Origin of the sequence: Clostridioides sp. ZZV14-6154 (genome assembly GCF_020657785.1) — a bacterium.
Lineage (GTDB): Bacteria > Bacillota > Clostridia > Peptostreptococcales > Peptostreptococcaceae > Clostridioides.
In genome coordinates this window covers 1-57,671 of record NZ_JAGWCY010000009.1, presented here as the reverse complement: position 1 = coordinate 57,671, position 57,671 = coordinate 1, and the positions used below count along the sequence as shown (strand labels likewise).

Annotated in this window: 62 protein-coding genes and 1 riboswitch (1 of these 63 running past the window's edge); of the genes, 59 read left to right on the top strand and 3 right to left on the bottom strand. The window is 29.1% G+C overall.

Annotated elements, in window-relative coordinates; all coding sequences use genetic code 11:
• From KGF45_RS15620 to KGF45_RS15445, 36 genes are all read left to right on the top strand, one after another.
• On the top strand, positions 1–543 hold the 3' portion of the coding sequence (locus KGF45_RS15620; protein WP_227829094.1) for a Ppx/GppA phosphatase family protein. The gene continues 378 nt to the left of window position 1, outside the view; only the last 543 of its 921 coding nucleotides appear in the window; the start codon falls outside the window, past its left edge; its stop codon occupies positions 541–543.
• Positions 544–632: 89 nt separating this feature from the next.
• Entirely contained in the window at positions 633–3,005 is a 2,373-nt protein-coding gene (gene spoIIE / locus KGF45_RS15615; protein ID WP_227842871.1) for a stage II sporulation protein E, read from the top strand.
• Positions 3,006–3,355: 350 nt separating this feature from the next.
• Positions 3,356–5,245 (top strand): oligoendopeptidase F, encoded by a 1,890-nt coding sequence (gene pepF / locus KGF45_RS15610; RefSeq protein WP_227842870.1) that lies wholly within the window; start codon positions 3,356–3,358, stop codon positions 5,243–5,245.
• A gap of 117 nt (positions 5,246–5,362) precedes the next feature.
• Entirely contained in the window at positions 5,363–6,328 is a 966-nt protein-coding gene (gene galU / locus KGF45_RS15605) for a UTP--glucose-1-phosphate uridylyltransferase GalU (protein WP_227839024.1), read from the top strand.
• Positions 6,329–6,827: 499 nt separating this feature from the next.
• Complete coding sequence (gene rho, locus KGF45_RS15600) at positions 6,828–8,453, top strand: transcription termination factor Rho (protein WP_227842869.1); 1,626 nt, start codon at positions 6,828–6,830, stop codon at positions 8,451–8,453.
• Between the two features lie 151 nt (positions 8,454–8,604).
• Complete coding sequence (gene rpmE, locus KGF45_RS15595) at positions 8,605–8,805, top strand: 50S ribosomal protein L31 (RefSeq protein ID WP_003421397.1); 201 nt, start codon at positions 8,605–8,607, stop codon at positions 8,803–8,805.
• A 144-nt stretch (positions 8,806–8,949) separates the two neighbouring features.
• Positions 8,950–9,843 (top strand): DUF1385 domain-containing protein, encoded by an 894-nt coding sequence (locus KGF45_RS15590; RefSeq protein ID WP_227842868.1) that lies wholly within the window; start codon positions 8,950–8,952, stop codon positions 9,841–9,843.
• Positions 9,844–9,860: 17 nt separating this feature from the next.
• Positions 9,861–10,712 carry a peptide chain release factor N(5)-glutamine methyltransferase gene (prmC, locus tag KGF45_RS15585; RefSeq protein WP_227829088.1) on the top strand — a complete coding sequence of 284 codons (852 nt, stop codon included), beginning with the start codon at positions 9,861–9,863 and terminating at the stop codon, positions 10,710–10,712.
• 43 nt (positions 10,713–10,755) lie between these two features.
• Positions 10,756–11,820, top strand: coding sequence for a peptide chain release factor 1 (prfA, locus tag KGF45_RS15580; protein WP_227829087.1), 1,065 nt, complete (start codon positions 10,756–10,758; stop codon positions 11,818–11,820).
• A 128-nt stretch (positions 11,821–11,948) separates the two neighbouring features.
• Positions 11,949–12,629: a ZIP family metal transporter gene (locus KGF45_RS15575; protein ID WP_227829086.1), complete on the top strand. Its 681-nt coding sequence runs from the start codon at positions 11,949–11,951 to the stop codon at positions 12,627–12,629.
• 28 nt (positions 12,630–12,657) lie between these two features.
• Positions 12,658–13,698 carry an L-threonylcarbamoyladenylate synthase gene (locus KGF45_RS15570; protein WP_227829085.1) on the top strand — a complete coding sequence of 347 codons (1,041 nt, stop codon included), beginning with the start codon at positions 12,658–12,660 and terminating at the stop codon, positions 13,696–13,698.
• 16 nt (positions 13,699–13,714) lie between these two features.
• Positions 13,715–14,164: a low molecular weight protein arginine phosphatase gene (locus KGF45_RS15565; protein ID WP_227842867.1), complete on the top strand. Its 450-nt coding sequence runs from the start codon at positions 13,715–13,717 to the stop codon at positions 14,162–14,164.
• Positions 14,165–14,180: 16 nt separating this feature from the next.
• Entirely contained in the window at positions 14,181–14,633 is a 453-nt protein-coding gene (gene rpiB / locus KGF45_RS15560) for a ribose 5-phosphate isomerase B (RefSeq protein ID WP_227829083.1), read from the top strand.
• A gap of 35 nt (positions 14,634–14,668) precedes the next feature.
• Positions 14,669–15,298: a uracil phosphoribosyltransferase gene (gene upp / locus KGF45_RS15555; protein ID WP_227829082.1), complete on the top strand. Its 630-nt coding sequence runs from the start codon at positions 14,669–14,671 to the stop codon at positions 15,296–15,298.
• Positions 15,299–15,589: 291 nt separating this feature from the next.
• Positions 15,590–16,405 (top strand): selenium-dependent molybdenum cofactor biosynthesis protein YqeB, encoded by an 816-nt coding sequence (gene yqeB, locus KGF45_RS15550; protein ID WP_227842866.1) that lies wholly within the window; start codon positions 15,590–15,592, stop codon positions 16,403–16,405.
• A gap of 227 nt (positions 16,406–16,632) precedes the next feature.
• Positions 16,633–17,070, top strand: a complete 438-nt coding sequence (locus KGF45_RS15545) for a deoxycytidylate deaminase (protein ID WP_227829080.1) — start codon at positions 16,633–16,635, stop codon at positions 17,068–17,070.
• 200 nt (positions 17,071–17,270) lie between these two features.
• Positions 17,271–17,498: an AtpZ/AtpI family protein gene (locus KGF45_RS15540; RefSeq protein ID WP_227436243.1), complete on the top strand. Its 228-nt coding sequence runs from the start codon at positions 17,271–17,273 to the stop codon at positions 17,496–17,498.
• A 4-nt stretch (positions 17,499–17,502) separates the two neighbouring features.
• Positions 17,503–17,889 carry an ATP synthase subunit I gene (locus tag KGF45_RS15535; RefSeq protein ID WP_227436241.1) on the top strand — a complete coding sequence of 129 codons (387 nt, stop codon included), beginning with the start codon at positions 17,503–17,505 and terminating at the stop codon, positions 17,887–17,889.
• 2 nt (positions 17,890–17,891) lie between these two features.
• On the top strand, positions 17,892–18,596 hold the full coding sequence (locus tag KGF45_RS15530) for a F0F1 ATP synthase subunit A (RefSeq protein ID WP_227436239.1): 705 nt from the start codon (positions 17,892–17,894) through the stop codon (positions 18,594–18,596).
• Between the two features lie 70 nt (positions 18,597–18,666).
• Positions 18,667–18,927 (top strand): ATP synthase F0 subunit C, encoded by a 261-nt coding sequence (atpE, locus tag KGF45_RS15525; protein WP_021386434.1) that lies wholly within the window; start codon positions 18,667–18,669, stop codon positions 18,925–18,927.
• Between the two features lie 123 nt (positions 18,928–19,050).
• Positions 19,051–19,548 carry a F0F1 ATP synthase subunit B gene (gene atpF, locus KGF45_RS15520; protein WP_227829079.1) on the top strand — a complete coding sequence of 166 codons (498 nt, stop codon included), beginning with the start codon at positions 19,051–19,053 and terminating at the stop codon, positions 19,546–19,548.
• Positions 19,545–20,090, top strand: coding sequence for a F0F1 ATP synthase subunit delta (locus tag KGF45_RS15515; protein ID WP_227829078.1), 546 nt, complete (start codon positions 19,545–19,547; stop codon positions 20,088–20,090). The genes atpF and KGF45_RS15515 overlap by 4 nt, the downstream gene beginning before the upstream one ends.
• Before the next feature lie 16 nt (positions 20,091–20,106).
• Positions 20,107–21,609, top strand: a complete 1,503-nt coding sequence (atpA, locus tag KGF45_RS15510) for a F0F1 ATP synthase subunit alpha (protein WP_227829077.1) — start codon at positions 20,107–20,109, stop codon at positions 21,607–21,609.
• A 27-nt stretch (positions 21,610–21,636) separates the two neighbouring features.
• The gene (gene atpG / locus KGF45_RS15505) at positions 21,637–22,515 is read left to right on the top strand and encodes an ATP synthase F1 subunit gamma (RefSeq protein WP_227842865.1); all 879 of its coding nucleotides are present in this window, start codon (positions 21,637–21,639) and stop codon (positions 22,513–22,515) included.
• A 12-nt stretch (positions 22,516–22,527) separates the two neighbouring features.
• Positions 22,528–23,922 (top strand): F0F1 ATP synthase subunit beta, encoded by a 1,395-nt coding sequence (atpD, locus tag KGF45_RS15500; protein WP_227829075.1) that lies wholly within the window; start codon positions 22,528–22,530, stop codon positions 23,920–23,922.
• Between the two features lie 2 nt (positions 23,923–23,924).
• Positions 23,925–24,185 carry an ATP synthase F1 subunit epsilon gene (gene atpC / locus KGF45_RS15495; protein ID WP_227436229.1) on the top strand — a complete coding sequence of 87 codons (261 nt, stop codon included), beginning with the start codon at positions 23,925–23,927 and terminating at the stop codon, positions 24,183–24,185.
• Positions 24,186–24,659: 474 nt separating this feature from the next.
• Positions 24,660–25,040 (top strand): holo-ACP synthase, encoded by a 381-nt coding sequence (gene acpS, locus KGF45_RS15490; protein ID WP_227829074.1) that lies wholly within the window; start codon positions 24,660–24,662, stop codon positions 25,038–25,040.
• Between the two features lie 14 nt (positions 25,041–25,054).
• Complete coding sequence (locus tag KGF45_RS15485) at positions 25,055–25,516, top strand: CBS domain-containing protein (RefSeq protein WP_227829073.1); 462 nt, start codon at positions 25,055–25,057, stop codon at positions 25,514–25,516.
• A 20-nt stretch (positions 25,517–25,536) separates the two neighbouring features.
• Positions 25,537–26,127: a germination lipoprotein GerS gene (gene gerS / locus KGF45_RS15480; RefSeq protein WP_227829072.1), complete on the top strand. Its 591-nt coding sequence runs from the start codon at positions 25,537–25,539 to the stop codon at positions 26,125–26,127.
• 14 nt (positions 26,128–26,141) lie between these two features.
• A complete protein-coding gene (gene alr / locus KGF45_RS15475) occupies positions 26,142–27,299 on the top strand; it encodes an alanine racemase (RefSeq protein WP_227842864.1) in 1,158 nt (385 codons plus the stop codon).
• Between the two features lie 32 nt (positions 27,300–27,331).
• Positions 27,332–27,619, top strand: coding sequence for an antitoxin (locus KGF45_RS15470; RefSeq protein WP_227436214.1), 288 nt, complete (start codon positions 27,332–27,334; stop codon positions 27,617–27,619).
• On the top strand, positions 27,588–27,971 hold the full coding sequence (locus KGF45_RS15465) for a type II toxin-antitoxin system PemK/MazF family toxin (RefSeq protein WP_003421356.1): 384 nt from the start codon (positions 27,588–27,590) through the stop codon (positions 27,969–27,971). Before KGF45_RS15470 ends, KGF45_RS15465 begins: the two co-directional genes overlap by 32 nt.
• A 171-nt stretch (positions 27,972–28,142) precedes the next feature.
• Positions 28,143–28,970 carry a transketolase gene (locus KGF45_RS15460; protein ID WP_227842863.1) on the top strand — a complete coding sequence of 276 codons (828 nt, stop codon included), beginning with the start codon at positions 28,143–28,145 and terminating at the stop codon, positions 28,968–28,970.
• Complete coding sequence (locus tag KGF45_RS15455; protein ID WP_227829069.1) at positions 28,963–29,904, top strand: transketolase family protein; 942 nt, start codon at positions 28,963–28,965, stop codon at positions 29,902–29,904. Before KGF45_RS15460 ends, KGF45_RS15455 begins: the two co-directional genes overlap by 8 nt.
• 426 nt (positions 29,905–30,330) lie before the next feature.
• Entirely contained in the window at positions 30,331–31,425 is a 1,095-nt protein-coding gene (locus KGF45_RS15450) for a hypothetical protein (protein WP_227829068.1), read from the top strand.
• 212 nt (positions 31,426–31,637) lie between these two features.
• Positions 31,638–32,054 carry a hypothetical protein gene (locus KGF45_RS15445; protein ID WP_255611832.1) on the top strand — a complete coding sequence of 139 codons (417 nt, stop codon included), beginning with the start codon at positions 31,638–31,640 and terminating at the stop codon, positions 32,052–32,054.
• A gap of 180 nt (positions 32,055–32,234) precedes the next feature.
• On the opposite strand, the gene KGF45_RS15440 is transcribed toward KGF45_RS15445, so the two are convergent.
• Positions 32,235–32,804, bottom strand: coding sequence for a 5-formyltetrahydrofolate cyclo-ligase (locus tag KGF45_RS15440; protein WP_227829066.1), 570 nt, complete (start codon positions 32,802–32,804; stop codon positions 32,235–32,237).
• A gap of 154 nt (positions 32,805–32,958) precedes the next feature.
• Here KGF45_RS15440 and KGF45_RS15435 point away from each other — a divergent pair, with 154 nt between their 5' ends.
• Positions 32,959–34,116 carry a S41 family peptidase gene (locus KGF45_RS15435; RefSeq protein ID WP_227841457.1) on the top strand — a complete coding sequence of 386 codons (1,158 nt, stop codon included), beginning with the start codon at positions 32,959–32,961 and terminating at the stop codon, positions 34,114–34,116.
• Between the two features lie 405 nt (positions 34,117–34,521).
• Here KGF45_RS15435 and KGF45_RS15430 read toward each other — a convergent pair whose 3' ends face one another.
• Both KGF45_RS15430 and KGF45_RS15425 read right to left on the bottom strand, forming a co-directional pair.
• Positions 34,522–35,394 (bottom strand): aldose 1-epimerase family protein, encoded by an 873-nt coding sequence (locus tag KGF45_RS15430; protein WP_227829064.1) that lies wholly within the window; start codon positions 35,392–35,394, stop codon positions 34,522–34,524.
• 393 nt (positions 35,395–35,787) lie between these two features.
• On the bottom strand, positions 35,788–35,979 hold the full coding sequence (locus KGF45_RS15425; protein ID WP_227436177.1) for a hypothetical protein: 192 nt from the start codon (positions 35,977–35,979) through the stop codon (positions 35,788–35,790).
• Positions 35,980–36,194: 215 nt separating this feature from the next.
• On the opposite strand from KGF45_RS15425, the gene cobT reads away from it, so the two are divergent.
• The 22 genes from cobT (at position 36,195) to KGF45_RS15315 (ending at position 57,515) form a co-directional block, all read left to right on the top strand.
• Positions 36,195–37,241, top strand: a complete 1,047-nt coding sequence (gene cobT, locus KGF45_RS15420) for a nicotinate-nucleotide--dimethylbenzimidazole phosphoribosyltransferase (RefSeq protein ID WP_227436176.1) — start codon at positions 36,195–36,197, stop codon at positions 37,239–37,241.
• Positions 37,242–37,269: 28 nt separating this feature from the next.
• The gene (gene cobU / locus KGF45_RS15415) at positions 37,270–37,830 is read left to right on the top strand and encodes a bifunctional adenosylcobinamide kinase/adenosylcobinamide-phosphate guanylyltransferase (RefSeq protein ID WP_227829063.1); all 561 of its coding nucleotides are present in this window, start codon (positions 37,270–37,272) and stop codon (positions 37,828–37,830) included.
• Positions 37,831–37,839: 9 nt separating this feature from the next.
• Positions 37,840–38,613 (top strand): adenosylcobinamide-GDP ribazoletransferase, encoded by a 774-nt coding sequence (gene cobS / locus KGF45_RS15410; protein ID WP_227829062.1) that lies wholly within the window; start codon positions 37,840–37,842, stop codon positions 38,611–38,613.
• Between the two features lie 20 nt (positions 38,614–38,633).
• Complete coding sequence (locus KGF45_RS15405) at positions 38,634–39,248, top strand: histidine phosphatase family protein (RefSeq protein ID WP_227842862.1); 615 nt, start codon at positions 38,634–38,636, stop codon at positions 39,246–39,248.
• 64 nt (positions 39,249–39,312) lie between these two features.
• A riboswitch (cobalamin riboswitch) is annotated at positions 39,313–39,492 on the top strand.
• 116 nt (positions 39,493–39,608) lie between these two features.
• Positions 39,609–41,123, top strand: coding sequence for a cobyric acid synthase (locus tag KGF45_RS15400; RefSeq protein ID WP_227842861.1), 1,515 nt, complete (start codon positions 39,609–39,611; stop codon positions 41,121–41,123).
• Positions 41,124–41,162: 39 nt separating this feature from the next.
• Entirely contained in the window at positions 41,163–42,539 is a 1,377-nt protein-coding gene (locus KGF45_RS15395; protein WP_227829059.1) for a cobyrinate a,c-diamide synthase, read from the top strand.
• Positions 42,540–43,511 (top strand): adenosylcobinamide-phosphate synthase CbiB, encoded by a 972-nt coding sequence (gene cbiB, locus KGF45_RS15390; protein ID WP_227829058.1) that lies wholly within the window; start codon positions 42,540–42,542, stop codon positions 43,509–43,511.
• Positions 43,512–43,543: 32 nt separating this feature from the next.
• Positions 43,544–44,614, top strand: a complete 1,071-nt coding sequence (locus KGF45_RS15385; RefSeq protein ID WP_227829057.1) for an aminotransferase class I/II-fold pyridoxal phosphate-dependent enzyme — start codon at positions 43,544–43,546, stop codon at positions 44,612–44,614.
• 1 nt (position 44,615) lies between these two features.
• On the top strand, positions 44,616–45,503 hold the full coding sequence (locus KGF45_RS15380) for a cobalamin biosynthesis protein (RefSeq protein WP_227829056.1): 888 nt from the start codon (positions 44,616–44,618) through the stop codon (positions 45,501–45,503).
• Complete coding sequence (locus KGF45_RS15375) at positions 45,491–46,123, top strand: cobalt-precorrin-8 methylmutase (protein WP_227829055.1); 633 nt, start codon at positions 45,491–45,493, stop codon at positions 46,121–46,123. Before KGF45_RS15380 ends, KGF45_RS15375 begins: the two co-directional genes overlap by 13 nt.
• A gap of 8 nt (positions 46,124–46,131) precedes the next feature.
• A complete protein-coding gene (cbiD, locus tag KGF45_RS15370) occupies positions 46,132–47,358 on the top strand; it encodes a cobalt-precorrin-5B (C(1))-methyltransferase CbiD (protein WP_227829054.1) in 1,227 nt (408 codons plus the stop codon).
• Positions 47,355–47,963, top strand: coding sequence for a cobalt-precorrin-7 (C(5))-methyltransferase (locus tag KGF45_RS15365; protein WP_227829053.1), 609 nt, complete (start codon positions 47,355–47,357; stop codon positions 47,961–47,963). The genes cbiD and KGF45_RS15365 overlap by 4 nt, the downstream gene beginning before the upstream one ends.
• A complete protein-coding gene (locus KGF45_RS15360) occupies positions 47,953–48,528 on the top strand; it encodes a decarboxylating cobalt-precorrin-6B (C(15))-methyltransferase (RefSeq protein WP_227829052.1) in 576 nt (191 codons plus the stop codon). The genes KGF45_RS15365 and KGF45_RS15360 overlap by 11 nt, the downstream gene beginning before the upstream one ends.
• Positions 48,521–49,273, top strand: coding sequence for a cobalt-precorrin-4 methyltransferase (locus tag KGF45_RS15355; RefSeq protein WP_227436149.1), 753 nt, complete (start codon positions 48,521–48,523; stop codon positions 49,271–49,273). Before KGF45_RS15360 ends, KGF45_RS15355 begins: the two co-directional genes overlap by 8 nt.
• Positions 49,239–50,396, top strand: coding sequence for a cobalt-precorrin 5A hydrolase (gene cbiG, locus KGF45_RS15350; RefSeq protein WP_227829051.1), 1,158 nt, complete (start codon positions 49,239–49,241; stop codon positions 50,394–50,396). Before KGF45_RS15355 ends, cbiG begins: the two co-directional genes overlap by 35 nt.
• On the top strand, positions 50,393–51,118 hold the full coding sequence (cobJ, locus tag KGF45_RS15345; protein WP_227829050.1) for a precorrin-3B C(17)-methyltransferase: 726 nt from the start codon (positions 50,393–50,395) through the stop codon (positions 51,116–51,118). The genes cbiG and cobJ overlap by 4 nt, the downstream gene beginning before the upstream one ends.
• A complete protein-coding gene (cobK, locus tag KGF45_RS15340; protein ID WP_227829049.1) occupies positions 51,115–51,867 on the top strand; it encodes a precorrin-6A reductase in 753 nt (250 codons plus the stop codon). Before cobJ ends, cobK begins: the two co-directional genes overlap by 4 nt.
• 18 nt (positions 51,868–51,885) lie before the next feature.
• Positions 51,886–53,364 (top strand): cobalt-factor II C(20)-methyltransferase, encoded by a 1,479-nt coding sequence (locus KGF45_RS15335; RefSeq protein WP_227842860.1) that lies wholly within the window; start codon positions 51,886–51,888, stop codon positions 53,362–53,364.
• Between the two features lie 29 nt (positions 53,365–53,393).
• Positions 53,394–54,299 (top strand): hydroxymethylbilane synthase, encoded by a 906-nt coding sequence (hemC, locus tag KGF45_RS15330; protein WP_227842859.1) that lies wholly within the window; start codon positions 53,394–53,396, stop codon positions 54,297–54,299.
• A complete protein-coding gene (cobA, locus tag KGF45_RS15325) occupies positions 54,289–55,788 on the top strand; it encodes a uroporphyrinogen-III C-methyltransferase (protein WP_227842858.1) in 1,500 nt (499 codons plus the stop codon). Before hemC ends, cobA begins: the two co-directional genes overlap by 11 nt.
• A 15-nt stretch (positions 55,789–55,803) precedes the next feature.
• The gene (gene hemB / locus KGF45_RS15320; RefSeq protein ID WP_227842857.1) at positions 55,804–56,769 is read left to right on the top strand and encodes a porphobilinogen synthase; all 966 of its coding nucleotides are present in this window, start codon (positions 55,804–55,806) and stop codon (positions 56,767–56,769) included.
• Positions 56,770–56,936: 167 nt separating this feature from the next.
• The gene (locus KGF45_RS15315) at positions 56,937–57,515 is read left to right on the top strand and encodes a bifunctional precorrin-2 dehydrogenase/sirohydrochlorin ferrochelatase (RefSeq protein WP_227829044.1); all 579 of its coding nucleotides are present in this window, start codon (positions 56,937–56,939) and stop codon (positions 57,513–57,515) included.
• Positions 57,516–57,671 lie beyond the last annotated feature (156 nt).

Sequence of the window (57,671 nt, the reverse complement as noted above, 5' to 3'; positions counted from 1 at the left end):
AATGATATTATTGTTATAGATATTGGAGGAGGTTCAACAGAGTTTATTATAGGTGATTCAGATGGAATTAAATTTAATAAAAGTGAAAATGTAGGAGCTCTTAGAATGACAGAGAAATTTTTGAAACACGATATTATTGAAAATGAAGAGTTTGAAGCTATGAGTTCATTTATATATAATGAAATTAGTGAGACTTTAAATTACATAAAAGAAAAGGGATTAAAAACTCTTATAGGTATAGGAGGTACAATCACATCATTGTCAGCAATGAATCAAGAATTAGAAATTTACTCTATGGAAAAAATACATAACAGTAAAATATGCAAAAAAGAAATAGAAGAAATTCTACAAAAATTAATAAAGATGACATTAAGTGATAAAAAGAACTTAAAAGGGCTACAAGAAAAACGTGCGGATATTATAACTGCTGGTGTAAAAATATTGAATATAATAATGGAAAAATTAGAAATAGAAGAAATAACCGTAAGTGAATACGATAATTTGGAAGGCCTAATATGTCAAAAGTCAAAAAAAATGTATTAATATTTTTTGATATTTGGAACCGATTATGACAAAAAAAATTACTCCTCTTTGTTACAATTCTTAATATAAACAAAAGAGGAGGTTTTTTTATGCAAAGAAGTGTAGCAGTTGTAAAGAACAAAACTGTAAAACCAAATGTCATAAAATTAATAAGCGGATATATTGATTTTACTACGGTGGCATTCGCCGTAATGGGATTTTTACTTAGTAGGTCTATTATAGTAGACTCTGTAGCTCCTTTAGGAATTGCCTTTTTTATATGTGCATCAAAGATTGATAAGTATAAGATACCTGTATTTATATCAACATTAATAGGAATATTGTTATCATTCAATGATTTTGGAAATGTAGCAAAATATGCTGTGTGCCTTACAATATTTATGGCATTAAATAAGAAACTAAAACTATTAGATTCAATTGCCAAAATGGCGTTTATAGGTGCAGTAGTATTACTTCCAATTTCCATGGGACAAGCTTTCTTTTCAGATAGGTGTGTATATAATTTGCTTGTTGCAGGTGTAGAAGCAATAATAATGTTTATATCTATATATGTATTTTCTTATGGTATAGGTTTAATGGCCAATGTCAACAATAGGATGTCTGTACGGACAGAAGAAGCCATATCAATAAGTTTACTGCTAACCTTTAGTATAATGGGGATAGGAGATATATCTTTGTTTGGAATATCGATAAGGACCATTTTGTCAACTGTATTGATATTACTGACCTCAATAGTAGGTGGAGCTACTATGGGAGCATCTAGTGGTGTAATTATTGGTGTGGCATCTATTTTAAATAATATGACATCAGCTATTTATATGGGTATATATTCTTTTTCAGGATTAATAAGTGGTGCATTTAATAAGATAAACAAATATTTCTGTATATTAGGATATATTCTAAGTTGGACAATAATATACCTATATACTTCTGGTATTACTTCAAACATGATGCAACTAAGAGATATATTGTTAGGGTGTTTGATAGTGCTTGTGTTGCCAGAAAGATTATTCAATAAGATTGAAAAATTAATAAAAAGTAATGTAGCTTCAAATGAAATTGTATACGATTATATTATGAGAAGCAAAAACTTAACGAATAGTCGATTAAATAGTATATATAAAACTTATGATGACCTTGCAGATACATTTGATAAGATAAGAGAAAAGGATAAAGTGTTAGACCAAAGAGACATAGCGAATGTAATAGATATGATTCATAATGATGAATGTAAAAGTTGTAGTATGAGAAGAATGTGTTGGGAATCAAGATTTAATCATACATACACTATGATATATAATATTCTTGAAAAAATTGAAGAGAAAGGAGAATTAAGTGTAAACGATATACCTAAAAATTTTAGAAAGGAATGTATGAAGCCAGAATCAATAGTGAAAATATCAAATCACTATTATAAAATGTTTGTATTAGATTATGATTGGAGTGTGAAGTTTTCAGAAAGTAGAAAATTAATAGCAAACCAGATAAGAAGTATTTCAAAATCAATTAAATCGCTGTCTCAGGACTTAGAGGGCGATATAATGTTGGATATAGAGAAAGAAAAAAATATATATGAACAATTAGAGAGATATGATATAACTGTTGATAAAGTAAGTTACTTAACAAAGAGTAACAGCGAATTTGAAATATCAATAGAAAAGAAGACTTGTAACGATGGTTGCATGTGTGAAAATAAAATTGTAGATATAATTTCAGACCTAGTAGGAGAGAATATGTCTGTTAGAAAAATAGGATGTCACTGTTTAGGAGGTAAATGTAAAGCAACATTTGTTAAGTCTCAAAAATATAAGGCTGTTACAGAAGTTTCAGCAATGTCTAGGGATGGACATATCCTTTGTGGAGATAATTACACATATATGGAGATAAATGATGGTAAATATATGATGGCTATAAGCGACGGTATGGGAAAGGGTAAAAAAGCTTATGAAGAGTCTTCTGCTACTATTGATATACTAGAAAAAATGATAGATGCAAAGATTAAAGATGAAATAGTCATAGATACTATAAATAATATGTTGTTATTAAAGTCTTCAGAAGAAATGTTTTCAACTCTCGATTTAGGTATTTTAGATTTAAAACGAGGTTGTTTAGAAACTATAAAGATGGGAGCATGTTCTACCTATATAAAAAGAGAGGATGGAGAAGTTGATTTAATATCATCATCATCTTTACCTGTTGGTATATTATCAGATGTAAAGATTGATAGAAAAAATGTAAAAGTTAAGGAAGGTGACTATGTTATAATGGTTTCTGATGGAATTGTAGATGCAGGAAGAAATAACAATTTAGGCGATAATTGGTTAATATATTTCTTAAAAAACATAGAAACTACTAATCCAAAGGAAATTTCAAATTTAATATTAGATAGAGCATTGGAGTTACAAGCGTTACAAATCGAAGATGACATGACTGTTCTAGTTACAAAAATATGTACAAAATAAAATTTATAAATTTCTGTGTATAATATGTGGATAACTTGTGTATAATATGTTAATAGACTTTTGAAAAAAGTAAAGTTATTAACAAAAAAAACGTATAAATCAACAAAATTTGTTGATAAGTATGGCATAAATGTTAATAAAATGTAAAAAAAGAAAAAATAAAAGCTATTATCAAAAGAGATTCATGTTGAAATAACTAAATTTCTAAGCAAGTAAAGCCTGTGAATATGTTGATTATTATGTGGATAACTATTAATTCGATATTTATTTATATAGTATGAATAATTGAATAATATATCTAAAAAAAGCCATCCTATTATTAAGTAAACTTATTGAAAGGATGGCTTTTTATGAATAGGAAATTGTGCAAAGCAATAATACCTTTATTTATCTCTATTTTTTGCATGTTAATAATAAGTATAAAAGCTGACCAAGGATATCAAAAAAATAATGATAGAGCAATTACTGTCATGAATAATGATACTGAAGATGATGCTGAAAAAAAACAAGAAATAGATTATGAAAAAACATGTTGGAATTTACAGTCTCTATTTAAAAGTGATGACCAATGGAAAAAAGAACTTAAGAGTTTTAATAAAGATACAAAAGAACTTAAAAATTACATAGGTAAAGTTACAAAGTCACCAACGCATTTGTCTTTTGCGTTAGATATCAAAGAGAAACTTGATATAAGATTAAATAAACTTTCTGCCTATGTAAAATTAAAACAAGATACTAATAAAAATTCATATAAATATTTAGATATGAGTGATAGTATGGGTAAATCTTATGGAGACTATATGGGGATTTGCTCAGATTTAGAGTTAGAGATATTAAAATTATCAAATAGAGATTATAAGAAGATTATTTCAAATAAAAATATAAATAGAAAATATGGTGTATATTTAAGAGATATAAGAAGAAATAAAGTACATTATTTGGATGATAAATCAGAAGATATTCTAAGTAAAGTGTCTTCAATAAGTAGTCTTCCAAGTCAAGTATATGAATTATTTAGAAATATGGATAGAAAAACTAATCTGACACCAGCTCAATATGCAAGTGAATTGGAATCTCCAGATAGAGAAAATAGAAAAAAAGCTTATCAAGATGAACTCATTACTTATAATGATAATATAAATACAATTGCGGGCTTGATTACTGGCCAAGTTAAAAAGAATATATTTTATTCTCAGGAAAGAGGTTATGAGTCGTCTTTAGAAATGTATTTAGAATCTGATAATGTAGATGAAAAAGTATACAATAATTTAATAAGAACTGTAAACAGTAATATGGATAGTTTACACAAATATATAGACTTAAGAAAAAAAGTCTTAAAGTTGGATAAGGTTTACTCATATGATATGTCTGTACCTATAGTTAAAGCTGTTGATAGTAATATCAACTATGAAAAGGCACAAAGTATAGTATATTCAGCATTATCACCTTTGGGAAAAGAATACAATGATGTGGTATACAAAGCATTTAATGAAAAATGGATAGATGTTTATTCACATGAAAATAAAGTAAGTGGTGGATATTGCTTATCTGTCTATGAAAATCATCCATATATACTTTTAAATTATAATAATTCATTAGGCTCAGTTTCAACTTTATCACATGAATTAGGTCATGCTGTATATGAATATTTAAGTTCTAAGAATCAAAATTATTTTAATTCAAATCCATCTATATTTACTCATGAAGTTGCGTCTACTACTAATGAGGCATTGCTTTATGAGATGCTTATAAGAGAATCTAAAAGTAATGGAGAGAAAGCCTATTATATAACACAATATCTAGACTTAATAAAGGATACTCTTTATACACAAACTATGTATGCTGAATTTGAAAAAACTATACATGAATTAGTAGAAAAAGGAAAAAGTGTAAATGCATTAGTGTTAAACGATGCTTGGGGACAACTTCTTAAGAAGTATTATGGGCAAAACTATGAATTAGACCAATTATCTAAGGTCGGATGGGCAAGAATCCCACATTTTTACAATAGTTTTTATGTCTATAAATATGCTACAGGTTGTAGTGCAGGAGTGAGTTTCGCCCAAGATATACTAAAAAATGGCTCAGATAATTATATAAATTTTCTTAAAAAAGGAAGCTCAGATTATCCAATAGACTTATTAAAAGGAAGTGGGATAAATTTAACTAATACAAAACCTATAGAAAATACAATCAAAAAATTTGACAGCTTGGTAGCAGAACTTGAAAAGCTATTATAAAAGATTTATTATAATCCACATGGAAAATATATTGAATTAATGTTAAAATATACTAAAAGTTTAAAGTCCTATTTTATAATAGGACTTTTTATCTATTAATTAGTGGGAGATGATTCTATGCAAGTTAAAGTTAAAAAAGCTGTAATACCAGCAGCAGGTTTAGGTACTAGATTTTTGCCAGCGACAAAGGCACAACCAAAAGAAATGTTACCAATAGTTGATAAACCAACTCTACAATACATAATAGAAGAGGCTGTAGCTTCAGGAATAGAGGAAATACTAATAATAACAGGCAGAAATAAAAAATCTATTGAAGACCACTTTGATAAATCTGTAGAATTAGAACTTGATTTAGAAAAAAAAGGTAAAAAAGAGTTGTTAGAAATAGTACAAAACATATCTAACATGATTAATATACATTATATAAGACAGAAAGAGCCAAAAGGACTGGGAGATGCGATTTATTGTGCTAGACACTTTATAGGTGATGAACCTTTTGCTGTAATGCTAGGAGATGACATTGTAGACAATGATGTGCCTTGTTTAAAACAATTAACAGACGCATATGAAGAGTATAGAACTACAATATTAGGTGTGCAAAAAGTGAATCCAGAAGATACTAATAAATATGGCATAATAGAAGCTAAAAATATAGAGGGCAGGGTTTATAAAGTAAAAGATATGGTAGAAAAACCAGAATCAGGAAAGGCACCTTCAAATATAGCTATTTTGGGTAGGTATATAATAACTCCTGAGATATTTGATATACTTAAGGATTTACCACCAGGTAAAGGTGGAGAAGTACAACTTACAGATGCTTTAAAAGTATTATCTAAAAAAGAAGCCATGTATGCATATAACTTTGAGGGTAAGAGATATGATGTTGGTGATAAATTAGGATTTTTAGAAGCGACTGTCGATTTTGCTCTAAAGAAAGAAGACCTTAAGGAAGATTTTATTAAGTATCTAAGACATGTTTGTAATGAATTTGATAAAGATGTCAATGTGTTATACAATAATACAAATGAAGAAATAGATTCAGATAAGATTTGCGAAATTAAGGAGCTCGAAATTCAAAAATAATTAGGAAAGGTGATGTAGTGTGGCAAAATCAGGTCAAAAAAAGATTAATAGAATAATAGCTGTTGGGATTGTGGGTGTTCTTGTATTAACAAGTATAACAGCTGTTTTAAGTATGATTGCAGCTATGTTATAGAAATAAATAACTACTGTGGTATACATAAATATAAAAACCATATATAACTTGATGTAGTCAAAAATTTACAGAATTCTAGTTATATATGGTTTTTAGAATTTATAAAGATAAAAAATAATTTTTATAACAGTTGCATATTTTAAGGGAAAATATTATTATAAGATATAAATATAGTGATAAATTTATAGAAGCGTGCTAAGATTGGACTTGAGATATAATAAATATAATGGATAATAATGTTTTAAATTTTATTTATTGACCATAATGTATAAATAGTGATATTATTAGACTTAACTGTTTGAATAAAACTTTTCTTTTTCATGCCTTCAATTTCCAAAAAAAGTATATATATAAATGAATATATAGATGAGGAGGATTTTTTTGATTTTAGATGATAAAGTATTAGAAGGATTGGGTAGTAAAACATTAGTTGAACTACGAGAAATAGCAAAAGAATTAAAAATAAAATCAATTACTACATATAAGAAAAATGAGCTAATTGAGATTATAAATTCTAAGAGCAAGAATGAAGTAAAAACAAATGAGATAAAAGCAAATGAAGAAATTAAAGATAAAGATAAAAATGAAAATATAAAAGAAGACATGAAAAATAGAAAAGAAAATATAGAGAACGAAAGCATAGAAAAAGAAGTTGAATATAAGAGCCCTGCCAAATCATATAACAAAAAAGAAATAGATAATCAGAATATTTCCCAAAGCCAAGATAACAGAAACCAAAAAAATGATTATAATAAGACATCAAGTACAAATGATTACAATAAGGCATCAAATACATGTAATAGAATGGTCAGAAATAATAATAAAAACTATTATATGCCTAAACAAGTAGATGAATCTAAGATAGTAGATGAATTTAACACATCAAAGGAAGATGAAGTAGTCGGTGTACTTGAGATTTTACCAGATGGATTTGGTTTTTTAAGAGGCTCAAATTATTTATCTACTGAAGGAGATGTATATGTTTCACCATCTCAAATAAGAAGATTTAATATGAAAACAGGAGATAAGATTAAGGGTATAACTAGACATCCAAAAAGTGGAGAAAAGTTTAGAGCACTTTTATATGTTCAAAAGATAAATGATGAGAACCCTGATACAGCTATACAAAGAAATGCATTTGAGACATTGACACCAATCTTTCCAGAAGAACGACTTACACTGGAGACAAATAGAAATGAGATAGCCACAAGAATTATAGATTTAATTTCTCCTATAGGTAAAGGACAAAGAGGATTGATAGTTGCACCTCCAAAAGCTGGGAAAACAATTCTTTTAAAAAGTGTCGCAAACAGTATAGCTAAAAACCATCCAAATGTTGAACTTATAGTCCTTCTTATAGATGAAAGACCAGAGGAAGTTACTGATATGAAGGAGTCTATTGAAGGAGATGTTATATATTCTACTTTTGACCAAGTATCAAGTCATCATGTTAAGGTTGCAGAAATGGTATTAAATAGAGCTCAAAGACTAGTTGAACACGGTAAAGATGTAGTAATCTTACTAGACAGTATAACTAGACTTGCAAGAGCATATAACCTTACAATATCTCCTACAGGTAGAACTTTATCTGGAGGTATTGACCCTGGTGCACTTCATGGACCTAAAAAATTCTTTGGAGCTGCCAGAAATATAAGACAAGGTGGTTCTTTGACAATACTAGGAACAGCACTAGTTGAAACTGGCTCTAGAATGGATGATGTAATTTTCGAGGAATTTAAAGGTACAGGAAATATGGAATTACATTTAGATAGAAAATTAGCTGAAAAAAGGATATTCCCTGCAATTGATATTTATAAGTCTGGGACAAGAAGAGATGACTTATTGCTTGATGATGAAGAAAAAACAGCTCTTTGGAGATTAAGAAGAGAAATGAGTAATAATTCAGTGATGGAAATTACAGATAAAGTCATTGAACTTATAAAAAGAACTAAAGACAATAAAGAATTTGTAAAATCGATAAAGAGTTTGTAAAATCAAGGAATAATTGTAAAAATAGATTATATAAAGTAATAGAAAAATCACTTGAATGGCATAATAAGTTGTGCTATAATAATGTAGTTGATAATGTAAAAAGAAAGTTAATATAATTAATTTTTTTAAATAAAGAGAAGAGGTGACTATAATGCAAAAGGAAATACAACCAAAATACAATCCAGTTGAAGTGCGTTGTGCTTGTGGGAACACATTTGTTGCTGGTTCAACTAAGGACGAAATAAAAGTTGAAATATGTTCAGAGTGCCATCCATTCTATACAGGAAAACAAAAGAACATAGAAAAAGGTGGAAGAATCGACAAATTCAAAAAAAGATTCAAAATGGACTAATTTTTATAAAAATGGAGTTGGAGGAAGCCAACTCCTATTTTATTACAAAAAAAGATTCATATTCTACTTTAAATTGTCTTTTTGTATTATAATAATAAATATGTTAAATCAAGTATTTAAAATGCAATTGAATGAGGTGAGTGGATGGGAAAACAATCTGTAGGTGGTCAAGCTGTTATTGAAGGCGTAATGATGCAATCAAAAGATAAAAGAGCTGTAGCTGTTAGAAAAAGTGACGGAGAAATAGCCTTAAAAGAAGATAGAATAAAAAGTTGGGTAAGAGATAAGAATATAGATAAGATACCTTTTATTAGAGGTTCTTTTGTTATGATAGATACAATGATTCAAGGAATAAAGAGTTTGAACTTTTCTTCAGAGTTCTTTATGGAAGAAGCTGAAGAGGACAAATTTGATTTATTTATGAAGAAGATTTTTAAAGACAAGGCAAATGATATACTTATAGTCTTTTCCTTGGTTATAGCGATGATACTTTCTGCTGGTTTATTTATTTTTATACCTACACTAGTAGGAGGGGCTTTTTCTAAGGTAATACCTAGTGATTTTATGCTCAATTTAATAGAAGGTATTATAAGGATAGTTATATTATTTGCATATATAGTATTAATTTCTAGAAGTAAGGATATAGAAAGAGTATTTCAATATCATGGTGCAGAGCATAAATCTATATATTGTTATGAAAATAATTTGGAACTTACAGTAGAAAATGCTAGAAAATTTAAAAGGCTTCATCCTAGATGTGGTACAAATTTTTTATTTATAGTTATGGCTGTATCAATAATATTGTTTGCATTTTTTGGTTGGCCAAATCCAATACTTAGGATATTTATGAGAATCATATGTGTTCCTATAGTAGCAGGATTATCTTATGAAGTAATTAGAATTCTTGGAAGATATGACAATGGATTCACTAAGATTATTGCATATCCAGGTATGATGTTGCAATACTTTACAACTAAAGAGCCTGATGATGAGCAGTTAGAAGTAGCTTTAGAAGCATTAAAGGCAGTAGTAGATTAAAGAAAAGGGTATTTATTATGACGATAAAAGATATAATTATTAAATATTCAGAGGAATTTAAAGATATAAGTGATACTCCAAGACTAGATACAGAATTGTTATTACAAAAAGCATTAGGTGATGTTGATAGATTGTATATTCACTTAAATCTAAATAAGGAATTAGCTGAAGAACAGAAAACAAAATTTATAGGTTTTGCAGAAGAAAGAATAAATGGAAGACCAATAGCATATATAGTTGAAAAGAGAGAGTTTATGGGGCTAGATTTCTTTGTTAAGGAAGGAGTATTAATCCCAAGACCAGATACAGAAACTTTAGTAGAAGAAATAATTGAAATATGTAAAGATGGAAAAAATGTAAGCATACTAGATATAGGTACTGGTTCAGGTGCTATTACAGTCAGTTTAGCAAAATACATTGAAAATTCCAATGTGACATCTTTTGATATATCAGAAATAGCTCTAGAAATAGGAAAGAAAAATGCTATTATAAATGAAGTTGATGAAAAAATAGAGTACATTAAATCAGATTTATTTACAGCATTAAATGATAGTAATATAAAATTTGATATTATAGTTTCAAATCCACCATATATAAAAAAGCAAGATATAGAAACATTACACACACAAGTTAAGGATTATGAGCCATATAATGCGCTTGAGGGTGGAGAAGATGGATTGGATTTTTATAGAAAAATAACAGAACAAGGAAAGAAATATTTAAATGAATGTGGAATATTAGCATATGAAGTTGGTCATAATCAAGCTGAAGATGTAATTAATATTATGAAAAGTAATGGATATAAACAAATATATACAAAGAAGGATATACAAGGCATTGATAGAGTTGTTATAGGCTACAATATATGATATAATCAACAATTGATATGTTACATTTAATCGAGGTGAAAGTATGTTAAAAAAATTAGAGGTATTGGAAGATACATATAAAGACTTAAGTGAAAAAATAGGTGATCCTGATGTAATAAATGATCAAAAAGTTTGGCAAAAGTATATAAAAGAACATGCTGACTTAGAGCCTATTGTCATGAAATACAGAGAGTATAAAAGTGTTTTAGATAGTATAAAGGAATCAAAAGAAATTTTACAAGAAGAGTCAGACGAAGAGTTAAGAGAATTAGCAAAAATGGAGTTATCTGAAATGGAAGAAAAAGTAACTCCAATAGAAGAAGAAATAAAAATACTACTATTACCTAAAGACCCTAACGATGATAAGAACGTTATAGTTGAAATTAGAGGTGGAGCTGGAGGAGATGAAGCAGCTCTATTTGCAGGTGATTTATTTAGAATGTATTCGAGATATGCTGAGAGAAGAAGATGGAAAATAGAATTATTAAGTGCTAGTGATACTGGAGTGGGTGGATATAAAGAAGTATCTTTTATGATAAAAGGTAAAGGAGCTTACTCAAGATTAAAGTATGAATCTGGAGTTCATAGAGTTCAAAGGATACCATCAACTGAATCTGGTGGAAGAATACACACATCAACTTCTACTGTTGCAGTATTACCAGAAGTTGAAGATGTAGAAGTTGACATAAATCCAAATGACTTAAGAATAGACGTTTTCCGTTCTTCAGGTAATGGAGGGCAAAGTGTCAATACTACTGACTCTGCTGTTAGGGTAACACACATACCTACAGGTGAAGTAGTATCTTGCCAAGATGGAAAATCACAATTAAAAAATAAAGAGCAAGCTTTAAAAATATTAAAAGCTAGACTTTACGATAAAGCATTGGCAGAACAACACAAAGATATAGCAGCAGAAAGAAAAAGCCAAGTCGGAACTGGTGACAGATCAGAAAGAATAAGAACATATAATTTCCCTCAAGGTAGAATAAGTGACCATAGAATAAATTTAACTTTATATAAGCTAGATGCATTCTTAGATGGGGATATAGATGAAATGATAGACGCTTTAATTACTGTTGACCAAACAGAAAAAATGACTGCAATATAAGGAATGTTTTAAAAGAGCTGTTTCTTTCTAGAAATTATTTTCTATTTTGAAACAGCTATTTTGCATTTTAGGTCATGTTATCATATTCTACTGTATATAATTGTTATATACAAGTACAGGAGGGTTATATGATACTAAAAGTAACGATGATTGGACTTTTGGCAGGTGTTATAGGGACAGGATTAGGGGGAGTCATATCAGCTATCTTCAAAAGAGAAGTTGATAAATACCTAAATTTCTTTATGGGATTATCTGGCGGAATAATGTTGGCTGTAGTAGTATTTGATTTGATGAAAGAATCTATGGATAAAATGGGAGTAATCAATACAGTTATATTTACATTTGTTGGAGCTCTCATAACTATGTACATAAAAACAAGATTGGATGTATCTGGAAGCATGGCATCTGGATATCTTATATTCATAAGTATATTACTACATAATTTACCAGAAGGATTAGCTATTGGTTCTTCTTTTATGTCAACTGAAAGTTTAGGTATCACTCTTGCTATAGTAATAGGTCTACATAATATACCAGAAGGGTTAGCTATGGCATTGGGTCTGGTATGTAATAAAATGAGGATGAGTAAAGTTATTTTATTTACAATAATAGCTGGATTACCTATGGGTCTAGGAAGTTTTTTAGGTGTTTATTTTGGAGGAGTGTTTACTTCTCTTATAGGTGTATTTCTTGCTACAGCAGGAGGTACAATGATGTATGTTGTATTGGAAGAAATTTTTCCACATTCAAAAAGTGTGTATTGTATAGTTGGTTTTTTGTTAGGTACAATAATTGTAAACTATATCTAAAATTAAAATGAAAGCAGGCATACGAAAGATGAAGACTATTATAAGTAATATTGATATAAATAATATTGATTATGAGGAAATAAAAATACAAGCAAAACTTCTTAGAGAAGGTAAAACGGTTATTTTTCCAACTGAGACAGTGTATGGATTAGGTGCAAATGCATTAGATGAAAGTGCAGTAAAGAAGATTTATGAAGCTAAAGGAAGACCTAGTGATAATCCGCTTATAGTCCATATTTATGAAAAAGAAGAAGTTTGTGATTTAGCTAAAGATATAAGTAATAAAGCTAAGCTTGTTATGGAAAAGCTTTGGCCAGGGCCTATAACCATAATACTAAATAAAAAAGATATAATTCCATATAGAACTAGTGGAGGGCTTGATACAGTTGCAATAAGAATGCCTTCTCATATTATTGCCAGGGCAATAATAAAAGAAGCAGGTGTACCTATTGCAGCTCCTTCTGCAAATATATCAGGGAGACCATCTCCAACAAAAGCGAAACATGTATATGAAGAAATGAATGGAAGAGTTGATGGAATAGTTTTAGGAGGAGATAGTAACTTTGGATTGGAATCGACTGTATTAGACCTTACAGGTGAGATTCCTATGATATTAAGACCTGGAAGTATAACTAAAGAAGTTTTAGAAGAACTTCTTGGCGAAGTAAGGCTTGACCCATCATTAAGTAAAAAAGAAGATAATCAAAAAGCCAAGGCTCCAGGAATGAAATACAAGCATTATTCACCAAATGCAGATGTATATATTATATCTGGAAAAAGAGAAAATGTAGCAACAAAGATTAATGATATGATAAAATCTAATAAAGAAAAAGGTCTAAAAACAGGTGTAATGTGTATTAGTAGAAATAAAGAGTTTTATAATGGAGAAGTAATAGATTTGGGAAGTACTCTTGAGGAAGTAGCAAGTAATTTGTTTGATGCTCTAATAGAAATGGATAAAAAAGGTATAGATGTCATATATTCAGAGGAATTTCCTAAGAGTGGTGTTGGACAAGCAATTATGAATAGATTACTTAAGTCAGCAGGATATAAAGTAATAAAAGCTTAAAAGGGAGTTGTGAAATATGAATATACTTATTGTATGCACAGGAAATACTTGTAGAAGTCCCATGGCTGAAGTTATATTAAAGAAAGTTATTGAAGAGTCTGGAAAAAATATTGAAGAATATTGTATATCTTCAGCAGGTATATCTACAGTGAATGGTATGGATGCTTCTAAAAACTCTATAGAAGCTTTAAAAGAACTTGGAATAGATTTATCAAAGCATAAAAGTAGAGTAATCACTAAAGATTTAATAGATAAATCAGATATTATACTAACAATGACTAAATCTCATAAAGAAATTTTAGTCCAAGCAGTTCCAAAATGCAAAGAAAAAGTGTATACTTTTAAAGGGTTCGCAAATCAGGAAGAGTCAGATATATCTGACCCATTTGGTGGAAGTTTGGATACTTATAGAGATACTATGAAAGAAATAATATATTCTGTCAACAAAATAGTAAAAAATATATAAAATGGAGGATAAAGAAATGAAAATAGGATTAGGCTGTGACCATGGAGGATATAATTTAAAAAAAGAGATAATAAACTATTTAGAAAGAAAAGGTATTGAATGTGTAGATTATGGAACTAATAATGCTACAGATTCTGTTGATTATCCTGCTTATGGAGAAATAGTTGCAAATGCAGTTATAGATAAAGAGGTAGATTATGGAATATTATGCTGTGGTACAGGGATAGGTATATCTCTAGCTGCCAATAAAGTTCCTGGAATAAGATGTGCAGTTGTGTCAGATGTATTTTCTGCAAAAATGTCAAAAGCACATAATGATGCAAATATGTTGTCATTAGGTGAAAGAGTTTTAGGTAAAGGTTTAGCACTTGAAATAGTTGAGGCTTGGATTAGCACAGATTTTGAAGGTGATAGACATGCTAGAAGAGTAAATATGATTAAAGCAATAGAAGAAAAACACAATAAATAATAAAAATTACAGTTTTATCAGGAGGAATTATCAAAATGAGTAAAGTGGTAGAGACAAACCATCCATTAATACAACATAAATTAACTTTAATGAGAGATAAAAATACTGGTTCTAAGGATTTCAGAGAACTTTTAACTGAAATTGCAATGTTAATGGGATACGAAATAACAAAAGATATACCATTAAAAGATATAGAAATAGAGACGCCTATTCAAAAAACATCATCTAAAGTTGTTGCAGGTAAAAAATTAGCTATAATTCCAATTTTAAGAGCAGGGCTTGGAATGGTAGATGGATTAGTAAGTTTAATGCCAGCAGCAAAAGTTGGTCATGTAGGATTATATAGAGACCCAGAAACATTAAAACCAGTTGAATATTATTGTAAACTTCCTCAAGACATAGGAGAAAGAGATATAATAGTAGTTGACCCTATGCTTGCTACAGGAGGTTCTGCTGTTGCAGCAATAGATTTACTTAAATCTAAAGGAGCTAAAAGTATAAAATTAGCTAATTTAGTAGCTGCTCCAGAAGGAATACAAGAAGTACAAAAATATCATGATGATGTTGATATATATGTTGCATCAATTGATGAAAAATTAAATGAACATGGATATATAATTCCTGGTCTTGGTGATGCTGGAGACAGATTATTTGGAACTAAATAAAAATTAATAACTATAAATATTTATTGGGAACTTTCTTATATAGTAAAAATTATTTAATATAAGGAAGTTCCTTTTTATATGTATTTTCTCAGAATAAGAATTCTTGAATTGATAAATTTCTCGAATTGAGAATAAAAAGCTTTTACCAATTAAAAAAGAATGGCTATTTTACACGAGTTTATAACTTATTAATAACTTAAAATATGGCATGTTAGTTGCTTACGATTAAATTGATATGTATTAATTGAGTTTAAATTAAAATATTAATGATATTATTGGGAGTGATAATACATGACAAATTGTATAGTAGTAAGAGGAGCTGGAGATTTAGCAACAGCAGTTATATATAAATTACACAATAGTGGTTTTAAAGTGGTTGCATTAGAAATAGAAGAGCCTTTAGCTATACGAAGACAGGTTTCTTTTTGTGAGGCTGTCTATGAAAAAGAAGTTACTATTGAAGGTGTAGAGTGTAAACTTTGTAAAAACGAAGACGAAATCGAAAAAACGTTATCTCAAGATAAAGTAGCACTTATTGTAGACCCAAAAGGGGAAAAATTATCTAAGATAAATCCAGTTGTTTTGATTGACGGAATATTAGCCAAAAAAAATTTGGGTACAACTAAAGATATGGCTCCACTTACAATAGCTTTAGGGCCTGGATTTTGTGCAGGAGAAGATGTTGATGTGGTCATAGAGACAATGAGAGGTCATAATCTAGGAAGAATAATAACTAGTGGTAGAGCTGAAAAAAATACAGGAATACCAGGTGCAATAAAAGGGATTTCCAAAGAAAGAGTAATGCACTCAGAACATAGTGGAATAATAGAAAATGTATGTAAGATAGGCGATATAGTTGAAAAGGGTGATTTACTTTGTTATATTAATGATTATGGAAAAAAATATGAAATTAGAGCAACAATATCTGGAGTTCTTAGAGGATTACTAAAAGATGGAGCGAAAGTAAATAAAAATTTAAAAATATTAGACATAGACCCTAGAAAAGAGGAAGTCAAGAATGCTTTTACGATATCAGATAAAGCTAGATGTATAGCTGGAGGAGTTTTAGAAGCCATATTAAAAAATGGAATCTATCCAATAAATTAATTTATAATAAATAAGACTATTAATATTTCATTAAGGTGATATAATAAATTTAATAGATTAAGGAGAGCATATAACGGGTATTTAAAATTTAAATGGTAAAAATGCTCTTTTTTTATTGGACATTCAATTGACATGTGTATATAATATAAAAATAAGTATTTATTTAGGAAGAAATCTAATAAATATATATGAGACCAGTACATAAACAAAGAGGAGAAAAGTAAATTATGAGACCATCATGGGATGAATACTTTATGGAAATTGCAGAAGTGGTAAAAAAGCGTTCAACTTGTATTAGGAGACAAGTCGGAGCTGTTATTGTAAGAGATAAACAAATTCTAACAACTGGATATAATGGTTCTCCAAGAAATCTTGAACATTGTGAAAATATTGGGTGTAAAAGACAGGAACTAAATATTCCTTCAGGAGAAAGACATGAACTGTGTAGGGCATTGCATGCTGAGCAAAATGCTATAATACAAGCTGCTCATAATGGTATTAGTGTGGCTGGAGCAACTTTATATGTTACTACAAGACCTTGTGTTTTGTGTGCAAAAATGTGCATAAATGCAGGGATATTGAAAATTGTTTATGAAGGTGATTATCCAGATGATATGTCTACAGAATTGTTAAAAGAAGCAGGAATAGAACTTATAAAATTCTAGTAGATAAATTTTTTAGTGAATAATTTTAGGGTGACAATAAATGATAAAATTTGACACTGAAATACATGCTCATGAAATGATTAAAAGAAAGTGTTTGAAAAATAATCAGATTAGTAGTAAGATATATTTTATAATTAAATAAATTTATTATATAGATTAATTACATGTTATTTATTTTGTAATAATGAGGGATACTATTTATGAGTAAAAAAAATACACATATGGAAATTGCAAAGCTGTTTAGTTTAATAAGTCAAATAGGATTGATGATTGTAATATCAATATTAGGATGTACTTTCTTAGGAAAATTTTTAGATAGTAAATTAAATACAAGTCCAGTTCTAACAATAATATTTTTACTGTTAGGGGTTGGAGGTGCTTTTAGTGGTGTTTATAAAACTCTAATAGTATATACACGAAGGAAGTGATATATTGGATATAAAATTACTTAACCAAGTAAGGTCAGTAACAAAGGGTATAGTAATATTTGATGTAATTTTAATTGTGCTAATGTTGATAACATCAACATTAAGTAAGCCAGTATTTTTAGGACTTATATTTGGCTCTATAATAGCTATGTTAAATTTTAGATTATTAGCAATATCACTAGAAAAAACAGTGTCATTGCCAGCTGGAAAAGCACAAGCTTATGCATCAGCACAATATACCATTAGGCTATTTATAATGGCAGTTGTTCTATTTGCTTCAGCTAAGGTTCCACATTTAAATATAATCGGAACAGCACTAGGATTATTGAGTACAAAGTTTGTCATATTATCAAAAAACTTTATAAATAAATTAAAGAGGAAGGAGGCGTAAGTATGAGTCAAGCGCATTATTATCTCATAGGAAACTTTAAAATTAGTGAAACAATACTAGTGAGTTGGGGAATAATGGCCTTTTTAGCGATAGCATCTTATTTTTTAACTAGAAATTTGAAAAAAGTTCCAACTAGTAAAGTTCAAATATTTTTGGAATTTGCAATAGGTGGTCTTGCTAAAATGGTTACAAATGTTATGGGTAAAAACACAGTAAAAAGAATGCCATATATGATACCATACATAGGAAGTTTGTTTTTATTTTTCGCGTGCTCAAATTTAAGCCCATTACTTGGATTAAGATCACCAACAACCGACCTAGATACAACTGCTGCATGGGCAATGATTACATTTTTTATGATTTATTTTGCAGGAGTTAAATTTAAAGGAGTATCATACTTTAAAGAATTGGCTCAACCACTTGCCATAATGTTACCAATTAATATTATAGGTGAGTTAGCTAGACCAATATCATTAAGTTTCCGTCCATTTGGAAATATTTTAGGTGGAACAATTATAATGGGTCTATTTTATCAACTTTTAGGTTTTATATCTAGTCTAATACCAGGATTATCAATACCGATTGGACAGATATTAATACCAGTTCCATTACACTTGTACTTCGATTTATTTGCAGGATTGTTACAAGCATATATATTCATAATGCTAACAATGGTGTTTATATCAAGTGCAGGGGAATTAGATTAAGAAATCAACTTATATTAAGATAAAAAATAAAAAACAATTTAAATTTTTAAATTTTAAGGAGGAAATAATTATGGAAACAGCAATAGTAGCGGCAGCATCAGCAATAGGAGCAGGAATAGCAGTTGCAACAGGTATAGGTGCAGGAATTGGTCAAGGTGTAGCAGCAGGTAAGGCAGCAGAAGCAGTAGGAAATCAACCAGAAGCTAAAGGTGATATAACTTCAACTTTATTACTAGGTGTTGCTATAGCAGAGTCTTCAGCAATATATGGCTTGGTTGTATCAATAATACTTCTATTCGTAAATCCATTCTTCAAATACTTAGGAATGTAGATTTAGTCCTTAAATATTTTGAGGTAGGTTTTATAGATAAATCATCTCAAACTTATAATCATGAGATGAATTTTATCATCTCGTGATTATAAGTAGTTATGATTTATGGAAAGGAGGATAATTATGGAAAAAGCACTAGTAGGTATAACATGGGAATTTGTATTCCAAATTGTTAATACTTTTATAATATTTTTACTTCTAAGAAAGCTTTTATTTAAGCCAGTTTTAAATATAATCCAATCAAGAGAAAATGATATTAAAAATGACTTAGCAGAAGGCGAAAAAGCAAAAACTGAAGGATTGGCGCTAAAAAAAGAATATGAGTCAAAAATCAATTTTGCTAAAGATGAAGGTCAAGAAATCATAAAACAAGCAACTATAAGAGCAGAGAAAAAATCAGATGACATAATAAGTACTGCAAAACAAGATGCTCTTGATATAAAAGATAAAGCAAGCAAAGATATAGAACAAGAAAAACAAAAGGTTATGAATGAAATTAAAAGTGATATATCAAATATAGCACTACTTGCGGCATCTAAAGTTATTGAAAAAGATTTAGATAAATCTAAACATGAAGAATTGATAGAAAACTTTATAAAAGAGGTAGGGGAGGCTAAATGATAAACGTAGTAGCAAATAGATATGCCGAAGCCCTATTTCAATTAGGAGAAGAAGAAAATTCAACTGATATATTATTTAAAGAATTAGAAAAAGTAGTAGATATGATGACTAAAGTTAGCAAAGATTTCTACAAAGTTTTAAAATCACCATTAGTTTCAAAATCAGAAAAGAAAAACTTGGTAGAAATCATTTTTGATAAGGAAGTAAGTTCTAACATAAAAAACTTCTTAAAAGTTTTAGTAGATAAAGACAGAATAGCGTTTTTGGAAGACATAGAGTTAGCTTATAAAGACTTATTAAATAAGAAAAATAATATAACTGATGGTGTTGCAATAAGTGCGATTCCAATGAGTGAAACAGATATTAAAGAACTTGAAGTTAAACTTTCAAACAAATACAACAAAAATGTTACTATAGAAAATGTAGTTGACAAGACTATACTAGGGGGAGTTCTAGTTAGAATTGGAAATGAGCAAATAGATGGCACTGTAAAAACTCGTCTAGATAAGATGAAAGAAAAGCTATCTGAAGTAATATCTTAAGAATGGCGGTGAACCCATGAACTTAAAACCTGAAGAAATAAGTTCTATAATTAAACAGCAAATAAAGAATTATGAGAATAAAGTTGAATTGACAGATACAGGTAGTGTTTTAACAGTTGGGGATGGTATAGCTAGTGTATATGGATTAGAGAAAGCTATGTCTGGTGAGTTACTAGAGTTCCCAGGTGAAGTATATGGTATGGCACTTAACTTAGAAGAAGAAGTAGTTGGAGCTGTTATACTTGGAGATGACAGTGGAATAAAAGAAGGCGATATAGTTAAGAGAACTGGAAGAATAGTTGAAGTTCCAGTTGGAGAAGCTTTAATAGGTAGAGTTGTAAACTCTCTAGGTCAGCCAATAGATGGAAAAGGACCTATAGCTTGTACAAAAACTAGACCAGTTGAATCTGAAGCACCTGGTATAATAGATAGAAGATCTGTTTATGAGCCATTACAAACAGGTATAAAATCAATAGATTCAATGATACCAATTGGTAGAGGTCAGAGAGAGTTAATAATAGGTGACAGACAAACTGGTAAAACATCTATAGTTGTTGACACTATATTAAATCAAAAAGGAAAAGATGTTATCTGTATATATGTAGCAATTGGGCAAAAACGTTCTACTATAGCTCAATTAGTTAGTTCATTAGAAAAAGGTGGAGCTTTAGACTATACAATAATAGTTTCAGCAACAGCATCTGAATCAGCACCACTTCAATATATAGCACCATACGCTGGAGCAGCTATGGGTGAAGAATTTATGTACAATGGAAAACATGTGCTTATAGTATATGATGATTTAAGTAAACAAGCCGTTGCATATAGAGAAATGTCATTATTACTTAGAAGACCACCAGGACGTGAGGCATATCCTGGAGATGTATTCTACTTACATTCAAGATTACTTGAAAGAGCAGCTAAGTTATCTGATGAATTAGGAGGAGGCTCAATGACTGCCTTACCTATAATAGAAACTCAAGCTGGAGACGTTTCTGCATATATACCAACAAATGTTATATCTATAACAGATGGTCAAATATACTTACAACCAGAATTATTCTATTCAGGTGTAAGACCAGCAGTTGACCCTGGTATATCAGTATCAAGGGTTGGTGGTTCTGCGCAAATTAAGGCAATGAAAAAAGTTGCAGGTACATTAAAACTTGCATATTCACAATATAGAGAGCTTGCAGCATTCTCACAATTTGGTTCTGACTTAGATGAAGATACTAAAAAGAGACTTGCTCAAGGTGAAAGAATCGTTGAGATATTAAAACAAGGTGAGCATCAACCAATAAAAGTTGAAAATCAAGTTATGATAATATATGCTGTTATAAATAATCATTTGGAAGATATTCCAATAGATAATATAGCTAGATTTGAATCAGAATTGTATGCATTTGTAGATAATAATTATCCAGAAATATCAAGAAAAATATTAGATGGAGAAGACTTCACTCATGATTTAACAGATGCAATAAATGAATTTAAAGAAAAGTTTGTTGTTGAAGTATAATCCTTTTTAAAAAAGGAGGTAAATTAATTGGCAGGAGCTGGAATTAAAGCGATTAAAACACGTATGGGGAGTGTTGAAAGTACAAAACAAATAACTAAAGCAATGGAACTTGTTGCATCTTCTAAGCTTAGAAAAGCAAAAGAAAAAGCTGAAGATTCAAGGGAATACTTTAATACTTTGTACGATACAGTAAAGGATATTGCCCAAACAACACGTGGAGTTAGAAATGAATTTTTAAAAGTAAGAGAAGTAAAAAATAAATGCTATATAGTAGTGGCTGGAGATAGAGGTCTTGCAGGTGGATACAATTCCAATGTATTAAAGGAATCTGTATCTCACATGGAAGGAAAAAAAGAAACAGTTATCACAGTAGGAAAGAAGGCTCACGAGTTTTTTTCTAAGAGAAATTACAATATAGCAAAAGATATAAATAGTGTTGAAGCTTGTGGATATGAAGAAGCGATAGAAATTTCACAAACTGTTATTGACCTGTATAAAAAAGGTGAAGTAGATGAAGTTTATATAGCTTATACAAAATTTAAATCAGCTTTATTACAAGAAGTTGAAGTTTTAAAATTGCTTCCATTGGTGTTTGAAAAAGATATAGATGACCAAGCCATTGTAATAAAAGAAGAAAAACAAAATAAATCGAAAGTACAATATATACCATCAGCAGAAGCAGTCTTAAGTTATATTGTGCCTCAGTTTGTATCAGGTACAATATATGGTGGGATTTTAGAATCTTTTGCATCAGAGCAAGGAGCTAGAAGAACTGCGATGGAATCAGCCACAGATAATGCGAATGAAATGCTATCTAATTTAGAGTTAAGTTATAACAGAGCAAGACAGTCAGCTGTAACTCAAGAAATAACAGAGATAGTTGGTGGAGTTGAAGCTCTAAAATAGGGAGGTTAGGAAATGGCAAATGTAGGTGAAATAGTACAGATTGTAGGAGCTGTACTAGATGTTAAGTTTGATAATGAACAAAGCCTACCTAACTTATTAAATGCGTTAGTAATAAAGTTAGGAGATAAAGAAATAGTTGCAGAAGTTGCTCAACATATAGGTGATGATACAGTAAGATGTATCTCTATGAGTGCAACAGATGGACTTGTAAGAGGTATGGAAGTTGTAGATACAGGAGGACCAATAAGTGTTCCTGTTGGAGATGAAACTCTAGGTAGAATATTCAATGTTCTTGGAAAACCAGTTGATGGAAAGCCAGCTCCAAAGTCTGCGCCTAAGTTACCTATACATAGACCAGCACCAGCATATGACGAACTAGAAACTACAGCTGAAATACTAGAAACAGGTATTAAGGTAGTTGACTTGCTAGCACCATATCTAAAAGGTGGAAAAATAGGTCTATTTGGAGGAGCAGGAGTAGGAAAAACAGTTTTAATACAAGAACTTATAAACAATATTGCCAAGCAACATGGTGGTATTTCTGTATTCTCAGGTGTAGGAGAAAGAACAAGAGAAGGTAATGACCTTTATGGAGAAATGAGTGAGTCTGGAGTTATAAACAAGACAGCTCTAGTATTTGGTCAGATGAACGAGCCACCTGGAGCAAGAATGAGAGTTGCTTTAACTGGACTTACAATGGCAGAACATTTTAGAGATGAGCAAGGACAAGACGTCTTACTTTTCGTTGATAATATATTCCGTTTCACACAAGCTGGTTCAGAAGTTTCAGCACTTCTAGGACGTATGCCATCAGCCGTTGGTTACCAACCAACATTAGCTACTGAAATGGGTGCACTTCAAGAGAGAATAACATCAACTAAGAAAGGTTCAATAACATCTGTTCAAGCAGTATATGTACCAGCAGATGACTTAACTGACCCAGCACCAGCTACAACATTCTCTCACTTAGATGCAAAAACAGTTTTATCTAGACAAATATCATCACTTGGTATATACCCAGCGGTTGACCCTCTTGAATCTACATCAAGAATTCTTGACCCTAGTATAGTAGGAAAAGAACATTATGAAATAGCCAGAGGAGTTCAATCAATACTTCAAAGATATAAAGAACTACAAGATATAATTGCCATACTTGGTATGGATGAATTATCTGATGAAGATAAGTTAATAGTTGCACGTGCTAGAAAAATACAAAGATTCTTATCTCAATCATTTACAGTTGCAGAGCAATTTACAGGAAACCCAGGTCAATATGTTCCTGTTAAAGAAACTGTAAGAGGATTCAAAGAGATACTTGAAGGTAAACATGATGACTTACCAGAGTCAGCATTCCTGTTTGTAGGTACAATAGAAGATGCTGTTAAAAAAGCGAAGGGAAGTATGTAGTCATGGCTAGTGAATTTTCATTGAAAGTTGTAACTCCAAATGATACGTTTTATGATGGAGAAGTTGAAATGATAGTAGTTAGAACTACAAAGGGAGACAAAGGGGTATTGAAAGGTCATATACCGTTTGTTTCAGGCATACCTGTAGGAACTTTGAAGATAAAAAAAGATGGAAATTTTAAAGAAGCAAAAATATCAGAAGGATTTGTTAATGTAGACCAAAATAAAACTGTCATATTGACAGAATCTGCTGAATGGATTTAATAATTTAATATAAAACATGAAAAGTCATTTTTACTAAAATTATTTTTGGTCAAAATGACTTTTTTTATAATTTTGGTGTTAATAAAATAACAAAAAATAAAGTATAAAATATAGTGGAAGTGTAGTGATAGTAAATTCACAAAGTGTTTAAATTTACTGCAAAATTATGTTGCAATTAATAAGATAAAGAAGGTTTAGATAGATTATATAGAAGTGAAAAAATATTCATATAAGAAATCTATATAAAATTTTTATAAAATTTAAAAAATTTGCTTAGTTGTGTAGTATAATAAATAATATAATAGATTTACATAGATTATTTATTATAAATAATTTTAAAAGTTACAATTCTATTATAATGATTATTAAATTGGGATAAGTAACATAAACTAAACAATAATAGGTATTATCAATAGTAAATTTATAAATTCATTATTAAATGAAAAGAGCTATTATAAATTTTCTGGAGGAAAAATGGATATATTTGATATTGGAGTAGACATAGTTGAAATTGACAGAATAAAAAAAGCTGTAGAAAAAAATAATCGGTTTTTAAAGAAAATATTTACAGATAAAGAAATTGAATATTTTAATTCTAAAAATTTTAAGGCAGAAAGTATAGCTGGTAATTTTGCGGCTAAGGAAGCTATAAGTAAATCTATGGGTACAGGAATCAGAATGTTTAACTTTAAAGATATAGAGGTTCTCAGAAATGAAATGGGAAAACCAATAGTAAAAACTTATAATAATCTGGCAAAAATGTGCATAGATTATAATGTTTTAGAAATAAAAGTTTCAATATCACATTCAAAAGATTATGCTATAGCAAATGCGATAACTATAATTAAGGACTAAGGAGTGATTACATTATGATGGATAAAACAGCAAAAGAAATAATGACAACAGATGTAATAGTAGCAAAACAAGATGATAGTATAGCAGATGTAGCTAATATGCTAATTGCGGAGAAAATAGGAGGATTGCCAGTTGTAGATTCAGAAAATAAAGTTGTTGGAATAATTTCTGAAACAGACATTCTTAAAAAAGAAAAGTATATAGAAGCACCTCTATATATAAATTTATTACAAGGGCTGATTTTTTTAGATGATTTAAAAAAGGTAGAAAAAGACATAAAGCAAGTAGCAGCTTATAAAGTCGGAGAACTGATGTCTAAGGACATAATAAAAGTTCATGAAGATGATAAGTTTGACGATGTGGCTAATATAATGATCAAAAAATCAATAAACAGAGTTCCTGTAGTAGATGATGACAATAAACTTAAAGGTATAATTTGTAGATATGATATAATAAAAGCTTTATATAATGAATAGACTAAAGTAGGAGGTGTGATGTGAGAAAAAAGTGGACTATAGTATGTATTATGTTCTTGGCACTGGTTATAATTGTAATAGGATGCCAAAAACGACAGTCCACAAAAGAAGAAGTATACAAAGATTTTCAAAAGCAGATTTCTGATATGAATTCTTACAGTTGTAAAGCTGAAGTAGAAGTAGTTGGAAATAAGAGCCCACACAATTATGTTTTAATTCATACTTATAAAAAAACTGATAACTATAAATTAGAAGTAATTTCCCCAAAACACTTAAAGGGGAAAAGTATAGAGTATCAAGGTGATAAAATATTAGTTAAAAATCCAAATATCAGTGATATAGTGGAATTGCCTAATACAGGAAAAAATAATCAATATCTTTTTATAGGAGACTTTATAAAAAATTATCTTCAAAACGAAGAGATGAAAATAAAGTTATCCAAAGGAAACTTGGTTTTAGAGACTTTTATTCCTGGGGATAATAAATATTTTAATAAGCAAGTATTATATGTAAATACTGACACAAAGAACCCTGAAAAGATGGAAGTATTAGATAATGAAGGAGTGCCAAGATTTACAGTAAAATACAGAGATTTTGAATACAGAAACTAAGGGGGACTAAAGAAATGCAAAAAATAACAGTGCCTACATGGGCAGAGATAAATCTAGATAACTTAAGATTTAACTTAAAAAATATTAAAAATTTATTAGAAGAAGATATTAAAGTTTGTGGAGTAATAAAAGCTGATGCATATGGACATGGTGCAGTAGAAGTTGCAAAATTATTACAAAAGGAAAAAGTAGATTATTTAGCAGTAGCAAGAACTGCTGAAGGAATTGAGCTTAGACAAAATGGTATAACACTTCCTATTTTGAACTTAGGATATACTCCAGATGAAGCTTTTGAAGATTCTATAAAAAATAAAATAACTATGACAGTTTATTCTTTAGAAACAGCACAAAAGATAAACGAAATTGCAAAATCTTTAGGAGAAAAAGCCTGTGTTCACATTAAAATAGACTCAGGAATGACTAGAATAGGTTTCCAACCTAATGAAGAGTCAGTACAGGATATAGTAAAATTAAATAAATTAGAATATATAAATTTAGAAGGTATGTTTACTCATTTTGCTACAGCTGATGAAGTAAGTAAAGAGTACACTTATAAACAAGCTAATAATTATAAATTTATGTCTGATAAGTTAGATGAAGCTGGTGTAGAAATAGCTATAAAGCATGTATCAAATAGTGCAGCTATTATGGATTGCCCTGATTTAAGATTAAATATGGTAAGAGCAGGAATAATATTATATGGTCATTATCCATCTGATGATGTATTTAAAGAAAGACTAGAACTAAAACCAGCCATGAAATTAAAATCAAAAATCGGACATATAAAACAAGTTGAACCAGGTGTAGGAATAAGTTATGGACTAAAATATACAACTACTAGTATGGAAACAATAGCTACAATTCCAATAGGATATGCGGATGGATTCACTAGAATTCAAAAGAATCCAAAAGTTCTTATTAAAGGAGAAGTATTTGATGTAGTTGGTAGAATTTGTATGGATCAAATAATGGTTAGAATTGACAAAGATATAGACATAAAAGTTGGAGATGAGGTTATACTATTTGGAGAAGGTGAAGTTACAGCTGAACGTATAGCCAAAGACTTAGGAACTATAAACTATGAAGTGTTATGCATGATATCAAGAAGAGTTGACCATGTTTATATGGAAAATAATGAGCTTGTACAAATAAACAGTTATTTGCTAAAATAAAACCATGATATTATAATCTGGGAGGCGATTTTGTGTACGATAAGAGTAAAGAAAAAATAGAAGTTACTTTACCAGACTCTCTGATTTCTGAAGTTGATAGTATTGTTCAGATGGAGAACAGTAACAGAGAAGATTTTGCAAAAGCTGCTTTTCAGTTCTATATAACTCAGAAAAAGAGAATTCATATTAAAGAATCTATGAAAACGGGTTATAGAGAAATGGGTCAAATTAATCTGTCATTAGCTGAACTAGGCATGACAGTTGACGAAGTATCTTCTGATGATAAAAATGAAGGGAAGATTGCCCAAGGTGAGTACTAATTGTGAAATAAAGCGTGGTGATTTATATTACGCTGATTTAAGTCCAGTTGTTGGTTCAGAACAGGGAGGAGTTAGGCCTGTTCTGATAATACAAAATGATGTAGGTAATAAATATAGTCCTACAGTTATAGTATCAGCTATAACATCTCAGATTAATAAAGCCAAATTACCTACTCATGTAGAGATAAGTTCCAATGAATATGGGCTTAATAAAGACTCAGTGATTCTTTTAGAACAAATCAGAACTATTGATAAAAAGAGACTGAGGGAAAAAATTGGTTGTCTAGATGAAAATATGATGATAAAAGTAGATGATGGGCTTCAAATAAGTTTAGGATTGTTTACTTTTTAAAGAGGGGTTTGTCTTTTGTTAGACAATCCCTTTTTTCTTTAAAAATATTTCATAGAGTTTAATTTTAGTGGCCTAAGCTAATAAAATCAAAAATAACGCAAAAAAATAGCATAAAAGTGATATAATAAGATGGAATTGATATAAAATTACAAACTCAAGGGAGGTAATTACATGAGAGACCATAAAGGATTAAATGAGATTGCGCGTATCATAAGAAGAGATATAGTCTCTATGATACATAGAGCCAAATCTGGACATCCAGGAGGGTCATTATCAGTAGTTGAAATACTTACTGCGTTATACTTTGATGAAATGAATGTGGATTCTTCAAAACCTAAAATGGAGGATAGAGATAGATTTGTATTATCAAAAGGACATGCTGCACCAGCATTATATGCAATATTGGCTGAAAAAGGTTATTTTGATAAGGAAGAATTAAATGGACTGAGGAAAATAGGAAGAATGTTACAAGGACATCCAGATATGAAAGGAACACCTGGCGTGGATATATCCACAGGTTCTTTAGGGCAAGGTTTTTCGGCTGCATGTGGGATGGCTATGGCATCAAAATTAGATAATGCACCATGGAATGTATACACTTTACTTGGTGATGGAGAAGTTCAAGAAGGTATAGTTTGGGAAGCTGCTATGAGTGCTGCACATTATAAGCTTGATAATTTAATTGCTTTTTTAGACAATAATGGACTTCAGATAGATGGAAACATAGAAAGTGTAATGAACCTAGGTTCAATCGTTGATAAATTTAAGGCTTTTGGATGGAATGTAATTGAAATAGATGGTCATGATTTTGACCAAATATTTGCTGCTCTTGATATAGCTAAATCAACAGTTAAAAAGCCTACAATGATAATTGCAAAGACTATAAAAGGTAAAGGAATATCTTTTATGGAAAATCAAGCAGGATGGCATGGGACAGCTCCAAATGATGCAGAACTAGAACAAGCCTTACTTGAATTAGGAGGTGCTGACAATGAATAAAATGGCAACAAGAGAAGCATATGGTAAAGCTTTAGTAAAATTAGGTCAAATAAATGACAATGTTGTAGTGTTAGATGCAGATTTATCAAAGTCTACAAAGACACATGATTTTTATGAAGCATTTCCAGATAGATTTTTTAATATGGGTATAGCCGAACAAAATCTAATAGGTGCTGCTTGCGGATTATCAACTGCTGGAAAAATACCTTTTGCTAGTACTTTTGCTATGTTCGCTACAGGGAGAGCCTTTGAGATTATAAGAAATTCAGTTTGTTATCCAAAGTTAAATGTAAAAATTTGTGCTACTCATGCAGGACTTACTGTTGGAGAAGATGGAGCATCTCATGAAAGTGTAGAGGATATTGCAATAATGAGAGCTATACCAAATATGACAGTTCTTGTTCCAGCTGATGGAGTAGAGACAGAAAAGATGATTTTTGAAATAGCTAAATACAATGGACCTGTTTATGTTAGATTAGGAAGAAGTTCAGTTCCAGTTTTATTTGATGAGGATTATCATTTTGAAATAGGAAAAGGTATAGTACTAAGAGATGGCAATGATGTCACAATTATAGCTTGTGGGATTATGGTGAATGATGCTATACTGGCACAAGAAAAATTGCAAGAAGAAGGCATTAGTGCCAGAGTCATAAATATGTCCACAATAAAACCTATAGATAAGGATTTAATATTAAAAGCAGCAAAAGAAACTAATGCTATTGTAACTGTAGAAGAACATAGTATAATTGGAGGTTTAGGTTCTGCTGTGAGTGAGACAGTTGGAGAATCTTATCCAACTATTGTAAAAAAAGTTGGGATTAAAGATTCATTTGGAGAATCTGGTGCTCCAAATGAATTGTTAAAAAAATATGAATTAACTTGTGATGATATAGTAAAAGCTGTAAAAGAAGCTATTCTTGCAAAAAGAATGTAAGAAATATAAATTATGCATGTTTGTTAATAATATAATATGTGTATAAGAGAGATATAAAGCATTATATGAATTTATATCTCTCTTTTTTATACACTATATCAATTTATCAAAAACCTAACCAAATATTCAAATTTTTACAAAAATAGAGAAAATATTCAAATATATATTGACTATTCAGAAAAATATGACTAATATATAGTTTATAGGGAAATTAATTTTATACATATAATAACTACTTAAACAAAAATAATTTAAAGAATTGTATGAAGGGAGGTATACTGTATAAAAAGTATATTATAAGTTTTAAGTTATTATACAAAAAGTTTTAAAACAGTTATCATGGATTTTATGTTAAAGGAAATTGTAAGTAGTTTATAGAAGTAATTAAGCAGATGAAAAAATTTCACGTGGGGAGGTAACTGAGATATGTCAGAAAAAGTAAATGTTAAAACAGTCATCAGTTTCGCAGGAGCTTATGTAGCAACAGTAATCGGTTCTGGATTTGCAACAGGACAAGAAATAATGCAATTCTTCACTTTTTATGGGTTTGCAGGTATTATTGGTGGGATAATTTCAATGGTATTATTCTCATGGATGGGTGCTTCAGTAATGTCAAAAGGTAAAGAACTTCAACTTAAAGAACCTATCAAAATTTATCGTGTTTATTGTGGTAAGTATTTAGGAATATTCTTTGAGTGGTTTGGACCTTTATTCTTATTTGGTGTTTTCGTAGTAATGATTTCAGGAGCGGGAGCAACTTTAACTGAATACTATGGATTAAATCCATTTGTAGGTAGAATAGGTATGGCAGTAGTAGCATTATTAACTGTTTCATTAGGTCTTGATAAATTATCAAAGATACTAGGTGGAATAGGACCTGTAATAATAATATTTACACTTTTAGTTGGAGCTATAAGTTTAAGCAGTAATATAGGTAATTTATCTCAAGCAGGAGAGATTCTTAAAACTGTAGAGGTATCTAGACCAGTTCCAAACGCATATCTATCTGGTGTAATATACACTACTTATAATACAATCGTTGTCATGGCGTTCTTAACAGGATTAGGAGCAAGTGCTGCTAATAAAAAAGAAGCTGTTTGCGGTGGTATACTAGGTGGGGTAGCACTTATGGCAGCAGCTATAATGATGAACTTAGCAATGCTTTCTGATGTAGGAAACTTATATTCAAAAGCAATACCTTCATTATTCTTAGCTGATAAGATTTCACCAGTAGTTGGAGTTTTATTCTCAGTAGTTCTTATATTAGGAATATATACAACAGCTGTACCTTTATTATGGTCAGTAACTAATAGATTTGTAGATGATAATCATCCTAAATTTAAATTAATAACAGTAATAACAGCTATATTAGGTCTTATAGGTGGATTCTTACCATTTGATAAGCTGGTTGGTATCTTATATCCATATACCGGATATATGGGCGTCATAATACTGGTTTGTGTTCTTTATAGACAGATTACAAAAACATCTGGCTATCAAGAAGGAGTTAATGGTAAATAAATAATTTAGAACTGTAAAATAGAGAGTTATATAAAAACAATTAAATTGTTTTTATATAACTCTTTTTTATTTTATAATTTATTTGTCATAAAATCCTTTTTTTATTATTTCATATTTAAGGGTAACTATAATAAACACTTTATTATTGATAATTTAAAGTCTAAGACAAAATTATAAATCATATATTTAAATAGATGGAAGGAGTGATAAAATTGGATGTAAAGTTTAATATTAAAGGTATAATTTATGGAGTTATAGCTCTTATATTTGTGATAGGAGGGTTTATATTCATACCAAGTATGTTTATAGAAAAAACTAAGCCAATAGATTATACAGTATTGCAAAGGAATTCAATACCAGAAAAGATACTAGATGTTATGGACAAATACACAAATGAAGAAAGGGCATTAGCAGCTAAAATTGATAATAAAATATACATCATAGTAACTAGGGGAAATAATAAATATGGTATTGAGATGGATAACATAGAAAGTGTAAGTGAAGAAGGAAAAGAAGTTTTGAGAGTTAAGATAAAGTATAAGGATAAGGAGGATTCTCTTCCATACATAGTGGTTGAAACAAATATAAGTGAACTTCCAGATAGAATAGAGTTAAATTCTACTAAATAAAAGCATATTTTGTGATTAAATAACTATTTATTTGTATAGTAAAATAAAGTCATGGTTTTTATTAATGTAAATAAATCATGTCGAGGCTTTATTGATGTAAAAGCCATGACTTAAAATATTCATTGAATAATATAAAAATTAAATATTAAACAGAGTGTTATATTAATAGTATTGAGAGTGTTAATTATTTGGTGTAAGAATTCTGGTTTCAGTAACTATATAGTTTAATTGTGCATCATGAGTTTCTTTTGGAATAGAATCAAATACCTGAAAGTCAAATGCTATTCCTATAGTTATTGCGTCTTTTCTTAAGTTCTCTAAAAATCTATCATAAAATCCTCCACCATATCCTAATCTATAGCAATGTATGTCATATGCAACAGCTGGAACAATTACAACATCTAAAGATTTAATATCAATTGTAGGTGATTTTTCGTTAGGTTCCCTTATTCCATATGCACCAATTTTTAGTCCATTATCTAAATCTGTTATTTGAGTAGGAATTAATGTATGATTTTCTTTTATTGTAATAGGGCTTGAGACTATTTTCTTTAGAGATAAAAGCTTTTTGATTAAATTATCTGTGTTAACTTCATTATTAAAATCTAGATAAAGCATTATATTAGTTGCGTTTTTTATATCCTCCATTTGAAGTAATTTTTCTGTTATCAAATTTGAATTATTTAGTACAAACTCAGCACTTTTATTTTTTCTATGTTCAATAACTTTTTTTCTAAATTCTTTTTTCATAAAATATTCCTCCTTTAATATGTTATAATGTGAACAGAATTTGTATTCTAATATAAATTTTAGTATAGTTTATTGTAATAAGGCAATATATTTGGGTAAATGTAATAAAAATAACAGCTAGTCATATAATATATAATAGTTTATGTAAAAGGAGATGTATCTTGTGATTTCAAAAAAGAAAGCTATTTTTTTAGGGGTGATTTTAGTAATTATAACAGCTATGGCCACATCAGCGTTTCAACTTACATTAGGGAACAAAGTTGTAGTATCAAAAGAACTCTATGAAGGCTATAAAAAATATGATAAGTTGTTAGGATTAGAATCTATTATAAAACAAGATTTTTATAAAAAAGTCTCTGATAAAGATTTAGTGGATGGAGCATCAAAGGGGTTATTTCTAGGAACAAATGACAAATATTCTGGTTATTACACTAAAGATGAAATGGAAAAGCTAATAGAAGATAGTGAGGGCTCTTATGTTGGTGTAGGAATGTATATAGGAGCATCAAAAGATGGAGGACTAGTAGTAGTTCCTATGAAAGATTCTCCAGCAGAAAAAGCAGGAGTAAAAGCAGGAGATAAATTAATAAAAGTCAACGGAAAATCTGTATCATATAAAAATTCGGATGAAGCTGTGAGTATGATGAAAGGTAAAAAAGGTAAAAAAGTAGAGCTAGTAGTATTGAGAGAAGATAAACAACTAAGCTTTGAGTTGAAAACAGAACAGATAGTTGAGAAAAGTATAGAAAGTAAAGTAATTGATAATGATTTAGGATATATAGAAATTACCCAATTTATATCAAGTACATATACTGATTTTGACAAAGCTTTAAAAGGATTGAAAGAAAAAAATATTAAGGGATTAGTAATAGACCTTAGAAACAATCCTGGAGGTATGTTGGATATATGTAAAGAAGTTGCTGATGAATTAATTGGTGAAGGAACTATAGTATATACTAAAGACAATAAAGGAAATACAGAATACTTAAAATCTGATAAAGAAAAATTGGGACTTCCAATAGTAGTTTTAACCAATGGAGAAAGTGCCTCTGCTGCTGAGATATTAACAGCTGCAATTGTTGATAATAAAGAAGGTATTTCTGTAGGGACTACGACTTATGGTAAAGGGCTGGTACAGTCAGTTGTAAGGTTGAAAGATGGAACAGGATATAAATTAACTACTGCTCAATACTTTACACCTAATGGAGATTATATCAATGAAAAAGGGATAAAACCTACAATTGAAGAAAAAGATGAGAAAAAACAATTGGATGTAGCAACTGAATGGCTTAGAGAGCAGATTAATAAATAGAATTTAAAGTTTGTAGATGTAATAGAAAATAAAAAAATTGTTATAAGTAAAAATATAGAGTGGATAAAACTAACTTTTGGTATTGTTTCAACATTTTACTATATAGTTTTATTGTTAAAAGTTTTAACTTAGCTTTTAAAATATGGGTAATTAAACATTTTAAAATACATGTAAAAATATTACTGGAAATTTAGCAGTCCAGTAATATTTTTTTGATTTAAGGAATATTAATATTAATAATTCTATTTTCTAATACTATACCTACTCTTATTTAAAAGTACTATCATTTCAGCACTATAGAAACTTATTTGTTTTATACTGATTATATGAATATTTAGGGTATTTTCTATTTTGAGCTACATTAATATTTTGTAAAAACACAAACATGTAAATTAAATTTTTTATCTAATGTATGTCTATACTATAAGAAGCTGTAAAAACTTTTCCTTTACCTAATTTGTTTATAAATTTCTTATCTGTGTAAATTTTATTAGAATGTATACTATCAGCAAGACCGTACCATGGTTCTATACATAAAAATGGAGCAGTAGAATTAGTTTCGCTATAATAAGGAGTCCAAATGCCAACTAGAGGAAAATTCTTCATAGATATAGTTAGGCATTCACTATCTTTATCATTATATATAGATACTTCGTCTATGTTAGTGTATATTAAAGCATCATTTTTAAATAATTCTGGATTTAATTGTAACCTTTTTAAGTCTCCAATAAATTTTGTATCATCAGTAAAGGACCCATTTAAATTAATTTTTTCCACATTATTTCTTCCTTTAAACTCAAGATAGTACTTAGAAAAGTCATCTTGTTCATAAAAAGGAAGATTAAATGCAGGATGTCCTCCTATAGAAAAGAATATATCTTTAGAGTCAGTATTTTTTACAATCCATTCTATATTTATGCTATCATCATTTAATGTATAATTTATAAGTAGCTCAAAATAGTAGGGATATTTTTTTAGAGTAGATTCATTGGATGTTAAACTATAAGATATGAATGCATCTCCTTTATTTGCAATTTCAAAATCCATATCTCTAGCAAATCCATGTTGAGTCATATTATATAAATTTTCTTCTATTATGGTTTCATTATCAAGAAGTTTACCAACTATAGGGAATAATATAGGTGATTGTCTACCCCAATGTTTTTTATTACCATCCCAAAGAATATTTCTGTTATGTTTTTTAGAAAATATCCTAGTAAGTTCAGCACCAGAGCTACTTGATTCAATAATTAAGTTTTCATTTTGTAATATATTCATTTAAAATCTCCTTTATTATACTTTATTAGTATATTATACTATAAAGTATAACAAGTATTAAATCGTATTTGATATTATATTTGAAAGGTAGATTTTAGTATATTTTGAAAATTTTGTTTTGAAAATTTGGGATTATTTAAGAAATTTTGTATTATAAATAGAAGGAAATAGATAAATTGTATAGAATTAAATATATTAAGATAAGTTAATAATGTTAAATGGGAAGTGAGTTTATGGAAAAACCAAATACAAAAGTTGTTAACTTTCAAGAGTATAAAGACAGAAAAAAACAAAGAGAAGTAAACCGAGACGAACTTTTAAAGCTTATTAAAAAAATTGTGACTTCAAAATAGGGAGTTGTTAAACTCCCTATTTTAATGGGTTCCCAAAGAATTAAGACATTCTAAGTCCATCTATATAATCTTTAAATTGTGAAAAATCTGATTCACTACTTAACTCTACAGTTTCTGTACCTTCCGTATAAAAATTCTTAAGATAGATAGTATAATTATTATCAACACAATTATGATAAATACATCTATATCCATCTTCATATAAATTTTTTAATTTAGAAAAATCATCCACAATATCAACTCCTTAAAGTTCTTTTAATTATATTTTTACAAAAAGTATGTGATTGTATGCAAATTAGAAATGTAAAATAAAGGAAATTAAGATAAAATGTAGAATAATCTTTATATGTATGTAAAAATAAAAAGAAAAAGTTGAAATTTTTAGAAAATAAGAGTATTTTTTATCTAAAAAGATAATTAAAAAAAATAATATTGGGAGGATAGAAAATGAGTTTATTAGAAAGTATATCAAGGAATATATATTCTCTAGATAAGTCTTCTATTGAAAAAGCAAAACAGAGGTTGGACAGGCTTATACATCCAACTGGAAGCTTAGGAAAGATAGAAGATATTTGCATGCAATTAGCAGGGATATTTGGTAATGAAAATTTTGATACAACTAAAAAAGTTATAATTGCTTTTGCTGGAGATCATGGAGTATATGAAGAAGGAGTTGCGCCTGACCCTCAGGACATAACAAAGTTACAATTTCCAAATTTCTCAAAAGGGCTATGTGGCGTTGGAGTAATAAGTAAATTTGTAGGAGCAGATGTTGTAGCTGTAGATGTAGGAATAAATTGTGATGAAAAACTAGATGGAGTATTAGATTATAAGATAAGAAAAGGTACTTCAAATATGGCAAAGGGACCAGCCATGAGCAAACAAGAGGCTATAAGATGCTTAGAAATAGGAATTGAAATAGCAGAGCAATGTATAGAAAGAGATTATAAAGTAATTGGTATTGGAGAGATGGGGATAGCAAATACTACTCCAAGTACTGCAATAATATCTGTAATTTCAGGATGTGACCCATCAGAAGTGACAGGTATAGGTGCAGGTCTTAAAAAAGAAAGATTAAAACATAAAGCTGATGTAATTAGAAAAGCTATTGAAATTAACAATCCAAATCCAACTGATGGTGTAGATATTTTATCTAAAGTAGGTGGATTTGAAATAGGTTCAATGGCAGGTGTTATATTAGGATGTAGTGCTAATAGAATTCCAGTTGTTATAGATGGATTTATTTCTTATGCTGCTGCTTTAATTGCTTATAAAATAAATCCAAAAACTAGAGAATATATGATAGCATCACATTTATCAGCAGAATCAGGAACTAAAAGAGCATTAGATATATTGAAATTAGACCCTATACTAAATATGGATATGAGATTAGGTGAAGGAAGTGGAGCTGCTTTGGCATTTAATATAGTGGAAGCTTCAAATTATACTTACAAAAATATGGCGACTTTTGATGAGATAGATATGGGTCGATAAAAAATTTAATATATTTAGGAGTGTTTTGATGAGTCAAATTATTCTGGTAACAGGAGGAGCTAGGTCAGGAAAGAGTAATTTTGCAGAAAAATTATGTTTAGATAGGAATAATAACACAGCTTACATAGCGACATCTATTCCATTTGATGATGAGATGAAAGATAGAGTAAGGAAGCATCAAGAGAGTAGACCTAAAAGTTGGAAGACATATGAAATATATGAAGACATATATTCTATAATTAAAAATATATATGAAGAACATGAAACTGTTATACTAGACTGTGTAACACTATTAGTAAATAATTTAATGTTTTCACATAATTTAAACATAGAAGAATCTACTCAAGAAGAAATAAATAAATTGGAAGAATACATAAAAGAACAAATTAGTAAACTTATTAAAGAAATAGAAAAAACAAATCTATATTTTGTATTTGTGACAAATGAATTAGGTATGGGAATTGTTCCTGGAAATAAACTTAGTAGAATATATACTGATATTGTAGGTCGTATAAATCAATATATAGCATCAAAAAGCAATGAAGTTTATTTTGTAGTTAGTGGCATACCTATGAAAATAAAGGAGTAGTATGTGACTATGAAAAGATTTATTTTGATACTACAGTTTTTGACAAGAATACCTATAAAATTAGATGTAGGGTTTGATGATGAATTTTACAAATCTATAGTATATTTTCCGCTTGTAGGTCTTGTTATTGGTATATTAACTTACTTAATAGGATGGGTTTCTATACTTTTGTTTCAGCCATTTATATGTGCAATTATAATAACACTTGCTGGTGTTTTGATTACTGGAGGGCTTCATATAGATGGATTAGGGGATACATTTGATGCAATATACAGTTATAGAGATAAAGAGAAAATGCTTGAAATAATGAAAGATTCTCGATTAGGTACAAATTCGCTTTTAGCAATTATGTTTGTACTTTTATTAAAGATTGGATTTGTATATAGTATTATAAGTAATAATTCACTATGGGTTATAATATTCATGCCAATGATTGCAAGGTTAGGAGTAATGTTATTGACATATAAAACAGTAACACCAAGAGCAAAAGGAATGGGGAATTTATTTATAGGAAAATTGACTACAAGTATGTTAATAACAGCTATAATATACACATTATTGATAGTTAGTATTATTGCTAAATTAATATTTTTAGTGCCTAATATAGTATTGATTAAAGTATTATGTTCAGCTATAGTAGTTTTTATATTTATAATATTGTTTAAAAATCATATTTACAAAAAAATTGATGGAGTAACAGGAGATATATTGGGTTGTGGAATAGAACTTTCAGAACTTGTATATTTGATTTATATATATTTGTTAATTTTTATGTTTATTTAAAACTAAAAAGTGGTGATAATGTGATAAGATTAATATTAATAAGACATGCTTTGACAACTGATAATGAAAAAGGAAGATTATCAGGTCATATAAATAGTTATATTAGTGAAGAAGGTAAATTACAAATAAATAAAATTACAAAATATATGAGTAGTGAAAGTATAGATAAGATTTACACAACTCCATCTTCACGTACTAAAGATACAATAGAGAAAATATCAAAGCTGAAATCAATAGAAATAGAAGAAAGAGAAAATCTAAGAGAAATTAGCTTTGGAGACTTTGAAGGAATAACTTTTGAAGAGATAAAAGTTAAATATCCAAAAGAATTTGAAAAAATGATAGAAGAAGGTAGCAATTATAGATACCCAAATGGGGAAAGCTTGATAGATTCATATGAAAGAATAGCAAAAGAGATTGACAATATAATTTTAGAAAATGATGATTATTTAAATAGAAAAACAATACTTATATGTTCTCATGCAGGTACAATAAGAAATATAATAACATATTTGATTTCTGGTAGTTATAAATATCATTGGAACTTTAAAATTGATAATGCATCTATTACAATTTTGGAAGTTGATAATGGATTTACTGTAATAAATAAAATGAATTTTACTGAATTTATATAATTCAATATAAATTAAATATTAAATATTAAACGATATGTGCTTATAAAATTACTAACAAAAATAGAATACTAGATTAAAATTAGGTTCTCAATGAGATGTAAAAAGGGAAAAAGGTTAGATGCCTTTGCAGCCCCCGCTACTGTGAAACCAACGAAACTATAAATACCACTGTCAATTTGATGGGAAGGTTATGGAAGTAGGATGAAGTTAAGCCAGGATACCTGCCTAATTTAATTTAAAACATGAGGTCTTCGGGGTGAAAGATTTTTAATTAATATATATAAAAGTCCTAGCTTTAGAAGCACTAGGACTTTTTTTAGTTTATTTATAGGTAAAATTTAACTTTAAGGAGGGGAGAAAGTGGGTAAAAAAGTAATGCTACAGGGAACTGCATCAAATGTAGGTAAGAGTATTTTATCAGCAGGATTGTGTAGAATATTTAAACAAGATGGTTATACTGTTGCTCCTTTTAAGTCGCAAAATATGGCTTTAAATTCTTTTATAACTAAAGAAGGATTAGAAATGGGAAGAGCACAAGTATTTCAAGCAGAAGCTGCAAAAATAGAGCCGATAGCAGATATGAATCCAGTTTTATTAAAACCTTCTGGAAATCATAAAAGTCAAGTGATTGTAAGAGGAAAAGTTGTAGGAGAGATGCCTTCATCTGAATATCATGATTATAAGCTAGAATTGGTAGATGTATTAAAAGAAACCTTTAATAATTTAAGTTCAATGTATGACATTGTGGTTATGGAAGGTGCAGGGAGTACTGCGGAGATAAATTTAAAAGATAGAGATATATCCAATATGGGTATGGCAAAAATAGCAGATGCACCAGTAATAATAGTTGGGGATATTGATAGAGGTGGAGTATTTGCATCATTAGCAGGTACAATGCTTTTATTAGATGATGATGAGAGAAAAAGAGTCAAAGGAGTAATAATCAATAAATTTAGAGGAAAAAAGGAACTCCTACAAGATGGTTTAAAGATGCTTGAAGATATTATAAAAGTACCTGTTTTAGGTGTGGTTCCTTATATGGATATAAAAATAGAAGATGAAGATAGTGTAACAACTAGATTTAAGAAAAAAATGGATAAAAATGATATACATATAGAAATAATTAGAACTCCACATATGTCAAATTTTACAGATTTTAATATATTTGAAACACAAGAAGATGTAAGCCTTAGATATGTAGACTATGGAGAAGCTATAGGAAATCCAGATATATTGATAATACCTGGAACTAAAAGTACTATAGATGATTTAAAGTACATAAGAGAAAGTGGTCTTGAGTCACAAATTAAAAACTTACATAGTCAGGGTAAATTGATATTTGGAATATGTGGTGGGTATCAAATGTTAGGTAAAAAATTAAAAGACCCTTATCATGTTGAAAGTGAAATTGAAGAATTAGATGGAATTGGTCTTTTAGATACAGAAACAATATTTGAAGAGGAAAAGACTACAACTCAAGTAGAAGCTACCATTATTGAATGTGCTGGTGAATATATGAACGACCTTAAAGGTAAGAAAGTAAAAGGTTATGAAATACATATGGGAATTACAAATCGTAGTAATAAAGTAAGTAGCTTAGACTTGATAACAAAAAAACTAGATAAAGAAATCAATTATACTGAAGGAAGTGTAAATAAAGAAGGTAATGTAATTGGTACTTATCTTCATGGAATATTTGATGAAATAGATTTTACAAGAGCAATTTTAAATAATATAAGGAAGAAAAAGGGATTAAAAGTATTAGAAAGTACTGTAAGTTCTTTTGATGAGTTTAAAGATAAAGAGTATGATAAATTGGCAGATTTCTTAAGAGAACATTTAGACATAGAGAAGATATATGAAATTATGAAATAAGAATGACTTTATATTTATACTTTAGGTAGGAGGTGTATTATGAAAAAGATTTTGATTGCAGGTACTAGCAGTGGAGTTGGGAAAACTACAATATCATTAGGAATAATGCAGGCTTTAGTTAAGAGAAATATGAAAGTACAGCCGTATAAAGTAGGGCCAGACTATATAGACCCTTCATATCACACATTTATAACTGGAAGACATTCTAGAAATCTGGATTCTTATATGTTAGATGATGAAAAGATAAAGTATATAGTAAATAAATCTTCAAAGGATGCAGATATTTCAGTAGTAGAAGGAGTTATGGGATTATATGATGGTTTTGGGATAGATTTAGATAACTGCACAAGTTCACATACTTCTAAGGTATTAAAAGCTCCAGTTATACTAGTTATAAATGGAAAATCTATGGCAGCATCTAGTGCAGCTATGGTACTAGGATATAGGGAACTAGATAAAGATGTGGATATAAAAGGTGTTATAGTAAATAATGTAAAAACTAAGAGCCATTATCAAATAATTAAGAGCTCTATAGAGAAATATTGTAATATCGAAGTGTTGGGATATTTTCCTCCAAATAATAAATTTTCATTGGAATCTAGACATCTAGGTCTAATTCCTAGTGTGGAGATGAAATCTTTAAGAGAAAAGTTTTATACTTTAGCTGATGAGATTGAAAACTACATAGATATTGATAGAATAATCGAAATCTCAGAAAGTGATGAATTTGAGAGTAGTTTTGATTTTCAAAATTTAATAGAAAATAATAAGATAAAAGAACAGATTAAGGATAAATCAATAGCCATAGCATATGATAAGGCATTCAATTTTTATTATAGGGAAAACATAGAACTTTTAGAGGAACTTGGATTAGAAGTAAACTATTTTAGTCCTCTTGAAGATACATCAGTACCAAATTCAGATTATATTTATATTGGAGGAGGTTTTCCAGAGATATTTGGGAAAGAACTAGAAGCAAATGAATCAATGAGAGCCTCTATATTAGAAGCACATAATAATAATATTCCTATTTATGCAGAATGTGGTGGATTAATGTACTTAGGTGAGAAGTTACTTAATCAAGAAGAACAAGAATTTAATATGGTTGGTATATTTAATGGAACTAGTAAGATGACAGCTTCTCTAAAGAGGTTTGGATATTGCCTTGGTGTAGCTAAAGAAAATACAATTTTATCTAAAGCAGGAGAAATTATTAAAGGGCATGAGTTTCATCATTCAATATTTGAAAGTGATGAAAAATGTGCATATTCAATGAAAAAAGAAAGAGATGGAAATTTAATAGAAGAATGGGATGGAGGTTATAGCAAAGGAAATACACTGGCAACATACCTTCACACACATTTTTATAATAATTTAAACTGCATAGAAAATTTTTTGGAAAAGGGAAATGAGTAAATGAATATTTTATCTATTTATATAGGGTATATAACAGATTTAATTGTAGGAGACCCATATTCTTTTCCTCATCCAGTAAGATTTATTGGAAAACTTATAAATTTTATCCAAGGAATAATAAGAAAGGTCTCTAAAAATGGAAAGCAGTTAAAAATTGGTGGATTTATATTATGGTTTGTAACTGTTGGAATAACCTACTTAGTAACCTATGTTATAGTGAAGCTATGTAGTTTTAATGTATTATTAAGTATCATAGTAAATGGGTTCATAATTTATACGACGTTAGCAACAAAGTGTTTAAAAGATGAAGCTATAAAAATTTATAATGTATTAAAGACTGGAGACATAGAGAAATCCAGAATGCAGCTATCTTATATAGTGGGTAGAGATACAACTAATTTAAGTGAACCTGAAATAATAAGAGCAACTGTAGAAACTGTGGCAGAAAATACTGTAGATGGTATAATTGCACCTATGCTTTATGCATTTATTGGAGGAGCACCACTTGCTATGGCGTATAAAGCTATAAACACCCTTGACTCAACTGTTGGATATAAGAATGAAAAATACAAAGATATTGGCTTTGCTTCTGCTAAAATTGATGATATAGCTAATTATATACCAGCAAGAATATCTGTTATTCTTATGACTATAGGGAGTTTTTTTCTTGGTTATAACTATAAGAGTTGTTTTAAAATTTCTATTAGAGATAGAAAAAATCATAAAAGTCCAAATTGTGCTTTTTCAGAAGGTGCAATATCAGGAGCCTTAGGAATTCAACTAGGAGGAACCAATGTTTATTCTGGGCAAAAAGTATATAAGCCAACAATAGGAGATAAAATTAGAGTGATAGATAGAGAAGATATAATTAAAACAAATAAAATTATGTATGCCTCTTCATTGACTTCTATATTAGCATTTACGCTGATATCTGTGGCATGTAGGATGATTTTTATTAACTTAATTATATAACTTAATTGTGTACTAATTTAAGGGGGATGTAGATGAAGGATTTGGGGCATGGTGCTAATGTAGACGAAATGGCAAAATTGTATGGGAAAGACCCAAAAGAAATAATAGATTTTAGTTCAAATATAAATCCAAAGGTTTTGCCAAATTTAGAAAAATATATTTTAAGAGGGTTAGATGAATGTAGGAATTATCCAGATATAAATTATACAAACTTGAGAAAAAATATCTCAAAATATATAAATATAAATCCAAACTTTATAATACCTGGAAATGGAGCAACAGAGATAATTTATTTGCTTATGAAGAGTATTAAAAAAAGATTGGCTATAATAAACCCCACTTTTTCAGAGTATAGAAGAAGTGCCAAATTAAATAATATAGATATTATAGATTTAGAATTAGATTCAAATAATAATTTTAAACTTGATATAGATACAGTAAAAAATAAAATTGAAAAATTTGATAGTTTATTTATATGTAATCCTAATAATCCTAGTGGGAATGTTCAAGATTTAAAGGAACTTGTTTGTTTACTAAATGAAAACAATAAGATGCTAATAATTGATGAAACTTTTATGGAATTTGTTGAAAATGAAAATGAATATAGTTTAGTTAAATATATAGAGTCAAATAAAAATATATTTATAATTAAGGCTGTGACTAAATTTTTTGGAATGCCTGGTTTAAGATTAGGATATGGTCTTACAAGTAATAGCAAGATTATGGATAAAATTTATGAGTATAAAGAACCCTGGACTATAAATTCTTTTGCTGATATGCTATCCAATTTTATTTTTGAAGATAAAGATTATATTAGAAATAGTAAAGAGTTCTACATAAAAGAAAGAAAATACATGTTACAAGAGTTAAAAGATATAAGAAACATAAAAGTTTATGATACAGATGCTAATTTTATCCTAATAAAACTTTATAAGAAGATAGCTGATGAGTTAAAAAAAGATTTGTTTAAGCGTGGAAATATATTGGTTAGAGATGCGTCTAACTTTATAGGATTGGATGACAGTTTTATAAGGATAGCTATAAAATCTCATGAAGATAATAAAATTCTTATAGAAAATATAAAAAATTTATTAGGAGATTAAAATGAAATCTTATGGAATATGCCCAGCATCATGTGGAGAGTTTGTTCAAGGGATAATAGATGATGAAGAATATCTATGTTCATATGCTATAAATATGTATTCTAAGGTATGTATTGAAGAGAAATTAAAAGATATAAATTTAGGTGGATATAAATCAAGAATAGCTATAGAAAAGGTATTTGAAAAATTTAATTTGCCTAAAAAAGATACCAAAAACATTTCTTTAAATATAAACAGTAAAATACCTGTTGGAAAAGGAATGGCAAGTTCGACAGCTGATATAGGAGCTACTATAAAAGCAACATTATCGTTGATAGATAAAGATTTAAACAGTGAAGAAATATCGAAATTGGCAGCAGAAATAGAACCAACAGACTCTATATTTATAAATAAAAATAGTATATTTAATCCTCTAAATGGCACTGTTATAAAATACTTAGGAAATATAACTAATGCAAAAGTTATAATTCTTGAACCTAATAAAGTATTAGATACGATGAAAATTAGAATGAGGAAAGATTATAGTAAGTTAAAAATCGAAAATAAGGAAACTATAAAAAAGTCATTTGCTCTTTTAGAAGAAGGTCTGAAGAAAGATGATTTATCCTTAGTTGGAGAGGCTTGTACATTAAGTAGTTTAGCAAATGAAAATATAGAAAAAAAAGAATACTTAAATGAAATAATAAAAATATCCAAGCTATATGGAGCCTATGGAGTAAATATTGCCCATAGTGGTACAGTAATAGGTATTTTAATTGATAAGCTTATGAATGATAAGAAATTAATAGATGTATTATATGAGTCTAATATAAATTCTGTTTATAATAAAATCTATACCTTGGATATAATAGATGGTGGAATTAAGGGGGAAGTAGAATGGAATACATAAAGAATCCTATGAAAATAGAAGAGAGAAGTTTTGAATTAATACAAGGAATAATAGATGAAATCAGACCAGATTATAAATTTAAAGATGAGATTGAAGAAAAAATAATAAAAAGAGCTATACATACTACTGCTGATTTTGATTACTTGGATATATTAAAAATATCAGAAAAGGCAGTTGATAGTATAATAAATGCACTAAAAAATAATGCAAGTATTTATACAGATACAAATATGGCTCTTAGTGGAATAAATAAAAAGAAGCTGGAAGCATTGGGATGCAAATATAAATGTTTGGTAGCAGATGATGAAACTGCAAAAGTGGCTAAAGAAAAAGGTATTACCCGTTCCATGGCAGCTGTAGAAATTGCAGCAAAAGAAGAAGGAAGAAAGATATTTGTACTTGGGAATGCACCAACAGCTTTATATAAAGTCATGGAAATGAAATCAGAAGGAAAATTGGATGTAGATGCAGTTATAGGAGTTCCAGTAGGTTTTGTAGGAGCACAAGAGTCAAAAGATGAAGTTGAAAAGACAGATATACCATATATAATTTCTAAAGGTAGAAAAGGTGGTAGTAATTTAGCAGCAGCAATAGTAAATGCTATCTTATATGCCATGTAGGTATCTATATGGAAGAATATGTATATATAGATGGGAAAAAGTATCGTAGAGGATATACTACAGGTTCTTGTGCTACAGGTGCATCTAAGGCTGCTGTATATATGATGATTACAAAAAATAAAATTGATACTATAAACATAGATACTCCTAAGGGAATACCGCTATCATTAAATGTTGATAATGTAAACATTTCTGATGACTTTGTAGAATGTTCTGTAAAAAAAGATGGTGGAGATGATATAGATGCAACACATACTATGGATATCTATGCAAGAGCTGAAATTATATCTAAAACTGATGATAGCAATAATTATCTTACCTTAGAAAATATTGATAACATAAATATTAGTGAAGAGTGTCAAAGTGAACTCTATAAATTTATTAGGGTCTATGGTGGAACTGGTATTGGAGTAGTAACTAAAAAAGGATTAAGTGTAGGTGTTGGTAAACCTGCTATAAATCCAACTCCAATAAGGATGATAAATCAAGAAATAATAAAGCTTATAGAAAGTGATTATGAATCTATGTTTGGGTATGATAAAGTTTTAAAAATAACAATCTTTGCTCCACAAGGAGAAGAAATCGCAAAAAAAACATTTAATCCAAGGTTAGGAATAGTTGGAGGAATATCTATAATAGGTACAACTGGGATAGTTGAGCCTATGAGCGATGAGGGATGGAAAAAATCTTTATCTATAGAGCTCCAAATGAAAAAAGAACAAGGTTTAGACAAAATAATATTAGTTCCAGGAAATCATGGAGAACAATTTATAAGAGAGAAACTGAACTTAGATATTAAGTATGTAGTAAGAACCAGTAATTTTATAGGTTATATGATTAAAGAGGCTCAAAGAATAGGATATAAAAAAATATTGATGGCTGGGCATATAGGTAAATTTATAAAAGTATCAGCTGGAATTTTTAATACTCATAGTAAAGTAGCTGATGCTAGAAGTGAGATATTAGTGGCAAATCTAGCTTTAATGGGAGCTACACATGAATTTTTACATAAAATAAATCAGTGTTTAACGGCTGAAGAAGCTGTAGAGTTAATAAATAATAGCGAATATAAACAGGTTTATAATATATTGAGTAATAAATGTAGAGATAGAGTAAAGCAGTATTTAAATGAAGATGTAGATGATATTGATGTAGAAGTAATAATTTTTTCAATGGATAAGTCTTTGTTAGGAAAATCAGATAATACAGATGCTTTAGTGGAGGTTTTTATATGATAAATATAATAGGTTTAGGGCCTGGTAACTTAGACTATATAACAAAAAAAGGTGAAAATTTAATTTCTACTTCAGATGTATTAATTGGTGGCAGAAGGAATTTAGAATCTGTAAAAAACTTTGAAGGAGAAAAAATAATATTAGATTCTAATTTAAGAGAAATTGTAGAGTATATAAATAACAATAGTGAAAAGCAAATATCAATAATAGCTTCAGGTGACCCATTGATATATGGTATAGGTAAATATTTATCTAAAAATATTGATAATAAGATGTTAAATATGGTTTCTGGAATTAGTTCTTTACAATATATATTTTCAAGGATATATGTTGATATGAATGATTTATATATTACCAGTAGTCATGGTAAAATACCAGATTTCGATTATATACTATCACATAAAAAAGTATGTATGGTTACAGATTCTAAGATAGGGCCAAAGCAAATAAGTAAAGAAATAATAGATAGAAATTTAAATAAAATTATTGTTGTAGGTGAGAATTTATCATACAACAATGAAAAAATAACAATAGCAAAGCCAGAAGAAATAATAAGAATGGACAATTTCGGAATGAATGTTGTGGTGATTTTAGATGAAGAATAGTGAATTTATAACAGGTAAGGTTCCAATTACTAAAGAAGAAGTTAGAGCAATATCAATAAGCAAACTAAATTTAGTAAATGCTAAGAATTTCATAGATATAGGTGCTGGTACAGGAAGTGTAAGCATTGAAGCTGCATATAACTATCCCAATTTAAATGTTATATCTATAGAGAAAAATGATGATGCTGTAGAGCTTATAGAAAAAAATATAAAAAAGTTCAATTTAAAAAATATAGAAGTAATAAAAGGCTATGCACCGATAAACATAAACTTAAATACTAAAGTTGATTCTATTTTTCTTGGGGGTACTGGAAATAACTTAGAAGAAATAATAGCATGGTCTAAAAAAACTTTAATTACAAGAGGAAGACTTGTAGCTAATTTTATAATCATAGAAACATTTAACCAAACTCTAAAGTTACTTAGAAAATATGGGTTTAAAGAAATAGATGTATGTGTTTTAAATGTTTCTAAACTAGAGAAACTGGGAAAAGGTGAATATTTTAAACCACTAAATCCTATATATATAATATCTTGTGAAAAAGGGGAAAATGATGATGAATAAAGTACATTTTGTAGGAGCAGGACCTGGAGACAAAGAACTAATAACTTTGAAAGGGTATAAACTATTAAGTAATGCAGATGTAGTAATATATGCAGGGTCACTTGTCAATCCTGAGCTTTTAGAATATTGTAAAGAAGATTGTCAAATACATAATAGTGCACATATGGATTTACAAGAAATAATAGATGTTATGAGAGATGGTATAGAAAATAACAAGTCTGTTGTGAGATTACAAACAGGAGATTTTTCTATATATGGTTCAATTAGAGAACAAGTGGAAGATTTAAATAAATTGAATATAGACTATGATTGTACACCAGGAGTGAGTTCTTTTTTAGGAGCAGCTTCATCTCTAGGAGTGGAATATACAGTTCCTGAAATTTCTCAAAGTGTCATTATAACGAGAATGGAAGGAAGGACTCCAGTTCCTGAAAAGGAATCAATACAATCTTATGCTAAGCATCAGACATCTATGGTAATATTTTTATCTGTTCAAGAGATTGAGAAGGTTGTATCTAAATTATTAGAAGGCGGTTATCCAAAGGACACACCTATAGCAGTTATATATAAAGCTACGTGGGCGGATGAAAAAATAGTTAAAGGAACTTTAAATGATATAGCTGTAAAAGTTAAAGAAAATAACATAAATAAAACGGCTTTAATAATGGTAGGTAGATTTTTAGGAGAAGAATATAATAATTCAAAGTTATATGATAAGGATTTTAAACATGAGTATAGAGGGTAATATCGCTATAATTTGTATTACTGAAAACGGAAAAAATTTAGCTAGAAAGATAGAATCTTTAGTAGACAATTGTATTGTATATCAAATAAAAAATAAAAAAGGTACTTTATCTATTAGTCAGGAAGATTCTGTGCAAATAATACAAAAAAAACTAAGTGATTTTGTAGGAGAGGTATTTAATAAATTTGAGTACATAATATTTATAATGGCGACAGGGATAGTTGTACGGAGTATAGCACCATATATAAGAAGTAAGTTTAGTGACCCTGCAATTCTAGTGATAGACGAGAAAGGACAAAATGTAATAAGTTTATTGAGTGGACATGTTGGAGGAGCAAATAGTTTAACACATTATATAAGTAGTCTTATCAATGCGAATCCAGTAATAACAACAGCTACTGATGTAAACCAAAAAGCTTCTTTAGATATGATAGCAAAAAAATTAAATGCTTATATTGATAACTTTAGAGAAAATGTAAAAGAAGTAAATTCTATGTTAGTAAATGGCAAATGTGTTGGTTTGTATGTTGAGGAAGGCTATCAAGTTGACACTAGAGGATTTAAGCTTATAAAAAGTAGTAAAGAATTAAAAGATAGTTGTTTAAATAAAGATATAGAAAGAATAGTTATAGTAAGCAACAAGATAAATTTTACTAAAGATATTGAAAGTTTAGAGATAGATAATTTAGAGATGGATAATAACTTTACGCATAATTATTACAGAGAAAAAATAATAAAAGTGATTCCAAAAGATATAGTTATAGGGATTGGGTGTAGAAAATACACAGATAGTAAGTTGATGTTTGATTCTTTACTAGAATTTTTTGAGGAACAAAATATAGATATTAAAGCTGTGAAAATAATTGGAAGTATAGAACTAAAAAAAGATGAAAATGCAATCATTGATTTAGCAAAAAAACTAAAAGTGCCATTTAAGACATTTTCAAGGGATGAAATATCCAAGGTTGATGATATGTTTGATAAATCTGATTTTGTGAAAAAAAATGTAGGTGTATATTCAGTAGCAGAACCTGTAGCATATCTTTTAAGTAAAGGGAACTTAATAGTTGAAAAACATAAATATAAAGGAATAACTTTTTCAGTAGGGAGAATAAAAATATGATATATGTTGTAGGAATTGGACCAGGCAGTAAAGATACAATGACTTTGGAGGCGATAAAAGCAATAGAGGACTCTGAGGCTATTGTTGGATATAAGACTTATATAAATTTAATAGAAGAATTTATAAGTGATAAAGAAGTAATTCAAAATGGTATGAGACAAGAAGTTGATAGATGTAAACAAGCAGTAGAGGAAGCAAAAAAAGGGAAAAAAGTAGCAGTTATAAGTAGTGGAGATGCTGGTATATACGGAATGGCAGGACTTATTTTAGAATTAATATCTAAGGAAAGTGAAGATATAAAAGTTAAAGTAATTCCAGGTGTTACTGCTAGTATTGGTGCAGCGGCTATACTTGGAGCACCTATTATGCATGATTTCTGCCATATAAGTTTAAGTGATTTAATGACTCCATGGGAAGTAATTGAAAAAAGATTAAAGTTAGCTGCAGAAGCTGATTTTGTAATATGTCTATATAATCCAAGAAGTAAGGGAAGAAGTGAACATCTAAGTAAAGCATTTAAAATAATGGGAGAGTTTAAAGATGGAAATACACCTGTTGGAGTCGTCAAAGATGTAGGTAGAGAAAAAGAAACTAAGTTTATATGTACTTTTGAGAATATGGATTTTGAAAAAGTTGATATGACTACTATGGTTATAATCGGAAATAAATCTACTTATATTGATGGTGAACTGATGATAACTCCAAGAGGTTATACAGTATGATTTTGATTTTAGGAGGAACTTCAGATAGTTTAGCCATATGTGATAGAATAAATGAATTGGGAAATCATCCCTATGTACTTTCAGTAACTACAGAATATGGAAAAGAACTTGCACAAAAACATGCAAATAATATAGTTTTAGGTAAGCTTGGAAAAGAAGAGATGCTAAGGTTTATAAAGGATAATCATATAGTTAGAATAATAGATGCTACTCATCCTTATGCAGTTGAAGTATCTAAAAATGCTATTACTTGTGCAAAGTTATCAAACATAGAATATACAAGATTTGAAAGAAAATCCTTAATAGAAGAAATAAATTATGACAATAAGTTTATAGTAAATACAATTGAAGAAGCTTGTAAAATTGCAAATAAAATAGGAAAAAATATATTTATAGGAACAGGAAGTAAAAACTTAAACAGATTTGTAGAAGAAATAAGTAATAAAAATTTAGTGGTTAGAGTTCTTCCAACAAGTGAAGTTATCTTAAGTTGTGAAAAATTAGGTTTAAATGCAGACAATATAATAGCAATGAAGGGTCCGTTTAGCCAGTGTATAAACGAAGAAACATATAAACATTATGATGTAGATTTAGTTATAACAAAAGAAAGTGGGGTAGCAGGAGGTTTTTTAGAAAAAGTAAATGCATGTAAAAATCTCAATATACCAGTAGTAATTATTAAACGAGAATCGATTAACTATGAAAATGTAATTAATGACATAAATAAAATTAAAGACGTAATTGTGTGATTTTTAGGAGGAGAAGATATGAAGAAAGCCTTATTAGTAGTAAGTTTTGGGACAAGCTATCATGAAACAAGAGAAAAGACAATAGATGCATGTGAAAATAAAATAAAAAATTCATTAAAAAATTATGATTTTTTTAGAGCTTATACATCAAACATGATAATAAACAAAATAAAGAAAAGAGATGGCATAGAAATAGACAACCCTATACAAGCTTTAGATAAAATATATGAGCAAGGGTATGAAGAAGTAATAATTCAAACGCTTCATATTATATGTGGAGAAGAATTTAATAAGCTAAAAGAACAAGTAGAAAGCTATTCTTCTAAATTTAAAAAACTTGTATTAGGTAGACCTTTACTTACTCACATAGAGGACTATCAAGAATCAGTAGAGGCAATTAAACATCAAATTCCTCATATGGAAAGTGATGAAGCAGTAGTATTTATGGGACATGGAACAGTTCATGAGTCTCATTCAGCATACCCAGCCTTAGAATATATGCTTAGAGATAATGGAGTAAATGCTTATGTTGGTACAGTTGAAGGTTATCCAGAAATAGAACATGTAATGAGAAGATTAAAAGAAGGAAATATAAAAACTATAAATTTAATGCCATTTATGCTAGTTGCAGGTGACCATGCTATAAATGATATGGCAGGAGATGAAGAGGATTCTTGGAAGACAATACTTGAAGATAATGGATTTAATGTGAAAATTTATTTAAAAGGGCTAGGAGAAAATCCTTATATACAAGATAAATTTGTTCGTCATGCTCTTAAATGTGCAGAAACTGCTAAGTTTTATGGTATAGGAACAGGACCAGGAGATAGCTCTTTACTTACAATAAAAGCAGTTAATACTCTAAAAAAACTAGATATTTTATACACTCCAGAGTCAAAAAGGGGTGGAGAAAGTTTGGCATTATCAATAGTTAATGAATATTTACCAGAATCATTAGAGATAAAATCTAGACATTTCCCAATGAGTTTTGACGGAAATGAAAAAGAACTAGCTTGGGACAATGTAGCAGAGGAAATTATCTTAGATGTTAATAATGGAAAAAATGTAGGATTTGTAACACTGGGTGACCCTATGCTTTATAGTACATATGTGTATATAATGAACAGAATAGTAGATGAGATAGAAGTAGAAACTATACCAGGAATTTCTTCATTTTCGAATATAGCATCTAATCAAAATTTTCCATTGGTTATGGATAGAGAAGCATTAGTAGTAGTTCCTTGTACTATGGAAGATGATAAGATAGAGAATGCTCTACAAAATTATAATTCCATAGTGTTAATGAAAGTGTATAAAAATTTTAAAGAAATAATAAAAAAATTAGAAAAATATAATCTGATAGAACATGCTATTTTAGTTAGTAATTCGTCTCAAGATAGTGAAACTGTATTTAAGGATTTAAGAGAAGCACACCTTGAAGATAAGATATCTTATTTTTCTACAATACTAGTAAATAAAGAGAACAAAATAAAATAGACGAATGTAATACTTAAAGGAGATTTAATATGAATATTGTGGTTGGAACTAGGGGTAGTAATCTAGCACTTATACAAACTGAATGGGTAATAAATGAGCTAAAAAAGAAATATCCTCATATTAATTTTGAAATCAAAATTATAAAAACAAAAGGAGATATAATTCAAAATGTTTCCTTAGATAAGATAGGCGATAAAGGTTTATTTGTAAAAGAAATAGAGCAACAATTATTGGATGGACAGATAGATATAGCAGTACATAGTATGAAAGATATGCCATCTTATTTAGCAGATGGGCTAAAATTTGCTCATACACCTAAAAGAGAAGACCCAAGAGATGTGTTAATACTTAGAGATGAATATAAAAACTTAGATGATTTACCTCATGGAGCAGTAATAGGAACAGGGAGTAAAAGAAGAAAGTTTCAATTATTAAAGCAAAGACCTGATTTAAACATAGTTCAAGTTAGGGGAAATGTAGAGACTAGAATACGAAAAATCAAAGATGAAAATCTACATGGAATAGTATTAGCTGCATCAGGAATAATAAGGGCTAATTTACAAAATAAAATAAGTTCTTATTTACCTGTTGATGTTGTTATTCCAGCACCTGCTCAAGGGGCTTTAGCTATAGAGATAAGAAGTAATGATAGTGATGTTGAGGAAATAGTGAACTCGCTAAAAGATAATGATACAGAAATCCAAATATTAGCTGAAAGAGGATTTTTAGATGGTGTGAATGGAAGTTGTCATATCCCAATGGCGGCTTATTGTGAAATAAATCAAGATAAAATACATCTTACTGGTTTATATGGTGATTCAGATGGAAATAAAATAGTAATTAAGTCCATAGAAGGAGATATTTCTTCTCCTAGAGAGTTAGGTTTAAAGTTAGCTAAACTTGTATTGAAGGAGTATGAAAATTATGAAGGGTAAGGTTTACTTAGTAGGTGCAGGACCAGGTGATTATAAACTCATGACTATGAAAGGTTTAGAGTGTATAAGAAAATCAGATGTAATAGTATATGATAGATTAGCAAATAGTAGTTACTTAAGAGAAGCTAAACCAGATTGTGAATTTATATATGTAGGAAAGGCATCAAGCAATCATATTTTACCACAAGAGGATATAAATAGAGTTATATCAGAAAAAGCTAAAGAAGGAAAACTTGTGACTCGTTTGAAAGGTGGAGACCCTTATGTATTTGGTAGAGGTGGAGAGGAAGCAGAGACTCTAGTGGATGAAGGTATAGAGTTTGAAGTAGTTCCAGGGATAACTTCTGCAATAGGAGGCTTATGCTATGCGGGTATTCCTATAACACACAGAGACCATGCTTCATCATTTCATGTAATAACAGGTCATTTGAAAGGTGATGATAGTGGAGAATTAAATTGGAATGCTCTTGCAAACAATAAAGGTACTCTTGTGTTTTTGATGGGGATTTCTAACTTGAAGAAAATAAGTGAAAACTTGATGAAAGAGGGAAAAAGCAAAGATACACCAGTTGCTCTTATAAGTTGGGCAACTAGGTATAATCAAAGGGTTGTTACATCTACACTTGAAAATGTATATGAAGTTGCTATCAAAGAAGAAGTAAAACCACCAACTCTTATAGTAGTTGGAAGTGTTGTAGGACTTAGAGAAAAACTGAATTTCTTTGAAGGTAAACCTTTATTTGGAAAAAGTATAGCTGTAACTAGGTCTAGAAATCAAAATAGTATATTAGTTGAAAAGATAATGGATTTAGGTGGGAATCCAATAGAGATACCTACTATTAAGATAGAAAAAATACAAGATAATACTAAATTGGAAAATGAAATAAAAAATATAAGTGAATATAAATATCTAGTTCTAACCAGTAAAAATGCAGTAGAAATATTTTTTGAGAAGATTTATGAAATGAATTTTGATTCAAGAATATTGTCTAATCTAAAGATATGTGCTATAGGCTCAGCTACATCAAGTGAATTGAAAAAAAGAGGAATTATAGCAGATATAGTACCAAAAAAATTTGTAGCAGAATCATTATATGAAGAGCTAGCACCAATTTTAAATGACAATGATAAGATACTCATACCTAGAGCAGAAAATGCTAGAGACTATTTAGTTGATAAACTTAAAGATATTTGTGAAGTAACAGAAATACATACATATAGAACAGTGATAGATGAAGATAAAAGAAATGAGATATTAGATATTTTAAATTCTAATGAGATAGATTATATAACATTTACAAGTTCATCAACAGTAAATAATCTTATTGAGATTATAGGAAAAGAAAATATTAAAATCTTAGATAAAATAAAAGTATTGTCTATAGGGCCTATAACTACAGAGACAATAAATAATTTAGGAATAAATTTATATAAAGAGGCTACAACATCTACAATAAATGGATTAGTAGATTTAATTATAGAAAATTAATTTTGGAGGATTGAGATGTTAAGAAGACCAAGAAGACTAAGAGCAAGTAAAGCAATAAGAAATTTGGTGAGAGAAACTAAAGTAAATGTGGAAGATTTAATATACCCTCTATTTGTAGTAGAAGGTGAGAATGTAAAAGAAGAAATTAAATCTTTACCAGATGTTTATCACTTATCAATAGACATGTTGGAAGAAGAAATAAAAGAAATAAGAGATTTGGGAATTGAACATATAATGTTATTTGGTGTACCAGATGAAAAAGACGAATGTGCATCACAAGCGTTTAATGAGAATGGAATAGTACAAAAAGCGATTAGAAAGATAAAGGAAATAGATTCAAATATAAATGTAATAACAGATGTCTGTATGTGTCAGTACACAAGTCATGGGCATTGTGGAATTTTAACAGATACTGGTTATGTTGATAATGATAAATCATTAGAATATTTAGCTAAGATATCTGTAAGTCATGCTAAAGCAGGAGCAGATATGGTTGCTCCATCTGACATGATGGATGGAAGAATACACGCAATAAGAGAAGCTTTAGATGAAAATGGTCTGGAAAATATCGGTATAATGGCTTACAGTGTTAAATACGCTTCAAATTTTTATGGGCCTTTTAGAGAAGTAGCTCATTCAGCACCATCATTTGGAGATAGAAAGACATACCAGATGGACCCTGCAAATAGCAATGAAGCTATGATAGAAACGGAACTTGATATATTAGAAGGTGCAGATATACTTATGGTTAAACCTGCATTATCATATTTAGATGTCATAAGAAGAGTTAAAGATAATTTTGATTTGCCTTTAGCTGCTTATAATGTAAGTGGAGAATACTCTATGCTTAAGTTAGCTGTTAAAGAAGGATTATTAAATGAAGATGTAATTCTTGAAGCAATCACATCTATAAAGAGAGCAGGAGCAGATATAATAATAACTTACTTTGCTAAAGATATTGCTAAATTATTAAGAAAATAAGCTATTAAAATATAAAGTATTATGAAAAGTATAGAAATTGTAATTTGTTATTTTAAACTATTTTATCTACAAGTCTAGTACTCTATAGTCCTAGTAAATGAAAATATGAGTGACCTTACAATTTCTATATTTGTTTATGTATTTAATAAAAATTTTGGAGGGTAAAAATGCTATATCCTATTAACTTAAAATTAGATGACTTAGATGTAGTCATAATAGGAGGAGGAGAGGTTGCATATAGAAAATGCAAAAACTTTCTAGATTTTAATAAGAGTGTTACTGTAGTTTCTAAACATATTTTAAATAAGTTTTATGATTTAGAAGGGAACATAAATATAATAAAAGACAATTATAAAGAAGAATATATAGAAAGTAGTTCTGTGATAATTGCTGCTACAGATAATAGGGCGTTGAATTTAGAAATAGGATTATATTGCAGAGAAAATAAAAAACTAGTAAATGTTGTTGATAATGTAAAAATATCAAATTTCACCATTCCATCCTATGTAAAAAGAGGTGATTTACTTATAAGTGTATCCACAGGGGGAAAAAGTCCATCTTTGTCTTCAAAAATAAAAAAGGAGCTTGAAGAAAAATATACTGAGGATTATGAGGAATATTTGAATGTGTTAGGTGAGATTAGAAAAGAAGTTATAAAAAAATATCAAGATAAGAATAAAAGAAAAAGTATACTTAATATGTTGATAGCACTTGATTTAGATGAATTAAAAAAGTTTAATGTATAAAGTTTTTTGAAAAAAATATTAAAAAGCTGTTGACGAATTATTTTTAAGGTGATATAGTATTACTTGTCCTTAAGAAAAGGGCAAACATGAAAAATGAACTTTGAAAATTAAACAGTAGGTTAATTTATAAAACAAGAAACAAACCATAAAGCCAGA

Bases quoted from the DNA above. Each gene is read 5' to 3' on its own strand.
- spoIIE (WP_227842871.1), top strand. From the start codon at position 633: ATGCAAAGAAGTGTAGCAGTTGTAAAGAACAAAACTGTAAAACCAAAT.
- pepF (WP_227842870.1), top strand. From the start codon at position 3,356: ATGAATAGGAAATTGTGCAAAGCAATAATACCTTTATTTATCTCTATT.
- galU (WP_227839024.1), top strand. From the start codon at position 5,363: ATGCAAGTTAAAGTTAAAAAAGCTGTAATACCAGCAGCAGGTTTAGGT.
- rho (WP_227842869.1), top strand. From the start codon at position 6,828: ATGAGGAGGATTTTTTTGATTTTAGATGATAAAGTATTAGAAGGATTG.
- rpmE (WP_003421397.1), top strand. From the start codon at position 8,605: ATGCAAAAGGAAATACAACCAAAATACAATCCAGTTGAAGTGCGTTGT.
- KGF45_RS15590 (WP_227842868.1), top strand. From the start codon at position 8,950: ATGGGAAAACAATCTGTAGGTGGTCAAGCTGTTATTGAAGGCGTAATG.
- prmC (WP_227829088.1), top strand. From the start codon at position 9,861: ATGACGATAAAAGATATAATTATTAAATATTCAGAGGAATTTAAAGAT.
- prfA (WP_227829087.1), top strand. From the start codon at position 10,756: ATGTTAAAAAAATTAGAGGTATTGGAAGATACATATAAAGACTTAAGT.
- KGF45_RS15575 (WP_227829086.1), top strand. From the start codon at position 11,949: ATGATACTAAAAGTAACGATGATTGGACTTTTGGCAGGTGTTATAGGG.
- KGF45_RS15570 (WP_227829085.1), top strand. From the start codon at position 12,658: ATGAAGACTATTATAAGTAATATTGATATAAATAATATTGATTATGAG.
- KGF45_RS15565 (WP_227842867.1), top strand. From the start codon at position 13,715: ATGAATATACTTATTGTATGCACAGGAAATACTTGTAGAAGTCCCATG.
- rpiB (WP_227829083.1), top strand. From the start codon at position 14,181: ATGAAAATAGGATTAGGCTGTGACCATGGAGGATATAATTTAAAAAAA.
- upp (WP_227829082.1), top strand. From the start codon at position 14,669: ATGAGTAAAGTGGTAGAGACAAACCATCCATTAATACAACATAAATTA.
- yqeB (WP_227842866.1), top strand. From the start codon at position 15,590: ATGACAAATTGTATAGTAGTAAGAGGAGCTGGAGATTTAGCAACAGCA.
- KGF45_RS15545 (WP_227829080.1), top strand. From the start codon at position 16,633: ATGAGACCATCATGGGATGAATACTTTATGGAAATTGCAGAAGTGGTA.
- KGF45_RS15540 (WP_227436243.1), top strand. From the start codon at position 17,271: ATGAGTAAAAAAAATACACATATGGAAATTGCAAAGCTGTTTAGTTTA.
- KGF45_RS15530 (WP_227436239.1), top strand. From the start codon at position 17,892: ATGAGTCAAGCGCATTATTATCTCATAGGAAACTTTAAAATTAGTGAA.
- atpE (WP_021386434.1), top strand. From the start codon at position 18,667: ATGGAAACAGCAATAGTAGCGGCAGCATCAGCAATAGGAGCAGGAATA.
- atpF (WP_227829079.1), top strand. From the start codon at position 19,051: ATGGAAAAAGCACTAGTAGGTATAACATGGGAATTTGTATTCCAAATT.
- KGF45_RS15515 (WP_227829078.1), top strand. From the start codon at position 19,545: ATGATAAACGTAGTAGCAAATAGATATGCCGAAGCCCTATTTCAATTA.
- atpA (WP_227829077.1), top strand. From the start codon at position 20,107: ATGAACTTAAAACCTGAAGAAATAAGTTCTATAATTAAACAGCAAATA.
- atpD (WP_227829075.1), top strand. From the start codon at position 22,528: ATGGCAAATGTAGGTGAAATAGTACAGATTGTAGGAGCTGTACTAGAT.
- atpC (WP_227436229.1), top strand. From the start codon at position 23,925: ATGGCTAGTGAATTTTCATTGAAAGTTGTAACTCCAAATGATACGTTT.
- acpS (WP_227829074.1), top strand. From the start codon at position 24,660: ATGGATATATTTGATATTGGAGTAGACATAGTTGAAATTGACAGAATA.
- KGF45_RS15485 (WP_227829073.1), top strand. From the start codon at position 25,055: ATGATGGATAAAACAGCAAAAGAAATAATGACAACAGATGTAATAGTA.
- alr (WP_227842864.1), top strand. From the start codon at position 26,142: ATGCAAAAAATAACAGTGCCTACATGGGCAGAGATAAATCTAGATAAC.
- KGF45_RS15465 (WP_003421356.1), top strand. From the start codon at position 27,588: ATGAAGGGAAGATTGCCCAAGGTGAGTACTAATTGTGAAATAAAGCGT.
- KGF45_RS15460 (WP_227842863.1), top strand. From the start codon at position 28,143: ATGAGAGACCATAAAGGATTAAATGAGATTGCGCGTATCATAAGAAGA.
- KGF45_RS15455 (WP_227829069.1), top strand. From the start codon at position 28,963: ATGAATAAAATGGCAACAAGAGAAGCATATGGTAAAGCTTTAGTAAAA.
- KGF45_RS15450 (WP_227829068.1), top strand. From the start codon at position 30,331: ATGTCAGAAAAAGTAAATGTTAAAACAGTCATCAGTTTCGCAGGAGCT.
- KGF45_RS15440 (WP_227829066.1), bottom strand. From the start codon at position 32,804: ATGAAAAAAGAATTTAGAAAAAAAGTTATTGAACATAGAAAAAATAAA.
- KGF45_RS15435 (WP_227841457.1), top strand. From the start codon at position 32,959: ATGTATCTTGTGATTTCAAAAAAGAAAGCTATTTTTTTAGGGGTGATT.
- KGF45_RS15430 (WP_227829064.1), bottom strand. From the start codon at position 35,394: ATGAATATATTACAAAATGAAAACTTAATTATTGAATCAAGTAGCTCT.
- cobT (WP_227436176.1), top strand. From the start codon at position 36,195: ATGAGTTTATTAGAAAGTATATCAAGGAATATATATTCTCTAGATAAG.
- cobU (WP_227829063.1), top strand. From the start codon at position 37,270: ATGAGTCAAATTATTCTGGTAACAGGAGGAGCTAGGTCAGGAAAGAGT.
- cobS (WP_227829062.1), top strand. From the start codon at position 37,840: ATGAAAAGATTTATTTTGATACTACAGTTTTTGACAAGAATACCTATA.
- KGF45_RS15395 (WP_227829059.1), top strand. From the start codon at position 41,163: ATGAAAAAGATTTTGATTGCAGGTACTAGCAGTGGAGTTGGGAAAACT.
- cbiB (WP_227829058.1), top strand. From the start codon at position 42,540: ATGAATATTTTATCTATTTATATAGGGTATATAACAGATTTAATTGTA.
- KGF45_RS15385 (WP_227829057.1), top strand. From the start codon at position 43,544: ATGAAGGATTTGGGGCATGGTGCTAATGTAGACGAAATGGCAAAATTG.
- KGF45_RS15380 (WP_227829056.1), top strand. From the start codon at position 44,616: ATGAAATCTTATGGAATATGCCCAGCATCATGTGGAGAGTTTGTTCAA.
- KGF45_RS15375 (WP_227829055.1), top strand. From the start codon at position 45,491: ATGGAATACATAAAGAATCCTATGAAAATAGAAGAGAGAAGTTTTGAA.
- cbiD (WP_227829054.1), top strand. From the start codon at position 46,132: ATGGAAGAATATGTATATATAGATGGGAAAAAGTATCGTAGAGGATAT.
- KGF45_RS15365 (WP_227829053.1), top strand. From the start codon at position 47,355: ATGATAAATATAATAGGTTTAGGGCCTGGTAACTTAGACTATATAACA.
- KGF45_RS15360 (WP_227829052.1), top strand. From the start codon at position 47,953: ATGAAGAATAGTGAATTTATAACAGGTAAGGTTCCAATTACTAAAGAA.
- KGF45_RS15355 (WP_227436149.1), top strand. From the start codon at position 48,521: ATGAATAAAGTACATTTTGTAGGAGCAGGACCTGGAGACAAAGAACTA.
- cbiG (WP_227829051.1), top strand. From the start codon at position 49,239: ATGATAAGGATTTTAAACATGAGTATAGAGGGTAATATCGCTATAATT.
- cobJ (WP_227829050.1), top strand. From the start codon at position 50,393: ATGATATATGTTGTAGGAATTGGACCAGGCAGTAAAGATACAATGACT.
- cobK (WP_227829049.1), top strand. From the start codon at position 51,115: ATGATTTTGATTTTAGGAGGAACTTCAGATAGTTTAGCCATATGTGAT.
- KGF45_RS15335 (WP_227842860.1), top strand. From the start codon at position 51,886: ATGAAGAAAGCCTTATTAGTAGTAAGTTTTGGGACAAGCTATCATGAA.
- hemC (WP_227842859.1), top strand. From the start codon at position 53,394: ATGAATATTGTGGTTGGAACTAGGGGTAGTAATCTAGCACTTATACAA.
- cobA (WP_227842858.1), top strand. From the start codon at position 54,289: ATGAAGGGTAAGGTTTACTTAGTAGGTGCAGGACCAGGTGATTATAAA.
- hemB (WP_227842857.1), top strand. From the start codon at position 55,804: ATGTTAAGAAGACCAAGAAGACTAAGAGCAAGTAAAGCAATAAGAAAT.
- KGF45_RS15315 (WP_227829044.1), top strand. From the start codon at position 56,937: ATGCTATATCCTATTAACTTAAAATTAGATGACTTAGATGTAGTCATA.